At 40.7% G+C, this 57,671-nt stretch carries 47 protein-coding genes, 1 pseudogene and 1 riboswitch (2 of these 49 cut by a window edge); of the genes and pseudogenes, 33 read left to right on the forward strand and 15 right to left on the reverse strand.

Annotated elements, in window-relative coordinates; genetic code table 11:
* The 11 genes from PSF11_RS08870 to PSF11_RS08920 form a co-directional block, all read left to right on the forward strand.
* Positions 1-1,297 carry the 3' portion of a CoA-acylating methylmalonate-semialdehyde dehydrogenase gene (locus PSF11_RS08870; protein WP_004922117.1) on the forward strand. Its footprint begins 215 nt before the window's first position, so only the last 1,297 of its 1,512 coding nucleotides appear in the window; the start codon falls outside the window, past its left edge; the stop codon is at positions 1,295-1,297.
* Positions 1,298-1,309: 12 nt separating this feature from the next.
* Positions 1,310-3,247, forward strand: a complete 1,938-nt coding sequence (gene iolD, locus PSF11_RS08875) for a 3D-(3,5/4)-trihydroxycyclohexane-1,2-dione acylhydrolase (decyclizing) (RefSeq protein ID WP_014656440.1) — start codon at positions 1,310-1,312, stop codon at positions 3,245-3,247.
* A 1,042-nt stretch (positions 3,248-4,289) separates the two neighbouring features.
* Positions 4,290-5,276 carry an inositol 2-dehydrogenase gene (iolG, locus tag PSF11_RS08880; protein WP_004922108.1) on the forward strand — a complete coding sequence of 329 codons (987 nt, stop codon included), beginning with the start codon at positions 4,290-4,292 and terminating at the stop codon, positions 5,274-5,276.
* A gap of 120 nt (positions 5,277-5,396) precedes the next feature.
* Positions 5,397-7,085: a solute:sodium symporter family transporter gene (locus tag PSF11_RS08885; protein ID WP_004922104.1), complete on the forward strand. Its 1,689-nt coding sequence runs from the start codon at positions 5,397-5,399 to the stop codon at positions 7,083-7,085.
* A 16-nt stretch (positions 7,086-7,101) separates the two neighbouring features.
* Complete coding sequence (locus PSF11_RS08890) at positions 7,102-8,973, forward strand: DUF294 nucleotidyltransferase-like domain-containing protein (protein WP_014656439.1); 1,872 nt, start codon at positions 7,102-7,104, stop codon at positions 8,971-8,973.
* Positions 8,970-9,674, forward strand: coding sequence for a 3'-5' exonuclease (locus tag PSF11_RS08895; protein ID WP_004922098.1), 705 nt, complete (start codon positions 8,970-8,972; stop codon positions 9,672-9,674). Before PSF11_RS08890 ends, PSF11_RS08895 begins: the two co-directional genes overlap by 4 nt.
* Positions 9,675-9,950: 276 nt before the next feature.
* The gene (locus PSF11_RS08900) at positions 9,951-11,084 is read left to right on the forward strand and encodes a Gfo/Idh/MocA family protein (protein WP_014656438.1); all 1,134 of its coding nucleotides are present in this window, start codon (positions 9,951-9,953) and stop codon (positions 11,082-11,084) included.
* 20 nt (positions 11,085-11,104) lie between these two features.
* Complete coding sequence (locus tag PSF11_RS08905) at positions 11,105-13,009, forward strand: bifunctional 5-dehydro-2-deoxygluconokinase/5-dehydro-2-deoxyphosphogluconate aldolase (RefSeq protein ID WP_004922090.1); 1,905 nt, start codon at positions 11,105-11,107, stop codon at positions 13,007-13,009.
* A gap of 32 nt (positions 13,010-13,041) precedes the next feature.
* Positions 13,042-13,935 carry a myo-inosose-2 dehydratase gene (gene iolE / locus PSF11_RS08910; protein ID WP_004922086.1) on the forward strand — a complete coding sequence of 298 codons (894 nt, stop codon included), beginning with the start codon at positions 13,042-13,044 and terminating at the stop codon, positions 13,933-13,935.
* 143 nt (positions 13,936-14,078) lie between these two features.
* On the forward strand, positions 14,079-14,921 hold the full coding sequence (gene iolB, locus PSF11_RS08915) for a 5-deoxy-glucuronate isomerase (RefSeq protein WP_072502447.1): 843 nt from the start codon (positions 14,079-14,081) through the stop codon (positions 14,919-14,921).
* A 295-nt stretch (positions 14,922-15,216) separates the two neighbouring features.
* Positions 15,217-16,329 carry a class II histone deacetylase gene (locus tag PSF11_RS08920; RefSeq protein WP_014656437.1) on the forward strand — a complete coding sequence of 371 codons (1,113 nt, stop codon included), beginning with the start codon at positions 15,217-15,219 and terminating at the stop codon, positions 16,327-16,329.
* A 55-nt stretch (positions 16,330-16,384) separates the two neighbouring features.
* Here the strand turns inward: PSF11_RS08920 and PSF11_RS08925 are convergent, their stop codons facing one another.
* Positions 16,385-17,026, reverse strand: a complete 642-nt coding sequence (locus PSF11_RS08925; protein WP_014656436.1) for an NAD(P)-dependent oxidoreductase — start codon at positions 17,024-17,026, stop codon at positions 16,385-16,387.
* Between the two features lie 213 nt (positions 17,027-17,239).
* Entirely contained in the window at positions 17,240-18,208 is a 969-nt protein-coding gene (locus PSF11_RS08930) for an FUSC family protein (protein WP_004922072.1), read from the reverse strand.
* Positions 18,209-18,415: 207 nt separating this feature from the next.
* Between PSF11_RS08930 and PSF11_RS08935 the strand changes: the two genes are divergently transcribed.
* Complete coding sequence (locus tag PSF11_RS08935; protein WP_072502446.1) at positions 18,416-19,033, forward strand: malonate decarboxylase holo-ACP synthase; 618 nt, start codon at positions 18,416-18,418, stop codon at positions 19,031-19,033.
* Between the two features lie 127 nt (positions 19,034-19,160).
* Here the strand turns inward: PSF11_RS08935 and PSF11_RS08940 are convergent, their stop codons facing one another.
* Positions 19,161-19,799, reverse strand: coding sequence for a glutathione S-transferase family protein (locus PSF11_RS08940; protein WP_014656435.1), 639 nt, complete (start codon positions 19,797-19,799; stop codon positions 19,161-19,163).
* Between the two features lie 406 nt (positions 19,800-20,205).
* Between PSF11_RS08940 and PSF11_RS08945 the strand changes: the two genes are divergently transcribed.
* The 5 genes from PSF11_RS08945 (at position 20,206) to tehB (ending at position 24,804) form a co-directional block, all read left to right on the forward strand.
* Positions 20,206-20,763, forward strand: a complete 558-nt coding sequence (locus PSF11_RS08945; protein ID WP_004922061.1) for a cytochrome b — start codon at positions 20,206-20,208, stop codon at positions 20,761-20,763.
* A gap of 14 nt (positions 20,764-20,777) precedes the next feature.
* On the forward strand, positions 20,778-21,356 hold the full coding sequence (locus PSF11_RS08950; RefSeq protein ID WP_014656434.1) for a YceI family protein: 579 nt from the start codon (positions 20,778-20,780) through the stop codon (positions 21,354-21,356).
* 208 nt (positions 21,357-21,564) lie between these two features.
* On the forward strand, positions 21,565-22,374 hold the full coding sequence (locus PSF11_RS08955) for a hypothetical protein (protein WP_004922055.1): 810 nt from the start codon (positions 21,565-21,567) through the stop codon (positions 22,372-22,374).
* Between the two features lie 349 nt (positions 22,375-22,723).
* Complete coding sequence (locus PSF11_RS08960) at positions 22,724-23,803, forward strand: linear amide C-N hydrolase (RefSeq protein WP_004922053.1); 1,080 nt, start codon at positions 22,724-22,726, stop codon at positions 23,801-23,803.
* A gap of 113 nt (positions 23,804-23,916) precedes the next feature.
* A complete protein-coding gene (gene tehB, locus PSF11_RS08965; RefSeq protein ID WP_004922049.1) occupies positions 23,917-24,804 on the forward strand; it encodes an SAM-dependent methyltransferase TehB in 888 nt (295 codons plus the stop codon).
* A gap of 59 nt (positions 24,805-24,863) precedes the next feature.
* Here the strand turns inward: tehB and clcA are convergent, their stop codons facing one another.
* Positions 24,864-26,264 carry a H(+)/Cl(-) exchange transporter ClcA gene (clcA, locus tag PSF11_RS08970; RefSeq protein ID WP_036941215.1) on the reverse strand — a complete coding sequence of 467 codons (1,401 nt, stop codon included), beginning with the start codon at positions 26,262-26,264 and terminating at the stop codon, positions 24,864-24,866.
* Positions 26,265-26,668: 404 nt separating this feature from the next.
* A complete protein-coding gene (locus PSF11_RS08975) occupies positions 26,669-27,766 on the reverse strand; it encodes a porin (protein WP_060560860.1) in 1,098 nt (365 codons plus the stop codon).
* A 318-nt stretch (positions 27,767-28,084) separates the two neighbouring features.
* Here PSF11_RS08975 and hcp point away from each other — a divergent pair, with 318 nt between their 5' ends.
* Both hcp and hcr read left to right on the forward strand, forming a co-directional pair.
* Positions 28,085-29,737 carry a hydroxylamine reductase gene (hcp, locus tag PSF11_RS08980; protein ID WP_014656429.1) on the forward strand — a complete coding sequence of 551 codons (1,653 nt, stop codon included), beginning with the start codon at positions 28,085-28,087 and terminating at the stop codon, positions 29,735-29,737.
* Between the two features lie 46 nt (positions 29,738-29,783).
* A complete protein-coding gene (gene hcr / locus PSF11_RS08985) occupies positions 29,784-30,788 on the forward strand; it encodes an NADH oxidoreductase (protein ID WP_072502445.1) in 1,005 nt (334 codons plus the stop codon).
* A 148-nt stretch (positions 30,789-30,936) separates the two neighbouring features.
* On the opposite strand, the gene PSF11_RS08990 is transcribed toward hcr, so the two are convergent.
* Complete coding sequence (locus tag PSF11_RS08990; RefSeq protein ID WP_004922032.1) at positions 30,937-31,173, reverse strand: HEAT repeat domain-containing protein; 237 nt, start codon at positions 31,171-31,173, stop codon at positions 30,937-30,939.
* A 615-nt stretch (positions 31,174-31,788) separates the two neighbouring features.
* Positions 31,789-31,960: riboswitch (M-box (ykoK) riboswitch) on the forward strand.
* 74 nt (positions 31,961-32,034) lie between these two features.
* On the opposite strand from PSF11_RS08990, the gene PSF11_RS08995 reads away from it, so the two are divergent.
* Positions 32,035-33,105, forward strand: coding sequence for a magnesium transporter (locus PSF11_RS08995; RefSeq protein ID WP_004922030.1), 1,071 nt, complete (start codon positions 32,035-32,037; stop codon positions 33,103-33,105).
* Positions 33,106-33,134: 29 nt separating this feature from the next.
* Here PSF11_RS08995 and PSF11_RS09000 read toward each other — a convergent pair whose 3' ends face one another.
* Positions 33,135-33,668, reverse strand: coding sequence for a SprT family zinc-dependent metalloprotease (locus PSF11_RS09000; RefSeq protein WP_141173165.1), 534 nt, complete (start codon positions 33,666-33,668; stop codon positions 33,135-33,137).
* A 106-nt stretch (positions 33,669-33,774) separates the two neighbouring features.
* On the opposite strand from PSF11_RS09000, the gene PSF11_RS09005 reads away from it, so the two are divergent.
* The 6 genes from PSF11_RS09005 to PSF11_RS09030 all read left to right on the forward strand — a co-directional run bounded on the left by PSF11_RS09005 (position 33,775) and on the right by PSF11_RS09030 (position 38,802).
* Positions 33,775-34,101 carry an ArsR/SmtB family transcription factor gene (locus tag PSF11_RS09005; RefSeq protein ID WP_014656426.1) on the forward strand — a complete coding sequence of 109 codons (327 nt, stop codon included), beginning with the start codon at positions 33,775-33,777 and terminating at the stop codon, positions 34,099-34,101.
* 2 nt (positions 34,102-34,103) lie between these two features.
* Complete coding sequence (locus PSF11_RS09010) at positions 34,104-34,541, forward strand: YeeE/YedE family protein (RefSeq protein ID WP_169342121.1); 438 nt, start codon at positions 34,104-34,106, stop codon at positions 34,539-34,541.
* A gap of 4 nt (positions 34,542-34,545) precedes the next feature.
* Positions 34,546-34,953, forward strand: coding sequence for a DUF6691 family protein (locus PSF11_RS09015; protein ID WP_004922016.1), 408 nt, complete (start codon positions 34,546-34,548; stop codon positions 34,951-34,953).
* Between the two features lie 268 nt (positions 34,954-35,221).
* Positions 35,222-35,833, forward strand: a complete 612-nt coding sequence (locus tag PSF11_RS09020; protein WP_004922007.1) for a lytic polysaccharide monooxygenase — start codon at positions 35,222-35,224, stop codon at positions 35,831-35,833.
* 67 nt (positions 35,834-35,900) lie between these two features.
* Positions 35,901-37,580: a glycosyl hydrolase family 18 protein gene (locus PSF11_RS09025; RefSeq protein WP_061063804.1), complete on the forward strand. Its 1,680-nt coding sequence runs from the start codon at positions 35,901-35,903 to the stop codon at positions 37,578-37,580.
* 307 nt (positions 37,581-37,887) lie between these two features.
* Positions 37,888-38,802, forward strand: coding sequence for a LysR family transcriptional regulator (locus PSF11_RS09030; RefSeq protein ID WP_004922001.1), 915 nt, complete (start codon positions 37,888-37,890; stop codon positions 38,800-38,802).
* 449 nt (positions 38,803-39,251) lie between these two features.
* Here the strand turns inward: PSF11_RS09030 and metK are convergent, their stop codons facing one another.
* The gene (gene metK / locus PSF11_RS09035; protein ID WP_004921998.1) at positions 39,252-40,406 is read right to left on the reverse strand and encodes a methionine adenosyltransferase; all 1,155 of its coding nucleotides are present in this window, start codon (positions 40,404-40,406) and stop codon (positions 39,252-39,254) included.
* 644 nt (positions 40,407-41,050) lie between these two features.
* On the opposite strand from metK, the gene speA reads away from it, so the two are divergent.
* The 4 genes from speA to PSF11_RS09055 all read left to right on the forward strand — a co-directional run bounded on the left by speA (position 41,051) and on the right by PSF11_RS09055 (position 46,327).
* On the forward strand, positions 41,051-42,955 hold the full coding sequence (gene speA, locus PSF11_RS09040; protein WP_004921992.1) for a biosynthetic arginine decarboxylase: 1,905 nt from the start codon (positions 41,051-41,053) through the stop codon (positions 42,953-42,955).
* Positions 42,956-43,059: 104 nt separating this feature from the next.
* On the forward strand, positions 43,060-43,980 hold the full coding sequence (gene speB / locus PSF11_RS09045) for an agmatinase (RefSeq protein WP_004921989.1): 921 nt from the start codon (positions 43,060-43,062) through the stop codon (positions 43,978-43,980).
* Between the two features lie 326 nt (positions 43,981-44,306).
* On the forward strand, positions 44,307-45,086 hold the full coding sequence (locus PSF11_RS09050; RefSeq protein WP_004921987.1) for an acetoin reductase: 780 nt from the start codon (positions 44,307-44,309) through the stop codon (positions 45,084-45,086).
* A 335-nt stretch (positions 45,087-45,421) separates the two neighbouring features.
* The gene (locus PSF11_RS09055; protein WP_004921983.1) at positions 45,422-46,327 is read left to right on the forward strand and encodes a sphingomyelin phosphodiesterase; all 906 of its coding nucleotides are present in this window, start codon (positions 45,422-45,424) and stop codon (positions 46,325-46,327) included.
* A 37-nt stretch (positions 46,328-46,364) separates the two neighbouring features.
* Here the strand turns inward: PSF11_RS09055 and PSF11_RS09060 are convergent, their stop codons facing one another.
* Complete coding sequence (locus PSF11_RS09060) at positions 46,365-47,234, reverse strand: alpha/beta fold hydrolase (RefSeq protein WP_004921981.1); 870 nt, start codon at positions 47,232-47,234, stop codon at positions 46,365-46,367.
* 178 nt (positions 47,235-47,412) lie between these two features.
* Here PSF11_RS09060 and PSF11_RS09065 point away from each other — a divergent pair, with 178 nt between their 5' ends.
* Positions 47,413-47,652 carry a hypothetical protein gene (locus tag PSF11_RS09065; RefSeq protein WP_004921978.1) on the forward strand — a complete coding sequence of 80 codons (240 nt, stop codon included), beginning with the start codon at positions 47,413-47,415 and terminating at the stop codon, positions 47,650-47,652.
* A 173-nt stretch (positions 47,653-47,825) separates the two neighbouring features.
* Positions 47,826-48,158 (forward strand): hypothetical protein, encoded by a 333-nt coding sequence (locus PSF11_RS09070; protein WP_225829648.1) that lies wholly within the window; start codon positions 47,826-47,828, stop codon positions 48,156-48,158.
* Here PSF11_RS09070 and mutH read toward each other — a convergent pair.
* From mutH to leuA, 6 genes are all read right to left on the reverse strand, one after another.
* Positions 48,145-48,828, reverse strand: coding sequence for a DNA mismatch repair endonuclease MutH (gene mutH / locus PSF11_RS09075; RefSeq protein WP_004921972.1), 684 nt, complete (start codon positions 48,826-48,828; stop codon positions 48,145-48,147). The genes PSF11_RS09070 and mutH overlap by 14 nt on opposite strands.
* A gap of 550 nt (positions 48,829-49,378) precedes the next feature.
* The gene (gene sgrR / locus PSF11_RS09080; RefSeq protein WP_014656422.1) at positions 49,379-51,058 is read right to left on the reverse strand and encodes an HTH-type transcriptional regulator SgrR; all 1,680 of its coding nucleotides are present in this window, start codon (positions 51,056-51,058) and stop codon (positions 49,379-49,381) included.
* A gap of 315 nt (positions 51,059-51,373) precedes the next feature.
* Positions 51,374-51,976: a 3-isopropylmalate dehydratase small subunit gene (gene leuD, locus PSF11_RS09085; RefSeq protein WP_004921966.1), complete on the reverse strand. Its 603-nt coding sequence runs from the start codon at positions 51,974-51,976 to the stop codon at positions 51,374-51,376.
* 12 nt (positions 51,977-51,988) lie between these two features.
* The gene (leuC, locus tag PSF11_RS09090) at positions 51,989-53,392 is read right to left on the reverse strand and encodes a 3-isopropylmalate dehydratase large subunit (RefSeq protein ID WP_004921962.1); all 1,404 of its coding nucleotides are present in this window, start codon (positions 53,390-53,392) and stop codon (positions 51,989-51,991) included.
* A 1-nt stretch (position 53,393) separates the two neighbouring features.
* The gene (leuB, locus tag PSF11_RS09095) at positions 53,394-54,485 is read right to left on the reverse strand and encodes a 3-isopropylmalate dehydrogenase (RefSeq protein WP_004921959.1); all 1,092 of its coding nucleotides are present in this window, start codon (positions 54,483-54,485) and stop codon (positions 53,394-53,396) included.
* Between the two features lie 2 nt (positions 54,486-54,487).
* On the reverse strand, positions 54,488-56,068 hold the full coding sequence (leuA, locus tag PSF11_RS09100; protein WP_004921957.1) for a 2-isopropylmalate synthase: 1,581 nt from the start codon (positions 56,066-56,068) through the stop codon (positions 54,488-54,490).
* 891 nt (positions 56,069-56,959) lie between these two features.
* On the opposite strand from leuA, the pseudogene leuO reads away from it, so the two are divergent.
* Positions 56,960-57,671: pseudogene (leuO, locus tag PSF11_RS09105) on the forward strand (transcriptional regulator LeuO); it runs 242 nt beyond the window's last position.

Below are 57,671 nucleotides of genomic sequence, written 5' to 3' on the forward strand. Positions count from 1 at the left end.
TAAAGCGCTGCTTGAAGAGAATATGGATGATTTGGCGCGTTTAATCTCGAAAGAGCACGGTAAAGTATTTTCAGATGCTGTCGGTGAATTAACTCGCGGTCTGGAAGTCGTTGAATTTGCTTGTGGCATTCCACATTTACAGAAAGGTGAACATTCCGCCAATGTGGCAACCGGTGTTGATAGCCACTCCTTAATGCAGCCGTTGGGGGTATGTGCTGGCATTACGCCATTTAACTTCCCTGCGATGGTGCCTATGTGGATGTTCCCAGTCGCATTGGCAACGGGCAACACCTTTGTCCTAAAACCGTCGGAAAAAGATCCATCACTCGCTATTGAATTAGCAAAACTATTAAAAGAAGCGGGTTTACCCGATGGTGTTTTTAACGTTGTTCAAGGCGACAAAGAGTCCGTTGATGTATTGCTTCGTGCACCTGAAGTTCAGGCGGTCAGTTTCGTGGGTTCAACACCAATCGCAGAATACATTTACACAACAGCCTCAGAGCATGGCAAACGTTGCCAAGCACTAGGTGGTGCAAAAAACCACTGTATCCTAATGCCTGACGCAGATATGAACCTAGCGACAAATGCGATTATGGGGGCGGCGTTTGGTGCGGCTGGCGAGCGTTGTATGGCATTATCCGTCGTGCTTGCTGTTGGTGATGAGACCGCAGATACACTGATTGCAAACTTGAAACAGCAAATCGCTAAAATGACCGTAGGTCCGGGTATCGTTGATGGTAAAGAAAATGATATGGGGCCTGTGATTTCAGCACAGCATAAAGCAAAAATTTGTGACTATATCACCAGCGGTGAAAAACAAGGTGCTAGCCTGTTAGTTGATGGACGTGATTTCAAAGTGGCAGGTTTTGAAAATGGCTACTTTGTAGGGCCAACTCTGTTTGATAATGTCACTCCAGACATGGACATCTATAAAGATGAAATTTTTGGTCCAGTACTCGCCATTGTGCGTGTTCCAGATTTTGAAACAGGTCTGAAACTGATCAATCAACATGAGTATGGCAACGGTACGGCTATCTTTACTCGTGATGGTGAAACGGCTCGTGAATTCCAAGAGAATGTGATGGCGGGGATGGTGGGTATTAACATACCAATTCCAGTTCCGATGGCTTTCCACAGTTTTGGTGGCTGGAAACGTTCTATCTTTGGACCGCTGAATGTTCATGGAAATGATGGCGTACGTTTCTATACACGCATGAAAACGGTTACCAGCCGTTGGCCTGCAAGTGTCCGTCTGGAACATCATGAAAGCAGTTTCACAATGCCAACTATGGAATAAATGGAGCCCCATATGAATAAGCAGACAATGACCACAGCTCAGGCATTAGTTAAGTTTCTTAACCAACAATATGTTGAGGTTGATGGCGAGCAGTATCCGTTTATTCAGGGAGTATTTACCATCTTCGGCCATGGTAACGTAGTAGGTTTAGGGCAGGCGCTAGAAGAAGCGCCTGGACACCTGCAAGTTTATCAAGGATGCAATGAACAAGGGATGGCGCATATTGCTACAGGGTTTGCGAAACAGAAAAAACGCAAGCAAATTTGTGCAGTGACATCCTCTGTTGGGCCGGGGGCAGCAAATATGGTGACGGCGGCTGCGACAGCGACCGCGAATCGCATCCCTCTTTTATTGCTGCCAGGTGATACTTTCGCAACACGTCAGCCTGATCCAGTATTACAGCAAGTTGAGCAATATGGTGATGGCACGATCAGTACGAATGATTGTTTCCGGCCTGTTTCGCGTTATTGGGATCGGGTATCTCGTCCAGAGCAATTGATGTCAGCGATGATCAATGCCATGCGTGTCTTAACCGACCCGGCAGATACGGGAGCGGTAACAATCTGCTTGCCACAAGATGTTCAAGGTGAAGCTTGGGATTATCCGGACTATTTCTTTGCTAAACGTGTTCATCGCATTGAACGTCGTCCAGCGACAACCGTGAGTTTAGAAGAAGCGGTCAGTTTAATTCGTAGCAAGAAAAAGCCACTGTTAGTCTGCGGTGGTGGGGTACGTTATTCCGAAGCGCATGATGCTTTCCGTACTTTCGCGGAGCACTATGCAATCCCATTTGGCGAAACTCAAGCAGGTAAAAGTGCCATTGTGGCAAGCCACCCTTTAAATGTGGGGGGTATTGGTACAACAGGCGGCCTAGCCGCGAACCTACTAGCAAAAGAAGCCGATTTAGTGATTGGTGTGGGAACACGTTTCACTGACTTTACTACCGCATCAAAGTCGCTGTTTAGTCACCCTGATGTACAGTTTTTGAATATTAACGTTGCTGAGTTTGATGCCTATAAGCTCGATGCCTTAAAAATTATTGCAGATGCAAAAGAAGGGCTAACGGCACTGGATGCTTTATTACAAGGTACTGGCTATCAAGCACAGTGGGGTGAGCGTATTCAACAAGCTAAGCAACAGTGGCAATCTGAGTTAGATAGATTATTCTCGATTCAATATAGCCCATTGAATTTTGTGCCAGAAATAGCGGGTCACCTTGATGATAAATTAGAGGAGTATCGTGAAGCGCTTGGTACAGAGTTGGCACAGACTCGCGTCTTGGGGCTAATGCAGCGCCATATGGAAGATGATGCCATCGTTGTTGGTGCAGCAGGGTCATTGCCGGGAGACTTACAGCGTATTTGGTTACCTAAGCATCCTGATACTTATCATTTGGAATATGGTTATTCATGTATGGGGTATGAAATTGCTGCTGCCATTGGCGCAAAAATAGCAGCCCCGGAACAACCTGTTTATGCGATGGTCGGTGATGGCTCCTATTTGATGCTACACAGTGAGTTACAAACGGCTATCCAAGAAAACGTGAAGATCACCATTCTGTTATTCGATAACGCAGGTTTTGGTTGTATTAATAATCTGCAAATGAGTCAAGGCATGGGGAGTTTCGGAACGGAAAACCGTCATCGTAACCCACAAACAGGGCAAATGGATGGTCCATTAGTTAAAGTTGATTTTGCTAAAAATGCCGAAAGTTATGGGTGTAAGAGTTATCGCGTACATGATGAAGCTCAATTGATCGCCGCAATTGAGGATGCTAAATCGCATTCAGGTTGTGTATTAATTGATATCAAAGTACTCCCTAAAACGATGACTAACGGTTATGAAGCGTGGTGGCGTACCGGAACAGCGCAGGTCGCGAAGAAACCGGAAGTGGTTGCCGCAGCAGACAAAATCAAAGACATGGTTGCTAACCGAGTACGGCAGTACTAAATCATTACTCTGTAGGGAGGGTAATGGGCTAAATGCTTTAGCCATCTCTTTGCATCGCTCAAAATAAGTTGAAATATGCTTGTTTAATAAGGGGAAATAATCCGCCTTAGCCAATCGGCACATTGAAATATTGAGAGCGGTGATGAGCTCTAATCAGACAAGATCAGGTTATTTATCGGGAAGTTTGCATGGATGCAGTGGTTGTTATTTGACGATTAAAGTGGTTGACGTCATTAGGTTATTTCTTTTACCCAGCGAAAGCTGGGTTTTTTGTTTGTCCATTTTGGGCATTGAAGGTTAAAAGCGATTTAATAAAATGATGAGCGTCGGCAAAGACTAAGTGAGATTGATGAAAAAAGTACCATCAATCAGCGAAGAAGAGACACCTCAATGTTTCTCTAATAGGGCTGGGCATTGTCGAAGATTGTCGGGAAAGCAATATGATTTAGGTTGATGTATCACGGCAAGTGTTAACTCGTTTTACCGAGTGCGAGAAAAAACGCATTTTGGTGAAGGTATGAAGTACTCGTTGGTGAAATGGCAACAACAATTCAAAGTCGAAAAGTCGTTTTTTTGGCATAAAGTGGCGTAACTCCTTTCACTTCACATCTTAAAGCTGTTCCTTTGATCGTTGGTCGTTCAGTTCGCTGGGAGCTTATCTTGTGCCATATTTATGGTTTTAGCGGGGGAACTCACGTCGACTCTTTCATTTTATCAGGAAAAAGGCAGTCAAAATAAAAGGAGTCGCTGTGACGAAATGATAATTAATGAAATGAACATTCCAAAATATCCGTTAAGTTGAATATCTCCCGTTATTAACCTTACTCTAATTGTGACTATCGGCATGCTCTAAAGGCTAATTGATTGAGTTTACATTGTTATTTTGTGATCAGAATAACACTAAAAATCCACTTTATTATAGCAATTGTTATCTAGTCCTCAAAAACATAATTTTCAATTAATTATAAATTGAAATGAATGTTTTATTTGTTATATTTCATCATATCCTAATAGTGGATTTATCGCCTCAAGGAGCATTTCAATGTTCAATATAGCACTATTTGGCGCAGGACGTATCGGGCAGGTTCATGCTGTCAATATTGCCGGCCACAAAGAAACTACACTTTACTCTGTGATTGACCCTTACCAACCTAATGCGCAAGCATTGGCTGAGAAGTACCAAGCGAAAGTTCAATCTACAGAAGAAGCGATGCAGGACCCAAATGTTCATGGCGTTCTGATTGCTTCTGCAACGGATACTCACGCAGATTTAATTGAACTTGCTGCAAAAAATAAGAAAGTGATTTTTTGTGAAAAGCCGGTGCACTTAGATCTTGAGCGTGTTAAAGCGTGCTTAAAAAGCGTTAAAGAGCACAATGTACCTCTCTTTATTGGCTTCAACCGCCGCTATGACCCACAATTTCGCCACCTGAAAAATTTATTCGAACAAGGCGCAATTGGTAAAGCTGAATCTTTAATTATTACATCACGGGATCCATCACCTCCACCAGCGGAATACGTTAAGGTTTCCGGTGGTATGTTCAGAGATATGACAATTCATGACTTTGATATGGCTCGCTTTATGATTGGCGAAAACCCATGCTCAGTCTATGCACAAGGTAGCAATGTCGTTGATCCTGCAATAGGGCAAGCAGGGGATATTGATACCGCGTTTATTATTTTGAAATTTCCATCAGGAGCCATGGCAACCATCTCTAATAGCCGTCGTTCAGGTTATGGCTATGACCAACGTATCGAATTACATGGTGAAAAAGGGTTGTTAACAGCAGGGAATATCAAAGAAAACAGCGTTGAGTTTTTAAGTGATGTTGGTTGCTTATCCGCAAAACCTGAATTCTTCTTTTTGCAGCGTTACCACGAAGCGTATAAAGCAGAATGGGAGCATTTTGTCGATATCCTTGCAGGCCGTGCTGAATCAGAGACAACAGGTACAGATGGTGAATTGGCGCTTTACTTAGCAGACAAAGCCCTAGAATCACTAAAAACAGGCAAAGAAATTCAACTTTAGTTTTAAATACCTCTTGTTTACCGATTACTAAATAAAAAGCGGGAAATGCCATTCCCGCTTTATCAGTCACCTTACATAAATTTATGCGCTAATTATAAATAGAAAGGCTTGGGGGTACTAATGCTGGCTCTACTTTCATTTATCGGCTTTACCTTATTGGTTGCTGGGATTGCTTATTATAAAACCCGAAATGCACATTTGACCTCGTCTGCCGAGGGCTATTTTTTGGGTGGCCGTTCCATGACTGGCCTGTATATCGGTGGCTCTATGCTACTGATGAATTTATCTACTGAACACCTTGTGGGACTAAATGGTTTATCTTTCCGAACCGGTTTTATTGTAATGGCTTGGGAAGTTATGGCGGCATTAACCATTGTGTTATTCGCTATTTATTTTTTACCGAAATATCTTAAATTAGGTATTTCGACTATTCCGGAATATTTAGAGCGCCGTTTTGATAAAAACACCTTATTAATTACCTCTATTTTATTCCTCGCAATGTATGTGATTTCATTGCTACCTATTGTGTTATATACGGGAGCTATTGCTCTTGAAAGCTTATTCCAAGTTTCACATGTTTTTAATGTCGATAAAACAACCGCCCTGTGGATTATGGTATGGGGAGTTGGTGGTTTAGGCGCTATTTACGCCATTTTTGGTGGTATTAAGGCGATCGCGATTGCAGATACTGTGAACGGCGCAGGTTTGATTATTGGCGGTCTATTAGTGACAATATTTGCCCTGATTTATGTGGGAGATGGAAACGCTTGGGCTGGATTAACTGAAGTCTATCAATCACATCCAGAGAAATTTAACTCCATTGGTGATGAAGATTCACTCGTACCATTCTCGACTCTATTTACAGGGTTAATTGTTTCAAATATGTTTTTCTGGTGTACTAACCAGTCAATTGTCCAAAAATCATTGGGCGCTAAAAACTTAGCGGAAGGGCAAAAAGGGGTGATGCTCTGCGCGTTCTTTAAGTTGATCATCCCATCAATCATTATTTTACCGGGTATTATTGCATTCCATATTCTTAATGGCGAAATTGATAATCCAGATAACGCTTATCCCGTCTTAGTACACATGGTTCTACCTGAATTCTTAGTTGGATTCTTTGCCGCGGTGGTGGTTGGTGCAGTTTTCTCAACATTTAGTGGTGGTTTGAACTCTTCGGTCACTTTATTTACGGTTAATATTTATAAAGATCGTATCAATAAGAATGCGACAGAAGCTCAGACGGTTAAAGTCGGTAAATATTTGGGGATCGCTTTAGCGCTGGCAACCATGATTATAGCTCCTTTGGTTGCTAATGCTCCTGATGGCTTATTCTATTTAATTCAACAATTACAAGGTATCTTTAACGCACCTATTTTAAGTGTGGTGTTAGTTGGTTTGATGACTAAGCGTGTTCCTGCCATTGCTGCAAAATTAGGTTTATTGTTTGGTATGTCTGCTTACATCATTTGTAACTTTATTTTGGATCTAGATATCCACTTCTTCCATTTAGTGGGCATTTTGTTTGTCGCAAATATCCTCTTTATGCTGACTATTGGTTACTTCTTCCCGGGTAAACCTTATGAAGATGTTTATACTGAACAGGTTGATATCTCACCATGGCGTTTTGCGACTCCTGTTGCTTGCTTGATTGTACTAGGCGCTATCTCAATGTATGTCTATTTGGCTCAAGGTGCACCAAGCTATGTCATGATTGGTTACTATATTTTTGCCGCTATCCTTTTAACCTTTATTATTTATAAATTCTCAAAGGCGTGGTTAGTGGGTAAAACTCAGTCGGTTAATGCATAAAGGAGAGTGACGTATTATGGAGCCATCACTTATCCCGATGGTTAAGCAGTTTATCTCACAGCGTGACCCATTTGATCGCTTAGATGATATGCAGCTAGACCAATTAGTAAATAGCGTTGAAATTAGCTATTTGACTCAACGGGAAGTGTTGAAGCCGCACCAAATTGCTGGTCAAGGTTTATATCTGGTAAGAACGGGAGCGGTGGAACAACGTTATGAGGATGGCTCCTTAAGAGCAAGGCTGGGGTCTGGGGATGTTTTTGGGTTCAGTGTGTTAAACAAAACCCCAGAATCCCCCGGTGAATACCAAGTGATCGCTATAGAAAACACATTGCTTTATTGCATCCCTCGCGACTCGTTGTTGTTAGCGATGGAACAAAACCAAGCGGTTCGCCATCATTTTGCTTGTGAGGAAGGGCAGCGATTAGCATCACGGCCCAAAATCGATAACCTCACAGAAGATAGCCTGTTGTACTTAAATCCAGTCTCCTCCATTGAAAATGGCAATATCGTCGTGATTACACCCGGCACAAGTGTTCAAGATGCAGCTCAAGAGATGGTGCGAAAGCACCGTTCATCGGCATTAGTCATGGATGGGGAGACATTACTCGGGATCATTACTGATCGTGATCTGACGAAGCGGGTTGTGGCTTTAGGGCTGGATATTAAAACCCCCGTCAGCAAAGTGATGACTGAAAACCCAATCACCATTGCAGCCAATGCTCCTATCATTAATGCCATTGAATTGATGATGCAGCATAACATTCGTAGCTTACCAGTGATGACAAACCACCGTATCACTGGTGTTTTAACTGCAACGAGCTTAGTGCAGAAAAACAGCATGCAAGCGGTGTATTTGATTAGCCGCATCTATCGCCAAGAGAGCCTTGCTGAATTAAAAATGCTTGGGGTACAAAGGCAAGCTGTGTTTGAGTCTTTGATTGAATCCGGTGTTCAATCACACACTATTCAATTAATGATGACATTAATTGCTGATGCATTTAATAAGCAATTGTTAAGGCTGGCGGAACGAGAGCTAGGAGAGCCTCCCTGTGACTATTGCTGGTTTGCCGCAGGTTCACAGGCACGACAAGAGATGCATTATCTTTCAGACCAAGACAATGGGATCATTTTAGCGCGTGAAGTGACTAAGGAGGAGGAGGGCTGGTTTAGGCAACTGGCAGAGTATGTCTGCTATGGTTTAGACGAGTGCGGCTATTCTCTCTGTCCTGGGCATATTATGGCGACCAATCCCAAGTGGTGTAAGCCGTTAACACAGTGGCAGACCTATTATCAACAGTGGCTCAAAGAGCCTGAGCAACTGGCCTTATTAAACATTTCAGTTTTTTTAGATATTCGGTTTCTTTATGGTAGCCAAGTGCTGTTTAACTCATTGGTGCGTTCAGCAGAATCACATTTAAAAGGAAGTAAGCGGTTACTTTCAATGTTGGTCGCTAATTCAACGCGCATAAATCCACCTTTAGGTATGTTTAGGCAGTTTGTGTTGGTTAAAAATGGCGAAAACCACAGTGTCTTTAATATTAAAAAGCAAGCCGTTAATTTATTAGTGGAGCTTGCACGAGTTTACGCATTAGAAGCTGGTATTTTTACGCCATCAACCTTGACTCGGTTTGAAGTGGCGCGTGATTCAGGCATTATCAGTGCAGCGTCTTGCCAAGAGTTAACAGAAGCTTATTTGTTTATTAATCAGGTGCGATTTGGCTGCCAGCGCAGGGCATTGTTAGCCGGAGATGCGTTATCGAATTTAATTGTGCCTCAGCGGCTCACGCAATTTGAACGAAATCATTTGAAAGATGCGTTTCGTATTATAGCTCGCACGCAAGAAGCGGCGGAACAACGTTATCATGCTAAAGGTGTGATGAAATGATAGGTTCAATGCTGTGTTACCACCAGCCATTGGCGCGTTTAGCACGTCGCCGTGCGAAATTATTGCGTTCACCCCAACTACCGAAGCTATTGCAGGCAGCCTTACAATCACCGATACCGAGCGAGGATAGTTTATTAAAAACCCAACAAATTCTGTCGATTGATTTAGAAACTACAGGGTTAGATCCTGAAAAAGATAGAATTTTAAGTATTGGGATGGTGACCATTGCAGATAGCAAAATCCTACTCAAAAGCGCCCAACACTATTATGTGAATGATAACGAACCGGTGAAAGCAGAAACGGCGGTGATTAACCACATTACGCCGGAACAGCTCAGCGATGGGGTATCGTTGCCTCACGCCATTGCATCATTTTTACATGAAGCAAAAGGTAAGTGTATTTTGGCGCACGGCAGTGCGATAGAACATGCTTTTCTTTCTAAGGCATTGAATATCAAAGAACTCCCTTTGCTCTGGTTTGATACGCTTAACATTGAAAAAACGTTACTAAGCCATAAGAATATTAATCGTAATGACTTTAGTCTGTCAGCCTTAAGAAGCCGTTATCAGCTACCCGATTATGATGCCCACAATGCGCTCTCTGATGCTATTGCTACAGCAGAACTCTTTTTAGCGCAATCTAAAGTGATTTACCCTTCCCAACATCCTGTTATTAAACAGCTCTATAAGCGCTCACAATAGTATTTATAATGATTTTTTGAAATTTTCATTTCATTTTTAACCCTTTTTTATTTCATTCGTGAGATTAGATATAAAGAATATTATTTTTATTTCTTTATATATTAACTAATTACACAAAAAATTAAGGCTAGATCACATAATGAAATTAATATTTCTCGTTTTGTTGAAAATGAAATAAATATTCCGTATAAAGTCAGTATCAAATAAAAACATCAGGCACAGACATCGGGCTAGCTTGCGCTACACATGATGAGTTGCACGAAGGGAGAATACAGAATGAAAGAAATCCGCATTGGTCTGATTGGTACTGGCTATATTGGTCGTGCTCACGCAATAGCTTATGCGCAAGCGCCGACTGTTTTCCCATTAAAAGGCAAATTGGTTCGCGAAATGATCGCGGAAGTCACGCCTGAATTAGCCGAAGCACGTGCTAAAGAGTTGGGCTTTAATCGCTCAACGGATGATTGGCGAAAATTAGTTGCGGACCCAAACATTGATGTGGTCGATATTTGTTCACCAAACTTTTTGCACAAAGAGATGGCGATGGAAGCAATTAAGCATGGCAAACATGTTTATTGCGAAAAACCATTAGCCCTCAACTCTGACGATGCGAAAGAGATGGTGGCTGCCGCTGAGAAAGCTGGTGTGAAAACCTTAGTGGGTTTTAATTACATGAAAAACCCAACGGCCCAATTGGCAAAAGAGATCATCGCTAATGGTGAGATTGGAGAAGTTATTCATTTCTACGGCACTCATAATGAAGATTATATGGCAGATCCTAATGCACCAATCCATTGGCACTGCTTTAAAGAAAAAGCCGGTTTAGGTGCTCTAGGTGATTTGTCAGCCCATATTGTCAACATGGCGCAATTCTTAGTCGGTGATATTGAAACGGTATGCGGTGATATGGAAATTGTCATTAAGCAGCGTCCAGAAAAGGCCGGCTCGTCAGTGATGGTCGATGTGGAAAACGAAGATCAGGCTCATGCCATGGTTCGTTTTGCGAGTGGAGCGATGGGCGTTATCGAAACTTCACGGATCGCGGCAGGGCGTAAAATGGGGTTAACCTATGTGGTTACGGGTACTAAAGGGACTTTATCCTTCACCCAAGAGAGAATGGCTGAGCTAAAACTATACCGCCATGATGAGCCTTCCAATCGCCAAGGTTTTAAAACAATTTTAGTTGGCCCAGAGCATCCTGACTATGCACCTTTCTGTAATGGCGCAGGGCATGGTATTGGGTTTAATGACCAAAAAACAGTTGAAGTCCGCGATTTAATTGATGGTGTCGCGACCGGTGAAAATATGTGGCCTGATTTTGAAGAGGGCTGGAAAGTGTCGCGTATTCTCGATGCTATCGCACGTTCTTATGAAGAACAGCGTTGGGTTAAAGTCACTGAAATCAATTAATTCTGTTCAAGGGGTAATTAATGGATAAGCAGAAGAAGTTAGATGTTATCTGCATGGGCCGTATCGCCGTTGACCTTTACGGACAGCAGATAGGTGCACGCTTAGAAGATATGAGTAGCTTTGCTAAGTATCTCGGAGGATCTTCAGGGAACGTTGCGTACGGAACAGCAATACAAGGCTTGAAGTCATCAATGTTGGCGCGTGTTGGTGATGAGCACATGGGACGTTTTATCCGTGAAGAATTACAGCGGGTAGGTTGTGATACTAGCCATCTAATTACGGATAAAGAGCGATTAACTGGGTTAGTGATCTTGGGGATCAAAGATGAAGATACTTTCCCTCTGATCTTCTACCGTGAAAACTGTGCTGATATGGCTATCACGCCAGATGACTTTAGTGAAGAGTACATTGCATCGGCACGTTGTCTGGCGATTACAGGCACCCATTTATCACACCCTAAAACCCGAGCAGCAGTGTTAAAAGCCCTAGAATACGCGAAACGCAACGGGGTGAAAACGGCGATTGATATCGATTACCGTCCAGTACTTTGGGGACTCACTTCATTAGGGGATGGTGAAACCCGCTTTATTGAATCGGACAAAGTGACAGAACAGCTGCAAGAGGTTTTATCGTTATTTGATCTGATTGTCGGAACAGAAGAAGAGTTCCATATTGCAGGTGGCTCTACCGACACCATTCAAGCACTAAAAAATATTCGTCAATTGACCGGCGCTGAACTGGTGTGTAAACGAGGTGCACTTGGATGCTCGGTATTTACTGATGCAATCCCAGACACCTTGGATGAAGGTATTACTGTCAAAGGGGTACGGGTTGAAGTCCTGAATGTATTGGGAGCAGGTGACGCCTTTATGTCGGGCTTACTTCGCGGTTATCTCAATGGAGAAGGTTGGGAAAAAGCCTGTACTTATGCCAATGCGTGTGGCGCGCTGGTGGTTTCTCGTCATGGCTGTGCACCAGCGATGCCAAGTCAGCTTGAGTTAGATAACTATCTTGAGCGTGCGGCGGTTGTACCGCGCCCTGACTTAGATCCGATGTTAAATCACTTACATCGTGTTACGACTCGTGCAACACAGTGGGAAGAGCTGTGTGTCATGGCTTTTGATCATCGAATTCAGTTCGTTGATATGGCTCGCGCGGCGGGAGCTGATGTTTCATGTATTCCTTATCTGAAAAAATTGATTTTCCGTGCCAGCCGTGAAGTCGCGGAGGAAGCAAACTTACAAGGTAAAGCGGGGCTACTGTGTGACAGTACATTTGGTCAAGACGTGCTAAATGATGTGACGGGACGTGGTTGGTGGATTGGGCGTCCAATTGAACTACCGGCTTCAAGACCACTGTGTTTAGAGCACGGTAATATTGGCTCACAGCTAGTCAGTTGGCCAAAAGAGCATATTGTGAAGTGCTTAGTTTTCTTCCACCCAGAAGATAACCATCCACTACGCCTTGAGCAGGAAAAAACGGTACAAGAGGTCTATAGCGCTTGTTGCCAATCCGGCCATGAACTACTGCTTGAAGTTATTCTACCGGCTGATATGGAACGTAATGACGAACTATACCTCAGAGCCATCAAACGCTTCTATAACCTTGGTATCAAGCCAGATTGGTGGAAACTGCCGCCATTGAAAGCCGAGAATTGGGATGAAGTGGATAGATTGATCCAAGAGCGAGACCCTTACTGCCGTGGTGTCGTGTTACTGGGTCTTGATGCGCCACAATCAGAGCTAGAAGCGGGTTTCAATGCTGCTGCTGGGAAATCGATTGTAAAAGGGTTTGCAGTAGGTCGCACCTTATTTGGTAAACCTTCTCTCGCATGGATGAAAGGTGAACTGGATGATGACGCGTTAGTGCAGACCATTAAATCTAATTATCACAACCTGATCGCCTTATGGCGTCAGCGTAAATAATTTTACTCTTACCTATACACAGGAGCTTCATCATGGCAATCCAACTCGGAATTAACCCTTTGACATGGACCAATGATGATTTACCAACATTGGGCGCAGAAACGCCTTTAGAAACATGTTTAACTGAAGGTCGTCAGGCGGGGTTTGCCGGTTTTGAATTAGGCAATAAATTTCCACGTAAAGCCGAAATTTTAGGGCCAATTTTAGAAAAGCATGATCTTAAATTAGTTTCAGGTTGGTATTCAGGCGAACTACTGACTCGCAGCGTAGAAGAAGAAATTGAAGCAGTGCAAGGCCACTTAGCGTTATTACGCGATTTGGGTGCAAAAGTGATGGTGTTCGCGGAAGTCACTCACTGTATTCATGGCGACCAAGACAAACCTGTCCATATGCGTCCTTTGTTCCCTGCGGATAAATGGGAAGAATACGGTAAAAAATTAACCGAATTCGCTAAATATACCTTATCTCAAGGCGTACAAATCGCGTATCACCATCATATGGGAACCGTGATCGAATCAGCGGAAGATGTTGATAACCTGATGAAACACACCGGTGATGAAGTTGGTTTACTGCTTGATACAGGCCACTTAACGTTTGCCGGAGCAGATCCTGTCGAGGTTGCGAAACGTTGGGCTAAACGCATCAACCACGTTCACTGTAAAGATATTCGCCCTGATGTGCTAAAAGACGTGAAAAACCGTAAAACCAGCTTCTTAAATGCTGTTTTAGCGGGTGTCTTTACGGTTCCTGGTGATGGTTGTGTTGATTATCCAGCGGTATTTAAAGTATTGAAAAATAGCCAGTATGAAAATGGCTGGTTAGTGGTTGAAGCGGAGCAAGATCCTGCCATCGCTCATCCGCTGACTTATGCGACAATGGGCTATAAGAATCTGCATAAATTCGCGAAAGATGCAGGTCTTATCTAAATGACCATGGATAGCAAATCTCAATTATTTGAGTTGCTAATAATTGAAGAGTGAAGTTAGCCCGATGAGTCGAGTGATATCGATGATTCGGGTAACTGAGCTTCCACAGCTTAAAGTATTTTTTAGAGGCCGAGGTAAGCGATATGTCTAAATTATTATCAAAGTATCATTCTCCAGATGCGCATAAGCGTACTCAGCATATTACGCCTGAAATCGCCAACTGGGGATATGTGCACTTTGATGTGTATGAACTCAAACAAGGTGAATCTATTTCCTTGCCGGCATCTGAGAATGAAGTTTGTCTAGTGTTGGTTGCAGGTAAAGCAACGGTGAAAACGCCGGGGCAAACATTCGAAAATATCGGCGACCGTATGGATCCTTTTGAGCGCAAAAAACCGTATGCAGTTTATGTGACAGCACAAGAAGCGGTTGAGGTGAAAGCAGAAACGGCGCTAGAGCTAGCAGTATGCCAAGCAAAAGGTAAAGGCACGTATCCGACACGCTTGATAGGGCCAGAAGACATTGATGCTGAGCAGCGTGGTCATGGTAATAACAAGCGTTATGTTCATAACATTCTACCTGATAATAAATCAGCAGATAGCTTACTGGTGGTTGAAGTCTTTACTGATGAAGGGTGCACAAGCTCTTACCCAAGTCACAAGCATGATACCGATAATGAACCCGCAGAAACTTATTTGGAAGAAACCTATTACCACCGTCTGAATCCATCTCAGGGTTTTTGTATGCAGCGTGTTTACACGGATGACCGTGAATTAGACGAGTGCATGGCGGTATATAATAAGGACGTCGTCATGGTGCCTAAAGGCTACCATCCAATGGCAACAATGGCGGGTTACGATAACTATTACTTAAATGTAATGGCTGGCCCGACACGTAAGTGGCTCTTTACGTGGGAAAAAGACCATAGTTGGATCAATAGTGAAACGTATGCCGCTAAACATCGTGATGAAAAGTATGAAAAGTAGTTATTAATACTCACAGACGGTTGTTTCTTGAATTAGTGAGAAACAGCCGAGGTTGTAGAGTACGTACCAAAACCAAACCAAAATCTGTTATCTATTGTTTGCCGGTAATTTATTACCGGCTTTTTTGTTTATTACGATATTAATAAGTTTGTGATGCCATTATTGCCAGTAATAAACAGTATAAATGTGAAAAATTGAATTGTAATATCAGTCACATTATTAATATATTAACCTGTTTGTGTGTTTCCATTGTGTTAATTTTGTGTAAACAAAAAACATGATGAGTGAGGTGTCAATGAAGCGTAAAACAGGTTTTTTCTTCGATGAACATTGTTTTTGGCATAGTACTGGCTTACATGCCACAACGTTACCCGTTGGCGGCTGGGTACAGCCTCCCGCTGGAGCTTCACATGCGGAATCACCGGAAACGAAAAGGCGGCTGAAAAGCCTAATGGATGTTTCTGGTTTAAGCCGCTCTCTGATTTTATCTTCCGCTGAGCCTGCAACTGAAGAGACATTACTTAAAATACATCCTCAAGAATATTTAACCCGTTTTAAACAAGTGAGTGATAATGGGGGAGGGCTGTTGGGAAAAGAAGCACCATTAGGCCCTGGAAGCTATGAGATTGCTAAATTATCTGTAGGATTGGCTTGTGCTGCTGTAGAGGCAGTACTTAAAGGCGAATTGGACAATGCTTATAGTCTTTCACGCCCGCCGGGTCACCACTGTTTACCGGATGAATCGATGGGATTTTGTTTCCTTGCGAATATCCCATTAGCGATCGAACGCGCTAAGACACTATTTAATATTGAGCGTATCGCTGTCATTGATTGGGATGTTCACCATGGCAATGGAACTCAACATATTTTTTGGGATCGCTCAGATGTTTTAACCATTTCAATACACCAAGATGGTTGTTTTCCTCCTGGGTACAGTGGGGAAGATGATATTGGTGGTGGAGATGGTACAGGGTATAACATAAATATTCCGCTACTCGCGGGAGCAGGGCACAACAGTTACATCTATGCGATGGAGCAGATAGTGATCCCTGCATTGGCACGTTTTAAGCCTGAATTGATTATTGTGGCGAGTGGTTATGATGCGAATGCCATGGATCCATTAGCCAGAATGCAACTGCATAGTGAGAGTTTTCGTGACATGACTCGTCTTGTGATGAATGCCGCGGATAGCTTGTGTGACGGTAAGTTAGTTATCGTTCATGAAGGTGGATATTCAGAGGCGTATGTGCCTTTCTGTGGACTTGCTGTTATAGAAGAGATGAGCGGTGTACGTACCGAAGTGGCTGACCCCTTATTGGATTTTATTAGGTTACAGCAACCAAGAGCGGAGTTTGAACATTTTCAGCAACAGTTACTGGATAAGCTGAAAAAGAAATTTGGCTTATAACCAAATAAGTTTAGGTTTGCTCCTCGTGATGTGAGTCAGGAGCAAACCCTGCTTTTTAATAAGCAGCTGTAAATTGTTTGCGAATAAATTGCGGCTTTTCTGCTTCATCAAGAATGGCAACCGCAAGATCTTCAACTGAAATTTTGGCAGGAACGTTACCGTTCATCAATAATTGGTTGCCTGCAAGCCGAAATGTTTGTGTGCGCTCACCTGATTCTAACACCGCGGCAGGAGAGACAAATGTCCAATCTAGCTCGGGGGTGTTTTGCAGTTGTTGTTTGAACTCTCTGACCGCTTGCGCTCCCGGTTTGATTTCAGCAGGGAAGTCAGGGGAATCGATTAATTCTACTCCAGGAGCGATTTCAAGACTTCCAGCACCCCCTACGACAATAAAGCGTTTAACGCCAGACTGTTTGACGGCCTGTAAAATAGCCTGATTGCCTGTCACTGTATCTTGATATAGGTTTGGGTTTTGCCAGCCGCCATTAAAAGCACTGATTACAATATCCTGCCCTTTAAGGCGTGCTGTTAGCCAAGCAATATCAGTAACATCCCCTGAAGCGGTGACTAAATGAGCATGTTGCTGTAGTTGGTTACTATGGCGAGAAATGGCTGTCACTTGATGTTGGCGAAATAAGGCTTCATTCACGAGAACCTTGCCGACGAAACCCGTCGCTCCAATAATCGATATTTTCATCATTTTCCCCGCAAGTTATTAATAACATTAAGCTATAGTTAAATTTTATAGCTGCAATTGGATCAGATTTCCTACATCGCTCTATTTGAGTATATCTCAATGTGGAGAAGTATAGTGGTATTCCCTTAACCATTTACTGAACATTACGCGCAGTTTTCGGGGGAAATAATGGAAACGCCCTGAACACTCAGGGCATCTTAGCTAGACAGGTTGTTATTTGGCATCCCTAAACAGTTTTAAGATGATACTTGTGATAATGGCAATAACGCCACCTAATGCCGTTTCCAATACCCTATCAAATAGCAGTACATAGGCAGGGTGTCGCCAATAGATGACCTGTTCAAGCACGGAAAGGATCAAACTTGTCACGATAAAGGTCATAAAAGTATAACCATGATGGAAACTCATCGGCATTAAAAAGGCAAAAACCACAATAGCGGTAAGACCAATATAAGGCATCAAAGGGGTATTGAATAAAAAATAAAGTAAAATAACCGAGAGCAAACTACCCGCAACACGTTGTAGCGTTATATGAATAATACTTTGTGATTTTGGATGTAGAACAAACACAAATGTCAGTAGCGTCCAATAAAAATGGCCGAGCTCCAACATCCGAGGGATCGCTAACGAAAGTGATAAACCAATAGCATAAGTCATCGACCGAGGAATAATGTATTTGCGTAGCGTAAATAAATTTTGTTCGACGAGGCTACCAGTAAGGATAATATGGCGATGCATCTTCTTACTTAGCAGGTAACAGGTCATTAGGGTGACGCTGCTCCCAATTAAAAAACCCAGTGCAAGGCTCTTTGATATATCCGGTAGAACCGTTCCAATGGTTGACATGATAATCATAAATTTCATCGTCAAATCCATAACGGGATCGGTTCCATAGAGTTGATAATAAATAAAAGAGAAAATAGCTAGGTAAACATAAAAGCTGGTGCCTAACCGTAAGGTATCCCCAATAAAAATGGCGAGCATGATCATGGCTAACCAAAAAGCCGTATAGAAATAGTTTTTATACTCTTTAGCGGCGTTAAAAAGGTTAAAGGCATATAGTGTTGAGAAAGCGGCCCACATAGAAGCTTGCACATCCATAATGGCGAAAGCAACTGCTGCACTTAATAGCATACAGCCACTAAACATAAGACCGTCATTAATCGCTGGTATTTTCCTCATAAAAAGATGCTCACAAATTGCGGTGTAAGTTATTATTTATTAAAGTAAATTTATACTATCATAAATATCGGCCAAAGGTCTGTACTCAATCAATTAGAATGAAAATAGACACAAAATGCCAAATTCCATCTAACGGTATTTTTTGCCATCTAAAAATTGCATAATAATCTAAGAGCATGTCATTAGAATTAAAATAAGGAATCTGTAATGCAAGTGAATCCCCATGATTTTGTCTGGATCAGCAGCCTTGATGATTTACCCGTGGAATCACTGCCGGAATGGGTTATTTCTCAATGGAATAAGCAATTGCCATTGGTCGTGCGCCGAGAAGCAACGGATGAAAATAAACTTTCAGTGGGTATTCGAGGGATCAAACCGGGACAGCGTGTTATTACTCAAATAGATAAGTCAGCAATTACTCATATTATGAATGTAGAGTCTCTCGTTTCTAACTCACGAGAATTACAGCGCTCTATGTTTATCGCATTACCGCCAGTACAAGTATTATTATTACTTTCACAGCATAATTGGCCATGGAAATGGGCGGTGACAGGGAGCTGTGCCTATACATTAGTGACCGATATTCAAAGTATGCTCGCAGATTGTGATTTGGATGTTTTGATCCGTTGCCCTACACGCTACAAAAAAGAAGACTTTGCGGAGTTTGCCATTAAAGCGAATACGCCTTTATGCCGCATTGATATACATGTTGAGACACCAAAAGGTGGTTTCTCTTTGGCAGAATGGTTTAAAAACGAAAAAGTCACGCTTCATACGCCGAATGGCGATGTCATGACAGCAGATCCATGGGATGAAAACCTGTAATTGATGGTATTACAACCGATATTTGCGGGCGATTTAGCCATATTGAACAAAAATTAGTTTTGATGCTCGTACAGATGATTTTTTTATAAACAATCGGTTAAGTTGGGCTGCAAACAGCCCAATCGTATTAGATATGTTCAACGCTTGGCTCTTCAAGCCCTGCTCGATACCATTCCTGCATTGCCGGTAACGCTAGCATGCGGTCAACCCATTGTTGAGCGGCATTACTCATAGGCAGTTGATAACTACGGATCCTAAAGGCGACAGGGGCGTAAAAAGCATCCACCGCCGTAAATTGATTCCCTGCTAGCCATGGTCCACCAAAGGTCGTAAAGCCTTCTTGCCATAACTGTTGAAGCCGATTAAGGTCGGCTTGTAATTCTCGAGAAAGTTTTTCTAATGGAGCTTGGTGAGTCAGATTCATCGGACATGTTTGGCGAAGCGCCGTGAATCCAGAGTGCATTTCTGCACTAGCGCAGCGAGCCCATGCACGTGCTTGTTTATCAGCAGGCCATACTTGAGGGAACGCTTCATAGAGATACTCACAAATCGCCAGCGAATCCCAGATTGTTTGCTTCCCATCGACTAAGCAAGGAACAAGACCAGTGGGTGAGAAATTTTTAAACTTATCGTGGCTACTTTTCCCTCTACCAGTTTCAAAATAACAGAGGTTTTCATCGAAAGGGATACCGAGCGTTTTGAGCAAAACCCAAGGGCGTAGTGACCACGAAGAGTAATTTTTATTAGCAATCCAAAGTTTGTACATAGTATGACCACCCTATATCGGTAGAATAATGAGAGGGAAGATAGTGGCTAACAAGCCCATTTAATTTAAGTGTTTTATGGACAATGACAACGATTTATTAGACAGAATACAAAATTAGGTTATATTTTTTTTATATAAGTTATAACGAAAATTATAGTTGCAATAAGAGTAATAAAAATAAATGGTTTCTTTTATTTACATAAACTGAAGATAATTTTATTTACATTAAATGATTGGCACTAGACAAATTGAAATTTATTGAAAAAACGATAATGTTGATAGTATTTGAATATGTTCAACAAAATATTTGTTTAAGTTAGGGATAGGAATAATTTAAAAATCCCCTTATGATTACGGCAGGTTATTAAAACAAATGATTACCTTTTAATTTATAAGGCTATTTATCATGCAATGGAAAAATAGTGCCACTCGTTATGGGCATATATCACTGCTCATACATTGGTTAGTTGCGATTGTTGTATATGGAATGTTCGCACTGGGTTTATGGATGGTGACCCTTGGTTACTATGATAGTTGGTATCATCAAGCACCCGAAATTCATAAAAGTATAGGTATTTTATTATTTATTGTTATGGCATTTCGTGTGATTTGGCGGTTTATTTCTCCATCACCTAAACCGCTTGAGAGTTATAGTCGTTTAACCAAAATAAGTTCAGCGATCGCACAAATATTAATTTATGTGATTTTATTTAGTATTTTGATCAGTGGTTATTTAATCTCAACTGCTGATGGTCAACCCATTAGTGTTTTTGGTTGGTTTGAAGTACCCGCTTTATTTACTGGTGCAGCAACACAAGCAGATACAGCAGGGGATATTCATCTTTATCTTGCTTGGGCAGTTGTTTTGCTATCACTTTTACATGCCTTTGCAGCATTTAAACATCACTTCTTTGATGGTGATATTACTTTAAAAAGAATGTTGGGTTTTAATCCCGATAAATAAACGTGGAGAAAGATATGTTTAAGAAAACGGTTCTTGGTCTGGCAACTGGAGCATTATTTTTAACAGCAGGTTCTGCATTAGCTGAAACCTATAAATTTGATAAGCAAGGTCAACACGCATTTATCGAATTCCGTATCCAACATTTGGGTTATAGCTGGGTTTATGGCAGCTTTAAAGACTTTGATGGTAGCTTTACCTACGATGCAAAAGATCCTGCAAAAGACAAAGTCGAGGTGACAATTAAAACGGGTAGCATCGATACTAACCATGCTGAACGTGATAAGCACCTACGTAGTGGCGATTTCTTGAATGCGGCGAAGTACCCAGAAGCGAAATTTGTCTCTACTGACGTGAAAAAAGAGGGTGAAAATTACAAAATTACAGGTGATTTCACACTCAATGGTGTCACTAAACCTATCACTTTAGATGCTAAATTGATGGGTGAAGGTAAAGACCCTTGGGGTGGATACCGTGCTGGTTTTGAAGCACAAGGGAATATTAAACTGAAAGATTTTAACATCAAATCAGACTTAGGTCCTAAATCTCAAGAAGTTGAGTTGTTAATTTCAGTTGAAGGCGTGCAAGAGAAGTAATGATTCTTTAGCCTAAAATGCCCTCAATGCGACCCGCGCATTGGGGGCAATATATTTGGATTTTTAATTTCCCTTTTTCCTATAGCTTAATGACTTTGTAACAGGGTAGAATACATTAAAAATCAAATGGCTTGATCGTAAGTGCTTATTTAGGATAAGTCAGTTGAGGCGATTTATTAGTCAGGCATTGTTATAAAGGTATAGGCTCTTGGAGACAAATAATTCACGTAAAACAGCACTGATTGTTGTTGTTATTTTTATCGCGTTTGCACTCGGTTTTTATTGGTTGGGCAAAGATAACAATACATTATCAACACAAGCAGAGGCTGAAGTTCAATCAAGCTCTTTAGAGGCACCATTAAGCGTTGCTCAGATAGAGGCATTATCTGATATCGAAAAAGATATGCCGGTTATTAAAACGATAAAAAAAATCAATCCTGATGTTTATCAAGCCATAGAAAATATTGTTCGTGATTACGATCCTTCTAATGAACTACTGAGCCGACATATGTTTGATCAGATAGTGGGTAGTGTCATGAAGCTCGTGACTGAACGTATCCCTTATGCTTCGGATGAATCCATCATTAATTTTACCAGCAAAGTGAACGATTATTTAAATGTGCTGTTGGAAGCAGACCCGTCAGGAAAAACCTGTTTCTATTCACTGTTCCCATATTTGCGTGATTCAGCGGCGATTATGCCACCACAAAAAAGTCATTCGGTCCTCCTTAAACAATTAGAGGCAACCAATGAATTACTGATTTCCAGTGAAGCTGGCGTTAAACAGCCGACATTGTCGAATGAAGAAAAAAACACAATTCTGACGAATATTCAGGCTAAATTAACTGCAAAATATGGTAAGAAAACCTCATTACTAGGGGATTTAGAAAAAGCTAAGCAGCAACCGGCGGTCACTTGCCGTATTACAATGAGTTTTTACGATCACATTTTGGCGATGCCAGATAGCCAGAAAAAAGCGGCCTTTTTACGCTCTCTATTCGCTGGCACGAATCAATAATCAGTGACGCAATATCCCATCTTAAAATGATGGGATATTGCTTCATCATGTTATTTCCCTGCCAAATATGACGGTTTAATAGACAAAGTCGAATATATCCTCACATTAATGAATGTATTTTTTGAAGCTAAATAGCCTTTAATTGTTATTGAATGTTTCAAAAGGTTGATTCGTCCTGCGCATAGCTCATAATTCTTCTATACTTTTATCATCAAATTATATTTTCAATTTTATGATGAATATGAACATGTTAATTGAGCCAAGTTGATACATTTTATTTATTCAGTCCATCACTGTTTGACGATGTGTAAAGTCTATTGGCGGTAACTCTTTGTTTCTAGGAGGTCAGATGTCGTTTGTTAAGAAAAGCATGGTTGCACTACTCACCGCGGCCGCAGTTTATGTTCCCTCAGTTGTCACTCAAGCATGTACGCGCGTCGTGTATTTAGGTGAAGATCAGCAAACCATGACCGCGAGGACGATGGACTGGAAATATGATATTGGGACTAATTTATGGATATTTCCGCGAGGAATGAAGAGAGAGGGTATCGCTGGGCCTAACTCCCTAAAATGGACGTCAAAATACGGTAGTGTGATTGCATCAGGCTATGATATTTCAACGACCGATGGGGTGAATGAAAAAGGTTTAGTGGCTAATTTATTATGGCTTGCAGAATCACAATACCCGCCAGCGAATGATAAGCAGCCAGCGCTCTCTATCTCATTATGGGCTCAATATATGCTTGATAACTTTGCGACGGTGGCTGAAGCAGTAGAAGCATTAGAGAAAACACCGTTATTGGTTATGACCGATAACGTACCCGGGCAAGACCGTTTAGCCACTTTGCATTTATCATTGTCAGATGCGAGTGGTGATAGTGCGATTGTTGAATACATTAATGGTAAGCAAGTTATTCACCACAGTCGCCAATATCAAGTCATGACAAATTCACCTATTTATGAAAAGCAATTAGCTATGCAAGAATATTGGCAAGGAATAGGTGGTACGGTTATGTTGCCGGGCACAAACCGCTCAGCGGATCGGTTTGCACGTGCACAATTTTATATTAATGCTATCCCACAACAGACAACACCAAATAAAGCTGTTGCCAGTGTGTTCGGCGTTATTCGTAATGTGTCTGTTCCTTATGGATTAACCACAGAAAACTCACCTGAAATTTCCTCGACTCGCTGGCGGACTCTAGTTGATCATAAACGTCAACTCTATTTCTTCGAATCCGCTCTAACCCCAAATATCTTTTGGACTAACCTTAAGAAGATTGATTTCTCTGCTGAAACGGGCAAGGTGAAAAAACTGACCCTCGGTGCTGAGCAGAGTCATATTTTTTCTGGCGATGCGACCAATGAGTATGTAGAGAGTGAGCCTTTTGAGTTTTTAGGTTTATCAGCAAAACAACTGGGTTATTAATCTTCCGCTATCAACCTTCTGGTTTTCCAGAAGGTTGATTCTGATCAAGCTACCAAACATCATCTTATGAAACCTTTGCAGGTCGATTAATAAAGTTATAAGATGTATTTAATATGCAACTTAAAGGTGATGATATGAGCGAGTTAGTTTGTTATAAGACTATGCCTGTGTGGGATAAAGCCTCTCTTCCTCTGATGTTTCAAGAGCGCCATAACACGAAAGAAGATACCTATGCACAACTTCGAGTACTAAAAGGAACACTCGATTTTGTTATTTTTTCAGAAGACGGTAGCGAGCAAAAATTTACATTTGATATTAATAACCAACCACCGATTATTGAGCCTCAAGTTTGGCATCGAATTTCGGATTGCAGCGATGATATGCAGTGCCAACTCTCCTTTTTATGTCATCCCGATATCAAATTCTATAAAGAATATGGCTTAACTATCCCACATTCGGAAGTGAGATTTTTGTGTGAAAATAACCTGTCTCAGCCATGTAAAACGTTAGATTTAGGATCAGGACGTGGACGCAATAGCTTCTATCTTGCATTGCAAGGTTATGACGTGACAGCGGTAGATATTAACCCACAACATATTCAGGCCATTGAATTTGTCAAAAAACAAGCTGGTATAGAAAATATTAAAACTGCGATTTATGATATTAATAGCCATCAAATCAAAGACGATTATGATTTAATCATCTCTACCGTTGTATTAATGTTTTTGCAGCGTGAACGTATTGCGGATGTTATTGCTAACATGCAAGCACACACATTACCGGGTGGTATTAATGTGATCGTATGTGCTGCTGAAACGCCAGATGCTCCTTTAGATTTGATCCCATTCAAATGCTTCCTCAAAGCAGGGGAGTTGCATGAATATTACAAAGACTGGGAGATTTTAAAATATAATGAAAATCCTGGTCATCTGCATAGAACGGATGCGCAAGGTAACCGTATAAAACTTAATTTCGCGACATTAATTGCCAAAAAGCGGTAGTGTTTGATTAGGTTAAGACAATTGCGGGATGCGTAAAACATCCCGCTGGTTGATTAAGCTTAGCTCGCCGCTTTGGTTTGCTCTGCTGATTTTTCTTGTGCACTTCTTTGCAATGTTCTTTCTAATAAAACCGAGTAAAGTGGTCTACCACCTAAAAATTGTGCCACCATGGTCGCGCCTAGACAGGTAATAATCATAGGTAAAATAAGTTGGTAGTTACTGGTCATTTCGAGTACTAACACTAACCCCGTTAGCGGCGCTCTGACTGTCGCGGCAAATAAAGCGCCCATACCCGCAATAGCAAAAGTGCCCACTTCAATGTGGTAATCCGGAAAAAGCTCTAACACGCAGTAACCGTAAATGCCCCCGAAAAGCGTACCTAAAGCGAGTAGTGGAGAGAAAATACCACCGGGGGCACCAGAGCTAAAGCTGATAGTGGATGTGAGGAAGCGTAGGGCAAAAAACAGTATTAAAACCGATACAGTAAAACTTCCTGCTACCATTTGGTGGATCACAGAAAAACCGCCTCCAACAACTTCAGGAGTATAAACACCAATAGCACCACAGCATCCACCGATTAGGCCTCCCATTAATACAAAACGAGAAACTTTATTTTGATAAAATGCGAGGAATTTCGTTTGTAGATAAAGCAAAAAGCGGTTAAAGCAAATACCAATCACCCCAAATAGCATTCCTAAAATTAAATAAAGCCATAATGTATTTAAGGGAGCAGATGAAAATTGTCCAATATTTAAGATGGCGGCTTGACCACTGATTAATTGGTAGACAATGGTAGAGGTAATTGAACCAATAAACACCGCTTTTATGGATATTAAGCTATATTTAAATTGTGGACGCATCTCTTCAATAATAAATAAGATACCTGCCAGTGGGGCATTGAACGCCGTTGATAGCCCCGCTGCTGCACCCGCAGCTAATAATGTATGACGAGATTCATTATCTTTAATACGAAAAATATCATAAAACATTTGGCTGATATTGGCGCCGAGCTGTACTGTTGGGCCTTCGCGGCCTAGCACCATTCCAGAGCCTAATGCACCTAATCCACCAAAAAATTTAACGGGGATAACGCGCCACCATCGTACAGGGCGTAGGTCTTGTAATGCGCCTTCAATTTCAGGTATCCCTGATCCCCCTGATTCTGGTGAGATTTTCTTGACGAGATAATAGCCTATCATCGCTAATATTGCAGATACTGCAAACATAGCAGGAATAAGTAGCCATTTGTCGGTAATAAGTTCATTAACAGAACTGCTTCGATAGTTGCTCACCCATGTTGTGCCTAGTTCAAATAAGGTTCCCACCAAGCCAACAAATGCACCAATGACCGCGGATAAAAGCAATATGCCAAATGGGGTCTTATTAGATTCTTTTAATCGTCTGAGTATTCCGAAACGATATTTCATTGCGGATTGACTCATTGAACTTTGTTCAGACATCTTTTTATGACTCTCTATTAGTGATGTATAGCAACTTATTGTAATTTTAGTATGACAAGCAGTATGTCAAACCATACCACAATTTTATTGTCAGGTATTTTATTTAATAAACAAAGCAAATAAAACGTAAGACTTTACTTTTTTTAATTATTGGAATATGACGTTATTTAATTAAAGTGAAATTAATAAGTCATAAATGTGTAATCATTTATAATATCTGTATAAAGTAAGCTAGTTTAAGTAAATAATAAGGGATATGCGCTAAAGTTTATTAGGTTTGTTAATAAAATAATCGGTAAGTTAATATTTAAGTCGGGGAATGACAGGACGTTTGGGGATAATTGCGTATGATGGAATTCACCCCACTATGAAAACCATAATGGGGGTGAATTACTTAAATAGATTTAAAATTGGTAAATTAAACCTAAGCCAAGCACATTGTCTGTATTGATACCATAGTCATCGGTGAATTGGTTATCTTTTAATAAATTGATTTTGTAATCAATGACAGCGGCCATATTCTTGTTGAAATCGTAGGATGCACCAACCGCAATATACTTCACTAAGTCTTTATTGCCATAATTACCTAGGTTTTTACCTTTAGATTGGTTATAGCCAATGGAGGGTGTCAGGCCAAAATCGAACGAATACAATGCAACTAGTTCAAGATTTTCTGTTTTGTTGGCAATCGCCTCAGCGTCATCATCGCCAAATCGGGTTGTGTTGAGTGTTTGCCCATACATCGCGGCTAAATATAACTCATCAAGTTCTAATTTACTGCCAACGTTCCAAGCTTCGGCGCGTTTTCCTGTTGCTCCGGTTTTAATATTATTCTGGCTTGGCGTACGCGATGAATTTGAATAACCGCCACCAATTGAGAGACCCCAACCTAATTCATAAGCGGTAGAAAAACCGTAGCCATCACCATTGTTATCTAATGCGCTTGAGCCGGTTGATTTATTTTGATCGCCATTTTTACCTTGGTACTGTAGAGCGAAGCTTAAACCATCAATATAACCAAAACCATTGTTATTACGATAAGTTAGTAAATTGCGGTTACGGCCCATCATGAAAGTATCTTCTTGATCCATGGTATCAGCACCCCAAAGTGGCAATACGTCTGTCCAAGCATTGGTATCATAAATCACACCATAATTACGACCGTAATCAAGTGAGCCGTAGTCTGCAAATTTTAATCCAGCGTACGCTAAACGATTTTGGTTATCATTACTGGTTTCCGCTTTATTGGTCGACGTTTCCCACTCAAAACGACCAAAACCAATTAACTGGTCTGTAATTTGCGTGTCACCTTTAAACCCTAAACGGACTCGTGAATCATCCCCATCTTCCCCGCTTTTTGCATCGGCAAAATAGTGGCGAACATCAATTTGACCGTAAACATCCAGTTTATTGCCATCTTTGTTATAAACCTCAGCAGCATTGGTAACACCCGCCGCGAATAATGAGCAGATAGTCACTGCAAGAATAGTCTTTTTCTTCATAAAAAATCCTTTAAGCCATTTACTAACTAAGTGAAATCTTTTTGTGCCTAACAAATTAAGCGCGGGTATTATCAAGTTAACAAATCAAATTTAGCAAGTACTAATTCGAGCAAAAATGAAACTATTTATCTTAAGGATACTGTCATAAGGCTAATTTTCCTTATTTTATTAGTGAGATAGATGCAAATAGTTCTCATTTACTAAAAACATTAATATAGATCAATAAAGCATCAGATAAGCTTTAAATCCGCTTTCTTATTATCGAAAAAGGTTTAATCTTAATGTTGTATTCAAAATGCAACTTATGAGGCAATGAACATGTACTGTGTGCAATGTGAACAAACAATTAGAACTCCAGCTGGCAATGGCTGTGCATACGCGCAGGGTATGTGCGGTAAAACGGCGGAAACGTCTGACCTGCAAGATTTATTAGTGGCTGTACTACAAAGTCTGTCGGCGAGTGCAGTTACGGCCCGTGAATTGGGAATTATTGACCACGATGTCGATAGCTTTGCTCCTCGAGCTTTTTTCTCAACACTGACAAACGTTAACTTTGATTCAGAGCGTATTATTGGCTATGCACGTGAAGCGATTTATCTGCGTGATAAATTAATCAAGCAATGCCAAGCTAAAAATAGTGCCATTGTGTTTAATCACCCCCTGATTAATATCCAATTAAATGGCAACGATATTGCGACCTTGCAAAAACAAGCCGAAGCGTTCGCACTTGATATTGATAAAGCACAAGTGGGTGATGATATTCATGGCTTACGTATGCTTTGCTTATATGGGCTAAAAGGTGCTGCCGCTTATATGGAGCATGCTCATGTATTGGGCCAATATGATAATGAGATTTATCGTCAATATCATCAAATCATGGCGTGGCTCGGTACGTTACCAGCGGATATGAATGAACTGCTTGATAACGCGATGGCGATTGGCCAAATGAATTTCAAAGTCATGGAAATTCTAGATGCAGGTGAAACAGGGGAGTTTGGTCACCCTGTGCCAACAGAGGTCAATGTTCGCCCTGTTGCTGGTAAATGTATTCTTATTTCAGGCCATGACCTGAAAGATTTGAAAATGTTGTTAGAACAAACGGAAGGAACGGGGATTAATATTTATACTCACGGTGAGATGTTACCTGCTCACGGTTACCCTGAACTTAAAAAATATTCACACCTTGTTGGTAACTATGGTAGTGGTTGGCAAAATCAGCAAACGGAATTCGCGAAATTCCCGGGTCCTGTGCTGATGACTTCAAACTGTATTATCGACCCTGATGTCGGTCAGTATAAAGATCGCATTTGGACTCGCAGTATCGTGGGTTGGCCTGGAGCGAAACATTTAACGGGAGATGATTTTTCTGAAATGATCAATCAAGCTCTATCAATGAATGGCTTCCCATATACAGAAATTGAACACAAAATTACGGTTGGTTTTGGTCGTCAAACATTATTGAGTGCCGCTGATACCGTAATTGATTTAGTTTCACAGAAAAAATTACGTCACGTATTTTTAGTAGGGGGTTGTGATGGTAGCCGTGGTGAGCGTAGTTATTATACGGATTTCGCTCGCAGTGTACCGGAAGACTGCTTAATTCTCACGTTGGCATGCGGTAAATATCGTTTCAATAAATTAGACTTTGGTACATTGGAAGGCTTGCCTCGTCTACTAGATGTGGGTCAGTGTAATGATGCTTATTCAGCAATCATGCTTGCAGTGAACTTAGCCGAAAAATTAGGTTGTGGCGTTAATGATTTACCATTGAGCTTGATTCTGTCTTGGTTTGAACAAAAAGCGATTGTTATTTTACTGACGCTGTTGTCGCTGGGCGTTAAAAATATTTATACCGGCCCAACAGCACCTGGTTTCTTAACTGAAAACTTATTAAATGTGCTGAACGAAAAATTTGGTATGCGTAGCATTACAACAGTTGAACAAGATCTAGCTGAAATTCTGCCTGCTTAATATTAAGAGTGAAGGGGGGATATTTCCCCCCAATTGGAGTGATAGGATGACAATGCCGAGTAGTTTATGTCCAAATAGAATGCAAATACATTCTATTCATCAAGAAACCTCCGATGTATGGACGATTAATTTAATCAATCACGACTTTTATACATATTCACCCGGTCAATATGCACTTGTTAGTATTAAAAACAGCGATGAAATCATGAGAGCTTATACGATTTCATCGACACCTGGGCAAAGCCGTTTTATCACGATTACGGTAAGACGCTTAGAACAAGGCACAGGATCATGCTGGTTAACGGGGGCAGTAAAACCCGGTGATTATCTCTGGCTTTCTGACGCTCAGGGGGAGTTTACCTGTGCAGAGCTCAATAGTAACCAATATCTGATGTTAGCCGCTGGCTGTGGTGTGACGCCAATTATGTCGATGGTGCGTTGGTTGATGGCTAATCGGCCTCAGGCGGATGTCAAAGTTTTGTTTAACGTGCGTGATAACCAACAAGTCATTTTTGCGGATGAATGGGATCAGTTGATTGAGCGATATTCATCTCGATTACAACTGTGCATTATGGCGGAAACGCCAGATAATGGTGGCGTCGCAGAAGGGCGATTAACCCTTGAGAAACTTTCTGCCTTGGTGCCGGATATTAGCGCTAGAGTGGTCATGACTTGTGGGCCTACACCTTATATGAAGAATGCTCAGCAATTCGCTAAAAGCCTAGGTGTACCTGCTGATCATTTCTTTATGGAACGTTTTTCGCTAGAGCCGGAGCCGGTTGAAAGTGAAGACGTAGTGACATTAAAAATACGCCACCGTTTGGTCGATTTTAAAGTCCCTGTCGGAACGTCGTTGCTGTCGGCTTTAGAACAAAATAAACAGCCAGTCATTGCGGCTTGCCGTGCTGGTGTTTGTGGTAGCTGTAAAACAAAAGTACTCTCAGGCAATTATACGACGAGCAGTACCATGACATTGACAGAAGAAGAGATTGCGGCCGGTTATGTCTTGGCTTGTAGCTGCCAATTACAAGGTGATACAGAAATAGCGTAAGTGATCTCATCAATGAACTGTCTCATTATAGTGGCTAAGTAATGAGACAGTGACCTATGTATTATTTATTAAACAAAAATACGTAATTGGTTGTAAGTTATTATATAATAAAAGGTAACTGAATATCGTTATAACACATTAAACGAGTTTATTTAAGTGTATATCCTTCAGGTATAAAATAAACGGATAATTTACTTAATGTGTTGATAGCTGATACTGCAATCTCTTTATTTGGATCTTGGCAAAGATTGATAATACGAACAATAGCTTCTTGGTGTTCAATAGTTGCTTTATAATCTCCTAACGCTGATATAGCGGCGATTTTTATCTCATCATTCACTCGAAATGTTAGATTTGTCAGCATACCGACAATGGTTCTGTCCATAATTAAAACTTCACTCTTTAATTAACCTTGCGGTATTTTAAAATAAAAATAAATATATTAACCACTAAATTAATATGTGATTATGTATTTTTATTTTGAAATACTAATAAGCTGAGGTTTTTTTCGAATTAAATAATGCATTAAGTGCATTCTCTTATTAAGACGTTTTTTATGATGGTTGATTTAAATTAAGTAAGATGTGACAGAAATAAAATAATTTACCTGTTTGGCGGGTTTGTTTTATATAGTATAGATTATTCAAAAAATTATAATAATGCAAATTAATATATTCAATATTATTCTTTTACCTTAGGATGAAAGATAAAATAAATTAGATAAAATCAAGTAATTTTCCTTTTTTGTCATTGCGTTATAAATTTATTAATCGGGTAACTACGTTTTTTATTCACGTGTAAAAAATAAGTCAAAAGCAGCGTATTTTGAACAGTGAATAAAATATTAATACATGCTTGGTTACATTTAGTAACGCGACGAATTGTTGTCATACATCAACTTAAACAAAACCTAAACAAGATAATCAACATGTGTTATTAACGCTATTTTCGGGGTGGTAATTAATAATCTTATGGTTATAATTCGCGTCGCATCAAAAGTGCAGTATCTCGTTAGGCGAGGCTCCTATACAAACACAGGTTACTGATCTGACGACGTCGAGAGACGCCCAAGATCAGGACAGGATATATCGAACGAAGGTATATCCCCATGTAACTTCCAATGTAAGTTGGATACGTTGTATAGTGCTAAAACCGAGACGTAGAGATAGCCACCGCATTCTCTCATCTGGTTTCGCCCCTATGTGAGTACTGTTTGAGTAAACAACAGTAACTAGGGACTAAAAAAATGACTTTCACTACCCAGAACAAAGCGGGATCTGTAGCAATTGCTCAGTCCGCAATGAAAGGCGCACGCCTGAATAACAACAACACTCAGCAACCAAAAATTGATGACGCAACTGTCAGCGCATATATGAGCCAATCTTATTTGCCTGTTTCTATTGCGGATTCTGTTGCTTGCGTGAAAAAGAATTTGATCGAACACTTAGACGGTGAGCAGATCCCAACGTATTTATTTGTTGTTGATCAGGAAAATTATTTAAATGGTATTCTTTCAGTCAAATCGCTATTAGCGGCGGATGAAGGGTTGCTTGTATCCGATATTATGAGACACAACTACTTTTCAGTGGCGCCTGATCAATCACGTCATGATGTTTATGATCTGATCAACCATAGTGGTTTGGATATGATACCCGTTGTTCAATTTGGCAAATTGATGGGGGTATTACGTCCTCAAGATATTGCTGAATTAATTGAAGATGAGAATACGTTAGACGCACAACTTCAAGGGGCGACTACACCACTTGAAGAGCCTTATTTAGCAACCAGTCCTATTACGTTATGGCGTAAACGTGTCGTATGGCTATTAATGCTATTTGTTGCGGAAGCTTATACCGGTACAGTATTAAAAGCCTTTGAAGAGCAATTAGAAGCTGCGATTTCTCTGGCCTTCTTTATTCCATTATTAATTGGAACGGGCGGGAACAGTGGAACGCAAATCACTTCAACCCTTGTCAGGGCGATGGCGCTAGGGGAAGTGAGCCTACGTAATTTGGGCGCGGTATTGAAAAAAGAAGTATCAACCTCTTTCTTAGTGGCCGTGACTATTGGTGCAGCTGCTTTGATTAGGGCATGGATACTGGGTGTGGGCGCTGAAGTGACGATTGTAGTAAGTCTAACTATTGTTGCTATCACCATGTGGAGTGCAATTGTTTCTTCGATTATCCCAATGGTATTGAAGAAATTAAAAGTTGACCCCGCAGTAGTATCTGCGCCGTTTATTGCAACCTTCATTGATGGAACGGGTCTAATTATTTACTTCGAAATTGCCAAATTGGTAATGACGGAGTTCGCCTAAAGACACACCATCGACTTGATGCGGCAGTGTTATTCAACATCTGCCGCATTCACCCACTCATTCTGTTTTAAAACCTCCCCACATTTTCGGCACAAATACTGATTCTCCCCTCTGACAATTTTATTATGCCTTCTAATGGTTAATTCGTGCGTTGTGGAACACGCACAATGGTAGGTAAAAGTGCGACTTTTGACGGACGTGACTTCAAAGCGATGTGTACGTTTTGCGGGAACGTCTAAAACGTGTTCCATCATCCACTTCCACTCTTTGCCATGGGGAGCAATACCTTTACGGCCAAAGACTTGATACACTAATAGATGAGCCAACTCATGAGGGATCACCTCATTAATGAAGCTATCACCATTTTCAATCAGTAAGACAGCATTTAAACGAATTTCCCACTCTTTTAAGTAGGCACTCCCTGCTGTTGTTCCTCGCTGCTTATAGTTAAGTGTTGGTTCTGGAAAGATTTGTTCCAGCTTTTGTTGGGCTAAATTCAGTTTTGCCCTCAGCATGCGCATGGCTTTTTGTTGAAGATAAATGGGGATTCGAACGGTTTTCATATAACTAAGCATAATATAAGCCGATATGAGGAAACAAGCATTATTGGCTATCATTATATAAAAATATATATTATATTTTATGATAATGTGTTTATTGGGAGGATTTATGAGCGAGGACTCTACAAACCAATTGCTTTTGGCGATGAAGCAGGCTGCAACACAAACGTCATCATTGCTGAAAACATTAGGTAATCCGGATCGATTACTTCTGTTATGCCAGTTAACGCAAGGTGAGGTGTGTGTGAGCGATCTTGAAACGTCGCTGGGCATACAGCAACCAACCCTTTCTCAACAACTAACGGTATTGCGTCATGAAGGGCTCGTGACGACACGTCGTGAAGGTAAACGAATTTATTATGCGATTGCCGATGAAAAGCTCTTCACGTTACTGAATACACTTTACCAACTTTATTGTCCGGTTCAGGAGAAATAATGATGTCTATTGATTGGGCTAATTTTACCCCTTGGTCAGCTGCGATGGGGGGCTTATTAATTGGCGCGGCAGTTTCCCTATTACTTCTTTTTAATGGCAGAATTGCTGGTATCAGCGGTATTTTAAGTGGCGTTTTAAAACCGATTGCAGGGGATACCGCTTGGAAGGTGGCATTTGTGCTCGGGATTATGGCGGCTCCTGCTTTATTTACGCTCTTTTTCTTTTCACCGGAAGTGTCGATCACGACGAGCACCCCTATCCTTATCCTCGCCGGTTTATTCGTCGGCTTTGGTACGCGATTAGGGAGTGGCTGTACAAGTGGTCACGGAATTTGTGGTATGGCGAGGTTTTCTCGGCGTTCGATAGTTGCGGTTATCACTTTTATGTTAGTGGCATTTGCGACGGTAGCGGTTATAAATTTATTGGGATTAAGAGGATAAAGTTATGCCAGTTATTATCGCATTAATCTCAGGTTTATTATTTGGCTTGGGGCTATTATTAGCGGGGATGGGAAATCCGGCTAAAATTCTTAGCTTCTTAAATATTACGGGTAATTGGGATCCTTCTTTATTAGTCACTATGGCAGTGGCGATGGTGATCAGTGCAATTGCATTTGCCTTCGCCAAAAAACGTCAAGCTAGTGTATTAAAATGCCCTATGCAGATCCCGACCAATCAAAAAATTGATAAGCCTCTAGTGATAGGGAGTGTGTTATTTGGACTTGGTTGGGGATTAGCCGGTATTTGTCCTGGGCCTGCATTGCTATTAACGGGGATGGGGTTAACACAAGGGATCATTTTTACATTAGCCATGATTGCGGGCATGTCTGTTTTTCAATTATTCAAAAAATAATAGCGTCAGCCCCAAATTTAAAGGGGCTGAATTTTTTATTAAAGATTAGTGATATCTATTAAATAACATTTCTGCTTTTCTATTTTCATATAAAAATATATCTATTCATATTTAAAAAAATACTTATCATGATAAATATTTAATTTAGCTCGTTGATTTATTCATAAAAAACGCTTTTAAACTGATAATAATATAAATGAACCGTGTGATGGCTATTAATCGCACTGTTTAAAAAACATTTATTATAAAGTGAATAAAGAGGTGCATTATGAAAAATCAATTTAAGCATCTTATATCCTTAAGCTGTTTAGGATCGCTATTACTAGGCGTTTCTCAGTTTGCCCTAGCACATGGTTATACAACAGAGCCACCAAGTCGTGCTTATTTATGTTCGGTGCGTAATACCACTGAATTAAAAAATACGGGCTGTGGCAATCAAGTACCTTATGACCCACATAGTTTTGAAGCACCAAAAGGATTCCCTGAGGCTGGTCCGGCTGATGGAGTCATTGCCAGTGCTGCGATAGCAGCTCACTCTGAAATGGATGAACAGTCGCCGACCCGGTGGGTAAAAAGTGAGCTTAAAACGGGGAAAAATACCTTTGCTTGGTATTTAACCGTTGTGCATTCTACCGATAGCTGGCGGTATTTTATCACTAAGCCTGATTGGGACCCATCACAGCCACTCACACGCGATTCTTTCGATTTAACGCCTTTCTGTGTCAAATATGAAAATGGCGTTAGACCACCAGTCGTCACAGAAATCGAGTGTGATGTGCCGAAAGATCGCTCTGGCTATCATGTCATCCTTGCGGTGTGGGATGTTTATGATACGTCAAATGCATTCTACCAAGTTAGTGATGTCAATATCAGCGATTAATATCGAACGATTAATTGTTGAACTCAATAAAATATCCCGTATTCCTTAACACATTAAGGGGTAAAACATGTTTAGACTAAATAAGTTAATGCTAGCAGCACTTATCGGTCATTGTGCTACTCAGTTTGCATATGCAGCGTTGCCCGGAAAGCCCACAATTCAATGGATGGATAACACCTATAGCATTGTTGAAATTAACCCTAATGAGGATAAATATGAATTATTAGTGACGAGAAAAGAGGCGGCAACTTTTAATGTCTCCTGGGATTTATGGTATGGAGATTATGGAACTACGGCAAAAGTGTATTTGAATGACCAAGAGGTATGGAGTGGTCCTTCAACCAGCTCTTCAGGTCAAGCAAGCCTTTCAATATCTAAAGGCGGGAAGTATAAATTGAAGGTTGCACTATGCAATGGCGACGAATGTAATTTTAGTGATGTGGTTGAAATTACAGTCCAAGATACAGATGGAAGTCATTTTGCTCCGTTGCAAACGCAACTTTTAGAAAATAACCAAGCTTACAAGCAAGACTCAGGAAAAGTCGTTGCTGCATATTTTGTTGAATGGGGAATATATGGACGGAAATTTTCTGCCGATAAAATACCGGCACAAAATCTTACTCATATTTTGTATGCTTTTATTCCTATATGCGGCGGAAATGGAATTAATGATAGCTTAAAGCAAATTGAAGGTAGCTTTGAGTCATTGCAGAAGTCATGTACAGGTAGGGATGACTATAAAGTGACTATTCATGATCCTTGGGCTGCAATTAATGTCTCTCAAACAGGAACTTCATTGTCATATAAAGGTAACTTTGGGCAGTTAATGGCAATAAAGCAAGCCTATCCCCATTTGAAAATATTACCTTCTGTTGGTGGATGGACATTATCAGATCCATTTTATGCAATGAAGGATAAAACCAAACGAGACAAATTTGTAACGTCTGTCAAAGAGTTTTTGTTGACATGGAAATTCTTCGATGGTGTTGATATCGATTGGGAATATCCTGGTGCAAATGGAGCCAGCACCACATTAGCGTCAGATAAAGATGGTGAAACTTATTTATTGTTGATGCAAGAGCTTCGCGCGATGTTGGATGAATTAGAGAAAGAAACCGGGCGCGAATATCAATTAACATCAGCTATTAGTGCCGCGAAAGCCAAAATAGATAAAGTCGATTTTGGGCAGGTACAAAAATCGGTTGATCACTTTTTTATGATGAGCTACGACTTTTATGGTGCATTTGATTTAAATACACTTGGCTACCAAACCGCACTTAATGCCTCCAGTTGGCGTCCAGATACGGAATATACAACGGTTAATGGGGTAAATGCTTTATTGAATCAAGGTGTTGATCCCGCGAAAATCGTGGTAGGTGCAGCGATGTATGGGCGTGGATGGACGGGGGTGAATGGCTATACCAACGGTAATCCATTTACAGGGAAAGCGACAGGCCCAGTTGCAGGGACATGGGAAAATGGAGTTGTTGATTATCGCCAAATCAAAAATCAGTATATGAGCGGACAATGGGTATATAGCTATGATGAAGTTGCAGAAGCGCCCTATGTATTTAAAGCATCAACAGGGGATCTGATTACCTTTGACGATCAACGTTCAGTGCAAGCAAAAGGGAAGTATGTGTTAGAGAACAAACTTGGAGGATTATTTGCATGGGAAATTGATGCGGATAATGGTGATATTTTAAATAGCATGAATTCGAGTTTAGGTAATAGTCTTGCTAAATAAATTGATATTAATATTTATTATAGAGGGAGTCTATTTCCCTCTATAATTATCCAGCGTTAAGTGAGCGCTGTTTTTCATAAAGATATACTTCTATAAGATCTATTATTTTATATTACCAATGACTTTTATTTTAATTCTATTTATTAATTATATATCTACTAAGAAAATTAATGACTATTAAGTTAGTAGATTAGGATGTTTCTTGATTGTTTATGAACAACATTATGATAGTTCTATATATGAAGTCGACTAAATATTAATGCGCTGAAATCATTGTATTAGCTATTTAAATTAATTAGGAGCTTATATGACTAGATTATCCGTGGATGCAATTAATATAATAAGCACTATCAAAAAAACAGGTTCTTTTTCAACAGCGGCAGATGTATTGCATAAAACACCGTCTGCGATTTCCTATCAAGTATTAAATATAGAAAGTCGATTGAAAGTTAAGCTTTTTCACCGTAATGGACCTGTAATTCGTTTAACTAAGGAGGGGGAATTTTTATTACAGGAGGGGGCATGGATCTTAAATGCAGTGCAAGATCTCGAAAATAGAGTGAGAAATATTCCAACATTTGATAACCAAATTCGTATTGTGGTTGAAAAATTTCTACCGCTAGATATCTTTGTTCAAGATATTCGTGATTATATTAAGGCAAATGGTGATGTTCATATTTCAATCCTAAGAGAAGCAATGACAGGGGCTTGGGATGCATTAAAAGAAAATAGAGCAGATTTTATTATTGCTCTTGGGGGGATCCCTGAAAACATAAAGGTAAGAACCCAGCTACTAGGAAAACTTAGTTTTGCCCTTTGTGTTTCCCCATCACATCCATTCGCTTCACAAAAAACGATAATAACGAGAAATCAGTTAATAAACGATATCCACGTTGAAATTGCAGATAGTAGCCATGAGCTATCAATTAATAGAGAAAAAGAAGTCATATTAGGAAGGCAAATATTGGTTTGCGATTTAGAAAGTAAATTAGTCTTAATTAAGCGAGGAATAGGGTATGGGTTTATTTGTCCTTCACATATTAAAAAAGAGTTAAAGAACCAAGAATTAGTCATTGTTCCGGTAGAGATCCCTAAAGATGATCAATTTATTTGGCTAGCTTGGCATCCATCAAGTCAAGGTGGTAATTTCTCTTGGTGGAAAGAGCGATTAATAAAGAAGATTGATACATCAAGTTTTATTGAAAATTTATCTACGGTATAATAGAAAGCATACATAATATCTTGCATATTGTAGGCTTGGATGACGCTGAGCTACCCTAGTTATAAAAATACCTAATATATCTAGGGTTGGCTTCTTCTACGATTTCATTACGTTTATTATTCCATAGTAAATAAACGTTTTCTCTATAGACACTACCGCCTTTAACTGGTTTTTATAACCACTTATCTCTTTCCACTATGAAATGAAATAAATATGAGATATGCGTTTCTAAGTACGAATCATTGCTAATATAAAAATTATTACATGGCAATACTTATTCTATAGGTATGATAAGGCACAAACGTGATGATTATATTCTTTAGCCCAATTAGTTTAGGAGAATTGTACTTTTGCTCAAGGAGTTCTAAAAATGAATTTAAGCGAGGAAATAAGATAGAGGATGAATAAAGAAATAAACCCCACAGTGTGGGGCTTATTGGTTTGGCTAATTATTTTAGGCCAGCAGCTTCACGTAAAATAGCGGCTTTGTCTGTTTTTTCCCAAGGGAATTGAGAACGACCGAAATGCCCGTAAGAAGCCGTTTGTTGGTAAATTGGATGTAGTAAATCCAGCATTTGAATCAAGCCGTATGGGCGTAAATCAAAGAATTCACGCACTAACAGAACCAGTTGCGCTTCTGGAACTTTACCTGTACCAAATGTTTCAACCATGATTGAAGTTGGCTCTGCAACACCAATTGCATAGGAGACTTGGATTTCACAGCGATCAGCTAAGCCGGCTGCAACAATGTTTTTGGCAACATAGCGAGCAGCATAAGCCGCTGAACGGTCTACTTTAGAAGGATCTTTACCGGAGAATGCACCGCCACCGTGACGAGCCATGCCGCCATAGGTATCAACGATGATTTTACGACCAGTTAAACCACAGTCGCCCATTGGTCCACCGATAACAAAGCGACCTGTTGGGTTGATAAAATATTTTGTTGTTGGCACTAACCACTCTGCTGGAAGAACAGGTTTAATAATTTCTTCCATTACAGCTTCATGTAAATCTTGTTGTTTAATATCTTCTGCGTGCTGTGTGGATAAAACAACCGCATCAATGCCAACAATTTCGTTGTTGTCATATTGGAAAGTGACTTGGCTTTTGGCATCTGGACGTAACCATGGCAGAGTGCCATTTTTACGAACTTCTGCTTGGCGCTGTACTAGACGGTGAGCATAAGTAATTGGTGCAGGCATCAGAACGTCAGTTTCGTTTGTCGCATAACCGAACATAATACCTTGGTCGCCAGCCCCTTGTTCTAATGGGTCTGCGCGGTCAACACCTTGGTTGATATCAGGTGATTGTTTACCAATCGCACTTAAAACCGCACACGAGTTTGCATCAAAACCCATGTCAGAGCTGGTATAACCAATTTCGCGAACGGTTTTACGTGTGATCTCTTCAATATCAACCCAAGCACTGGTGGTGATTTCTCCCCCGACCATCACCATACCTGTCTTGACATAGGTCTCGCAAGCAACGCGAGCTTTTGGATCTTGCTCAAGAATCGCATCAAGAACCGCATCAGAGATTTGATCGGCAATTTTATCAGGATGCCCTTCCGATACAGACTCAGAAGTAAAGAGATGTGTAGCCATGAGATTAATACCTTAAGAATTCGCTGATTGTAATTGGATGTTTTAACATCTAGACGTCTATTTTAATGTTTTAACAAAAAAAGTGCTACCTGTTTTTACGTTTGACAGAAAAACAATAAGTAAAAAGACGAGCCTTACAAATTTTATTTCTATTAAGCCAATAACGTTTTGCAATTTCTGCCTAATCAATGTATAAACAGCGACCGTGACGGTTAGTTAAAAATGTTCCGTTATATACCAGTAGGCGTACAATGTGCCTGCTATCTATCAGGAGTGTTTATCTTTCTCGCTATTGATAAAGATTAAACAGTTATATTGGGGGTTAATGGGTAATGATCCATAATCTACTGAATAACAGTAATCAGCAGCTAAATGCGGATCGCCGCGTGTTTTTGGCGTTTACTTTCCTGTCTTTATTTACTTCTTCTCGAAGTTACTATCATCTTCCTAGTACACCCTTGGCTATCAGTCAGTAACTGTCAGCCAAATGGTTGTATTTGTCACCGTTTAGATGTTCTAAGCACTTTAATTAATCCGAGTAATAGCTGTTTCCCCGACATAACTGCCTTGCAGAGCCACGTCTTAGGACGGGTCGCTGTCTGGCCGGAGAAAGCGTCACTCACCCCTCCATAAAGGAGTTTGTTATGAATGATAATATCGCTCGCAAAATGCGCCAGACGTACAACATCGCGTATTGGGGCGGTGGTTACTATCAGGTGAATGAGCGCGGAAATGTCTGTGTTTGCCCAAATCCTGATAACCCAGACACGTCTATTGATCTAGCCGAACTTGTTAATCAAGTTAAAGAGGAGCAGGAGCACTTGCGTTTACCCGCATTATTCTGTTTCCCACAAATCTTACAGCACCGTTTGCGCTCAATTAATGCGGCATTTAGGCGTGCTCGTGAATCGTACGGCTATACAGGCGACTATTTTCTGGTCTATCCGATTAAGGTCAACCAGCAGCGTCGAGTCATCGAATCATTAGTCAATTCAGGTGAACCGCTTGGACTAGAGGCAGGGTCGAAGGCTGAATTGATGGCTGTGCTAGCAAATGCCGGCCGTACTCGTACCGTTATTGTTTGTAATGGTTATAAAGATCGTGAATATATTCGATTAGCGCTTATCGGGGAAAAATTAGGTCACAAGGTTTACCTTGTTATCGAAAAAATGTCTGAAATTGAGGTTGTTCTTAAAGAAGCGGAAAGCTTGAATGTGACACCTCGTTTAGGCGTTCGTGCTCGTTTGGCGTCGCAGGGGTCAGGCAAATGGCAGGCAAGTGGTGGCGAGAAATCAAAATTTGGTTTAGCGGCAACACAGGTTTTACAACTTGTTGAAATTTTACGTCAGGCAGGTCGCCTAGAAAGTTTACAGTTGCTGCATTTCCATCTTGGTTCACAAATGGCGAATATTCGTGATATCGCGACAGGTGTCCGTGAATCTGCACGTTTTTATGTTGAGTTGCACCGTTTAGGCGTAAAAATTCAATGTTTTGATGTGGGTGGCGGCTTAGGTGTGGATTACGAAGGAACGCGCTCCCAATCAGATTGTTCAGTAAACTATGGTTTAAATGAATATGCGAATAATGTGATTTGGGCGATTGGTGATGCGTGTGAGGAGTTTGATTTACCACATCCGACGGTGATCACCGAATCAGGGCGTGCATTGACCGCACATCATACGGTCTTAGTTTCTAATGTGATCGGGGTGGAGCGAAATGAATTTACCAAAACATCTCCTCCCGATGAGGATGCACCGCGTTCATTGATTTCATTATGGGAAACCTGGGAATCAATGCAGCACCAAGGTAATAGCCGTTCGTTACGTGAATGGCTCCATGATAGTCAGTTTGATTTACAAGAAGCGCATACGCAGTATGCTCATGGTGTACTCGACCTGACTCAGCGAGCGTGGGCCGAGGAGCTTTATTTGAATATTTGTCGTCGTATTCAACAAGACTTAGATCCCAGTAACCGTGCTCATCGTCCAATTATTGATGAGCTGCAAGAGCGGATGGCCGATAAGTTCTATGTGAATTTCTCGTTATTCCAATCGTTGCCAGATGCTTGGGGGATTGATCAGGTGTTCCCCGTTTTACCGATAGAAGGCCTTGATAAGCCTCTTGACCGTCGCGCGGTATTATTGGATATCACTTGTGATTCGGATGGTATTATTGACCATTATGTCGATGGTGACGGTGTTGAAACAACTATGCCAATGCCTGCATACGACCCTGAAAACCCACCCATGATCGGCTTCTTTATGATAGGGGCCTATCAGGAAATTCTAGGTAACATGCATAACCTATTTGGCGATACAGCAGCAATCGATGTTTGGGTTGATAGCCAAGGCAACGTGCGTTATCTGCAAAGTGAAGAAGGCGATTCGGTCGCTGATATGCTGCAATATGTGAAGCTAGTACCAGAAGTATTGCTTGAAAGCTTTACAGAGCAAGTTAAAGGCACTGGGTTGAGCGAGCAGTTGCAAAAAGATTTCGTTGATGAGTTTGAGAATGGGCTTTATGGCTATACTTATTTAGAAGACGAATAATTGGCGATAAATAAACGGTAGCTAATCACAGGTGGTGTAGAGCCACCTATGAGTCTAAATAATAAAAGTATTTGCAGATTACAAATACTGATAGAGGAAGAGTGATGATTAATAGCACATTAGGTAATCAGGTCGATAATTCACTGGTTTCTAACGCATTTGGCTTTTTACGTTTCCCATTAAACTTTCAACCTTATAACTCAGATGCTGAGTGGGTGATAACGGGGGTGCCGTTTGATATGGCAACTTCTGGTCGTGCGGGCAGCCGTCATGGACCTGCTGCTATTCGTCAGGTATCTACCAACTTAGCGTGGGAAAGCCATCGTTGGCCATGGAATTTTAAACTAACAGAGCGCTTAAATGTTGTGGATTGTGGCGATGTGGTGTTTGCTTTTGGTGATGCACAAGACATGTGCGATAAGCTACAAGCACATACAGAAAAATTGCTGGAGGCGGGCAAGCGCTGCTTAACATTTGGCGGTGACCATTTTGTGACTTTGCCTCTGTTGCGCGCCCATGCAAAGCATTTTGGTAAAATGGCGTTAGTCCATTTTGATGCACACACAGACACTTATGGTAATGGTAGCCAGTATGACCATGGCACTATGTTCTACCATGCACCAAAAGAAGGGTTAATTGATCCGACTCGTTCTGTACAAATTGGTATTCGTACAGAGCATGAAAGTGATAACGGGTTTACAGTCATTGATGCCGCACAAGTTAATGATCGCGGTGTTGATGAGATGATCGAACAAATTAAATCTATTGTGGGTGATATGCCTGTTTATCTCACTTTCGATATTGACTGTTTAGATCCTGCTTTTGCGCCGGGAACCGGAACACCTGTCATTGGTGGATTAACCTCAGATCGTGCATTAAAACTGTTGCGTGGTTTACAACCGTTAAATATCGTTGGTATGGATTTAGTTGAAGTCGCACCAGCTTATGATCAATCTGATATCACTGCATTGGCCGCAGCAACCATTGCTTTAGATATGTTGTACTTACAAGCATCTAAAAAATAACCTATAGTTTGTCTGATTTTTAGGCTGCCTTCTAGGCAGCCTAATTTATTCTCAATAAAATAGATTGTTATTTAAACAAATATGAGGAAATAGCACTTTTTGCTATACCTCTTTGTGAGTAGTTCCACTTCGATTTGTTACCTATTTCCCTTTTAAAAGTTATTTCTTTCATAAATGCGAGTGATTATCACTCAATTACAGTCATATTTATCTCTATAGAACATAGTTGTAGTCTAATATCATGATTTTGTAACTTATTGTTAATCTTGCTAACGTATTAATCAGTTAGAGTCATTCATTTAACTATCCTTATTGGGAGAAAGCTTATGGCACTGAATAATAAAGTCATTTTAGTTACTGGCGCAGCACAAGGTATTGGTCGTGGTATCGCATTACGTTTAGCGAAAGAAGGTGCCAATATTGCACTTGTCGACCTGAAAAAAGAAAAATTAGCGGATGTGGCTAAAGAAATTGAAGCATTAGGCCGTAAAGCGACAACATTTGCTGCTGATGTCAGTAAGCGTGAGGAAGTTTTTGCCGCAGTTGCACATGCAGAAGCTGAACTCGGTGGTTTTGATGTAATGATCAATAACGCAGGAATTGCACAAGTTAAGCCTATTGCTGATGTACGCCAAGAAGATATGGATCTGATTTTCAAGATTAACGTCGATGGTGTGATGTGGGGAATTCAAGCGGCGAGTGAAAAATTCCAGCAGCGTAAACAAAAAGGGAAAATTATTAACGCTTCTTCCATTGCAGGGCATGATGGCTTTGCAATGCTAGGTGTTTATTCCGCTACAAAATTCGCTGTACGTGCATTGACCCAAGCCGCTGCTAAAGAGTATGCAAGTTCTGGCATTACCGTTAACGCATATTGCCCTGGTATTGTAGGTACGGACATGTGGGTTGAAATTGATGAGCGTTTTGCTGAAATTACAGGTGCACCAAAAGGTGAAACCTATAAAAAATATGTTGAAGGCATTGCATTAGGACGTGCTCAAACTCCAGATGATGTTGCTGGTTTAGTCGCATTTTTAGCAAGTGATGATTCAGACTATATTACAGGGCAGTCGATCTTGACTGACGGTGGTATTGTTTACCGTTAATCAAACCACTTATTAAGCAGAGCATTTTCTGTAAATTAACATTGTGCCTTGGCTAGTTAAAATAGGCCCAAGGCACAATTTAAATATTAATTCGCTATTATATTAGAAACTATATTTCTCCTACCTTTATTAACAGTAGATAAAACTATTTTATTTATTGTTATCATCCATCAAAAATCTTTAGGTAATGCATTAATTAATAATATGTTCAGGCATGTTAGTCTCGTTTAGCATACTCCTTGTCGTCATTGTGAACTCAATGTTTTCAATAAAACAGTATTGATAGGATAAAGAAATTTATACATTTATTAATGGAAAACGAATAAGGAAAAACTATGCCACATAAAATTAAAGTGATGACATTCAATACCTATTTATTGCATATTCCTTTTTTTAGTATTGGCGCATCCACTCAAGATGCTCGCATTAATGCGATGATAAAAGATAATATATTCTATGATGTTGATATCGTTATTTTACAAGAGGTATTTAATACTCATTCAGCACAAAAGCTTTTTTCGGGTATGAGGAGTTTAGGCTTTTTTTACCACACACCGGTTGCCGCACAATATAATGAATCTGTTCTCTCTTATTGTGATTCAAACCATTGTTGGAATGCTAAAAAAGGTGAATGGGATATGGTTCAGCAGGTCAATTCAGGGATCGCGATAGTTTCCCGTTATCCTATAGTTTATCGTGAATATCAACTGTTTGATGATGCAGGATGCGGTGCTGACCGTTTCAGCGCTAAAGGTGGAGTGAGAGCCGTTATTGAAATAGAAGGTAAAATGCTTCAAGTCATAGGAACTCATCTGCAATCGGATGACAACTTCTGCCTAATGACCTCACCTTCATCCCATCGCAAAGCCCAACTTACTCAGTTAATTAATTGGGCTGAAACTTCAATCACTGAAGATCGTCAAATAACAATCTTAGGGGGAGATTTAAATATTAATTATGGTTCGGAAGAGTACGAGCAAGCATTAGATATTATTGGTTGGGGAGAGCCTCACCATTTTAATCCACGACCGTCATGGGATTTTTCAACCAATAACGTGATTAGAGAAGCTTATCCCGATACTAGGCAAAGTTGGCATTTGGATTATATTTTTGCCAAAAATATGCGATCAATTAAACAGCAAACACGGGTGATCAAAAGCAAAATTGGTTATAACTATAATAATAAAGTCTTTTTTGATTATTCCGATCATTATCCTGTAGTGGCTGAAATTGAGTTGTGATAATTAGATATTTCAGCCACATATTTTTAAGGCGCCTTTATTGTGGAGCTAAATGGGTTAAGATGCGCTCCGCTTGTGTCCAGAGTAGTGAACCACCATCATCTTCTAACACGAAATGTTGGCAATTAGGGAAACGCGTTGCGAGGGTTTTACCAAAGTCTGGTGAATGAACAGTGCTTTCATCTTTCTCACCATACCACAGTGAAACAGGGCAATGGATCTCTTCAGGCTGGAAAGGCCAAGGCTGTAATGAGATCAATAAGTCTTGCACATAGCCTAAATTGCCTTGAAGAAAGGCTCGGTTCATACAGTCAGTATAGGCTTGCAAAAATGAGGGCTGATTGTAAACATTTTGATCAACCGTCGCGCTGCTATTGAGTATAAAAGCCAGTAACCAAGGTGCACTCACGTTTTTCTGTAACCAATCAGACAGCGCATCAGGTGTATTTCTGGCTTGCTCTTGCATATTGATAATATCGGCTTTTAATAAAGCGCTTGTCGCGGGATAGTCAAATTGATCTTGCCCAGCAACAATAGATAAAGTGTTAGGGGTGCCATAGAAAGCTAATGCCATGGCAAATACAGCACCTTGAGAAAAGCCAATAACAGAATATTGCTCAATTTGCTGAGCTTGCAATAACGCGTCAATATCTGCCGCAAAACGTGAAAGCGATTTTTGTGGATCTTGTGACGATTCGCCTAGCCCAGCACGTTCAGGTACGATGAGTCGGATATTAAGTGGATCAAGTTGCTCAAGGCCAAAGCCTAACGTTCCACTCATACCCGCGCCAGTACAAAAAATAACAGGGAATCCCGTTCTTGGGCCTGATTCATACCAACTTAAGTTGCGGCCATCAGACAATTGAAGTGAACCTTGGCGCGTGTTTGTGAATGTGTTTGTCTGCATTGCTGAGTCCTAACTTATTTTGGGGCACGGGATGGTCACAATCAATGTGAAAGTGGCAAGGGTATATTTGATTGAATCTTAATAATGCTAGCCATAAAACGAATAATAAAATAATCGTCAGGTATAATGCAAAGCCAATTACGAAAAAGATTATTTGTTCTCTCAATAAGGAGCTGATATGGGGTTTTCAGATGCGGATAAGCAGTGCCTACTGGCGGTAAAAGGTGTTGGCCCAACAGTTATAAGTCGGTTAGAACAAATGGGATTTTCGACATTAACTCAACTGAGTGAAGCATCATATGAAGACATTTTAATTGCTGGGGCTGCTTTAACAGGCTCGAGTTGTTGGAAAAATAGTCCACAAGCGAAGAAAGCCGTAGAAGGGGCAATTGCCGCGGCGAAACAAGCCATCAAATAACCCTGATTCGGTAAAAGGGTTTCATTATCTAATTTGATAAAAACAACCTCTCTTTTTGCATGAAGTACTAAAAGGTTTGCTTTAAGGTTAGCTTAAAGCTAAATCATAATATTATTAACATCATGTATAAGAAAACTATTAGGGCAGTCATTATTATATTCGCTGTTATGGCGATGACTGCGAGCCCAAAAGGTATCAATATTTTTTCGAATCAATGTGAAGCCTATAAAGGGATACCAAAAAGAATTGCCGCAATGACATTTGGTGAGCAACTGATTAATCAGCAACGTGTTTTTTATACAATAACGTTAGTTGATGGCAAAAAAACGACGCAACAAATCGCCGTATTTAATACCATTGAGCATGAGCTAAACAAAAAAATGTTGGAGTTAATCCAAGCGGCTTTTGTCGTTGGTGCACCGGTTACGATACAACAGTGTGAGCAGGCGAGTATTGCAGGGTTAATGGTCGACTTTAACGGAGGAAAAACCATTAATCGATTTTAAAATGTCGAGCAAGCAATGGGGCGGTAAAGTCTTTTTTCAGATAAAAACCCCTCGGCAGCGTCATGATTGTTTGCCCAAATTCGCCAATACCCTCTGTTAGTGCTTTGCTATTTGCCGCTTTAGGGCGTATTTGTAGGACTTGTCCATGTCGAGCGGTGATACTTTCCACTTTGCCTAACACAATCAGATCCATCAACTCTTCCCAGTCTTGGCGCAGCAATTGCTCTTCCAAAGGAGAAGGGCTCCATAATAATGGGCTTGCGATACGACGTTGAGCGAGTGGTATTTGTCGTTCGCCTTCAATTGGAAACCATAAAACACGAGAGAGTTTTCGGTACACATGGCTATTTTTCCATGTTAACCCACTATTGCCTGTGAGCGGTGCGACCGCCACAAATGTGGTTTCAAGGGGCATTCCATTTCGGTCAATAGGGATGGTTTTTAGTTCGACACCAATATTGGCGAAATCTTGTTCGGGTTTACTGCCAGCGGTAGCTCCTAAAAAATATTCTAACAGCATACCCACCCAGCCTTTGTCACGTTTAAGATCGGGCGGCATAGGTAAGCCAGCGTATGCCGCTAATTCACCAAGAGTATAGCCAGCGAGAGCTTGTGCCCTAGCCATTAAAACGGACTCATTTTCAGGAGGGGATGGTGGTATAAATGGCATAATACGATTAAATAGTAACCAGAAAAAATTCACAGGGTAGCAATAGTATATCACTTTTTATAAGAGATATTTAATTTGCTGATATATAAGGAAATAATTCAGTCTATTAAAAAATAATCCTCAAAGAAAAATAGGTTATTCATGTTCATCCCATAATAATCACAGGATCATTCACTAGGTTATCCACAGAATTATTGGATAACTGTGAAAAACTTTAATTACTGTGTGTATTTACAGGCTTGACTTACGTGGTTTTTTGAACCTAATCACATAAATTGGGTAAGTTAAGCACATTACTTGTGGATAAATCATACATTGATTGATCTTTGCGCATTTGAACTCCTAAAGCATAAAGTCGAAAAGATAAACTGTGTATAAAGAGAGGGTGATTGATTCATCCTATTGTTTTTAATGAAGTTAATTGGTTTTCTTGTTTTCTGTTAAAAAACAGGGGAAGGGATATACCCTGATTACTAGCGGGTTGTTCACATGGATATCCACAGAAAAAGTGAATAACATCCTTATTATTCACTCTCAGTGTTTATAACTTTTATGATTTCTGTGTATTATCCTCAGTAGGTTGAAACCATGCAGATTTAAAATCAAACCAACCAAAGGTATTCATGCGTGCTCCGCGCATGGTTTTTTGGCCTTGCAACTCTAGCCAATGGTGAAAAATAGGGTGAAAAATTTGTGTGTCAATGAGGCTTTCACACCAAGATTCGACATGCAGCTCCTGCCGACGCCATTTTGATAACGCCTCAGAGAGCGTAGAGCCTAAACATTTGCGCAATAGTGGCATTTCATACAAGGTGGCAAAAATAGAAAATTCGAGCGGTTTAAAGAAGTTAGCGGTAGCAAGCCAAATATCGCTCTCGACAGTGCCATTAAACCACTCAGGATAATCAACAATGTTGATTTTTAGATCAACGCCTTGAGTTTTCAACACACGTTTCATGATTTGGCTAATAGAATAAAATTCATGGTGTTGATGATAGAAAGTGACGGTGAGTTCCGTTAAATCAGCAGGCTTAGGTAACTGTGTGAGCATTCGGCTATGATGCCAATGTAGCAATAATCCGTAAGCAGGCGCCCAATGCCGCTGATAGAAGGATTCACAGTGAGCTAATAAATTGATTGGTGTTAAAAAACTACACAGCCATTTACGTATATCGCTACGTCTGGAAAGCTCAGAGCGTTGATCCATTAATAAAAAGTAGCATCCTTCTTCCATTCTGCTTTCTAATGAATCATTAGGTTTATTATCGCTGTCCATTTTCAACGTGGTACAGACCATCTGCTCAGATAGTTCAGGCACCACCCAAATGGTCACTTCATCAAGGAGTGCTCGATAACCAAAATAGCGATCAAATGCAGTAATCGTGAGTTTTTGAGGCAGGTTTTTCTCAACGAAAAAAGGGCCGGTACCAATTGGCATTTTGTCAAAATTATCAATGGACTCCCACTCTTTAGGAATAATTGCTGCATGGGGGCTACCAAGTAGCAAAGGGAGTTGTTTATCCACTTCACTTAATTGAATATCGATGACATTAGGGAGAGGAGAGGTAACCGATTGGATGTGTGAAAACAGAGGCCAACAATGCCGTAAACGCATAAGCGAACTGATGATGTCATCGACTAACATTTCTCTACCATGATGAAAGTAGATGCTAGGCCTTAAATAAAAGCGCCATTCAGTATCACTTATCGCCTGCCAATGATGTGCGATACCATTTTCAACTTCCCCTTTTTCCTCATTTATATGGGTTAAGCCATTAAATATTTGGCTCATTAAATGAATTTCTGAACGCCGCATAGGTGTTCCCGGTAATAAATTGGGGAAGTCTCGATAGTAGATAATACGTAATAAATTTTTACCTTGCCGATAGCTTCTTTCTAATTCGGAGAGCACCATTTGGCGAATAGTTTCTTTATCGCCGACTAAGGCAACCAATTTTTCTATGCTCTCTTCTTTTAATAGGCGCTCTGCTTGGGCTTGCTGTAGCTCTAATCCATTAACATGAAACAGAAGGGTAGAACGCTTTCCTCTACCCGCTTCGGCTTGCCAACTAAGCCATCCATGAGACTGCATACTATTGAGCAAGGTACGTACATGGCGTCGAGAACAAAACAGGGTATCTGCAATATGCTGCAATGTGGTTTCACTGTCTTGCCCCTGAAAATGTTGCCACAGACGAACAAATTGTGTTTGTAAACGAGAACTGGTCATAAAAGAGGAACTCCGCTGGCGATTGTATCAATTTTTATTTCCTAATATCCGTTGATAATAGATACCAGTATGTAGCTCGTTTGGTCTGTTAGTTGACAGACTGACTCCCCGAATTATTGAGTAATGGTAATTTACCAGCCGATAGCATCATTATCGGCTTTTTTATTACCTTTATTTTGATGGCAATTTTTTAATGATTATACCTAATAATAGGGATAATTTTAAAAGAGATTAACCCTCTATGGTAAATTTATTCACTATTTTACAATAAAAAACGCCTGCGATTGGCAGGCGTTTGGGGCAGCGTTTTTGCTCTTAACGCATAAATGAAGGGATATTTTGCTCATATTGACGGATTTGATCAGCATGTTGCAGCGTTAAGCCAATGCTATCAAGGCCGTTCATCATGCAGTGGCGGCGGAAGCCATCAATATCAAATCGATAAGTCTTTTCACCCGCCTTGACCGTTTGCTTTTCTAAATCAACAGTGAATTGGCAGCCTTCATTGCTCTTCACATAGTTAAACATTTCGTCGATTTCTGCTTCGCTCAATTTAATCGGTAACAACTGGTTATTGAAAGAGTTACCATAAAAAATATCAGCAAAACTCGGCGCGATGACGACTTGAATGCCAAAGTCTGTTAAAGCCCATGGAGCATGCTCTCTCGATGAGCCACAACCAAAGTTTTCACGCGCAAGTAAAATCGTCGCCCCCTTAAAAATGGGTTTGTTTAACACAAAATCAGGGTTGGGCTGTTGGCCTGCATCATCAAGAAAGCGCCAGTCATGAAACAGATGTTGCCCGAACCCTGTGCGAGTCACTTTTTGTAAAAACTGTTTTGGAATAATGGCATCAGTATCGACATTCGCTGCATCTAAAGGGGCAACAATGCCAGTATGGGTGATAAATTTTTCCATGAATGATCTCCTTTAGATTTGGATATCGCGAACATCCGCGAAATGCCCGTTGATTGCTGCCGCTGCCGCCATTGCTGGGCTAACTAAGTGGGTGCGTCCAGCACGGCCTTGGCGACCTTCAAAGTTACGGTTACTGGTCGATGCGCAACGTTCGCCGGGGTTTAAGCGGTCATTGTTCATTGCAAGGCACATGGAGCATCCAGGTAAACGCCATTCAAAACCTGCATCAATAAAGATCTTATCTAATCCTTCTTGCTCAGCTTGGGCTTTAACAGGTCCAGAGCCTGGAACAACAATCGCCTGTACCCCTGAAGCCACTTTTTTACCTTTTGCGATAGCGGCGGCTGCACGCAAATCCTCAATGCGTGAGTTAGTACAAGAACCAATAAACACTTTATCAATCTTAACGTCAGACAATTTAATGCCCGATTCTAACCCCATATAAGCTAATGCTTTTTCTGCCGATGCGCGTTCTACTGGGTCACTAAAAGAGTCCGGAGATGGGATCGGTTCGTTGATGGCAATCACTTGACCGGGGTTCGTTCCCCAAGTGACCTGTGGTGCGATTTCGCTGGCTTGCAAGGTGACAATTTTATCGAATTGTGCACCTTCATCGGTTTTTAATGTTTTCCAGTAAGCAACGGCGTCATCCCACTCTTGGCCTTTAGGGGCAAATTGGCGACCTTTCATATAATTAAAGGTGGTTTCATCTGGTGCAATGATCCCGGCTTTCGCCCCTAATTCGATGGCCATATTACACACTGTCATACGGCCTTCCATGCTGAGGTTTTCAATGGCTTCACCACAAAACTCAACAATATAACCTGTGCCACCCGCGCTACCAGTTTTACCAATAATCGCCAAGACGATATCTTTTGCGGTGATCCCCACAGGTGCTTTACCAACAACTTCAATTTTCATCGTTTTGGCTCGAGCCTGTTTCAGGGTCTGTGTCGCCATGACGTGCTCAACTTCAGAGGTTCCGATACCAAACGCCAATGCACCGAATGCACCGTGTGTTGCTGTATGTGAATCCCCACACACAATGGTCATTCCCGGCAAGGTAATGCCTTGCTCAGGCCCCATAACATGCACAATCCCCTGATAAGGGTGGTTGAGATCATATAAAGTAACGCCAAATTCTTGGCAGTTTTTCATCAACTCTTGCATTTGAATGCGTGCCATATCACCGCAGGCGTTGATATCTTTCGTTTGAGTGGAAACGTTATGATCCATCGTTGCAAATGTTTTGCTTGGTTGGTGCAACGGACGGTTTTTCGTTCTCAGTCCATCAAATGCTTGAGGTGAGGTGACTTCATGAACCAGATGGCGATCGATATAGATAAGCGGGATCTCATTATCCACTTCGCGCACAACGTGAGCATCATATAATTTCTGATATAAAGTTTTGGCCATGTTACACCCCTTCGGCGATATAACGGGCGATAATATCACCCATTTCACTGGTACTGACTGATTTGCCCCCTCCCGCTAAGTCAGCGGTACGGTGACCATTTTCTAACGCTTTATTTACAGCCCTTTCAATGGCATCAGCGGCATCACTTTGATTCAAACTGAATCGTAATAACATAGCGGCTGATAAAATTTGGGCGATTGGGTTAGCGATATTTTTACCTGCAATATCTGGGGCAGAGCCACCAGCAGGTTCATATAAGCCAAAGCCTTCTTCATTAAGACTGGCTGACGGTAGCATTCCCATTGAACCTGTGATCATTGCGCACTCATCTGAAATGATGTCACCAAACAGGTTTGAACACAGCACGACATCAAATTGAGAAGGTGCTTTGATCATCTGCATCGTCGCATTATCAATATACATATGACTAACAGACACATCAGGGTATTCTTTCGCGATTTGATTCACGACTTCACGCCATAATACAGAGCTTTGTAATACGTTGGCTTTGTCAATTGACGTCACTTTATGGTTACGTTTACGCGCAGATTCAAACGCAATGCGAGCAATCCGCTCTATTTCATAGCGATGGTAAACCTCAGTATCAAAAGCATATTCATCTTGACCTTCGCCTTTACGACCTTTTGGTTGACCAAAATAGATACCGCCAGTCAACTCACGCACACAGAGAATATCAAAGCCTTGTGCTGCAATATCAGCTCTCAATGGGCAAAATGCTTCTAATGCCTGGTACAAACGAGCCGGACGTAGATTACTAAATAATTTAAAGTGTTTGCGTAATGGCAGTAATGCGCCTCGCTCAGGTTGACTATCGGGTGGCAAATTTTCCCATTTAGGGCCACCAACAGAGCCAAACAGAACGGCATCTGCACTTTCACAACCCGCGACTGTTGCTTCTGGCAGCGGTTTGCCATGGCGGTCAATTGCAATACCACCAACGTCATACTCTTTTGTTGTGATAGATAATGCAAAGCGCTGGCGGATCGCATCTAACACTTTATGGGCTTGGGCCATAACTTCAGGGCCAATGCCATCTCCAGGCAATACGGCAATATGATAGCTTTTAGACATTGTTATACAGCTTCCTTTGTATTGGATTGTGATTCTTTTTGATTTATTTTTTGTTTTTCTTTTTCAACTTGTTCAGAGCGCCAAATACTATTCAATACGTGCACCATTGCTTTGGCTGACGATTCGACGATATCCGTTGCCAAGCCCATTCCGTGGAAACGGCGGTTAAAACATTCCACGACAATATCCACTTGACCTAACGCATTTTCCCCTTGGCCTTTCGCTGACAATTTATAAGAAACCAATTTAATAGGGTAATTGGTGATATTGCTAATCGCTTGGTAAATAGCATCGACAGGGCCATTTCCTGTTGCCGCTTCTGATTTAACCTCTTCACCGCAACGCATTTTGACGGTAGCCGTGGCGACAACGCTAGAGCCTGACTGAGTACTGAAATAATCCATCGAAAAATGGTCGGTATCATCTTGTTGACTAGCGAAGAAGGCCAGAGCTTCCAAGTCGTAATCAAACACTTGGCCTTTTTTATCCGCTAAACTTAAGAAGGCGGTATACAACTCATCCAAGTTGAAATCTTTCCCTTCTTGATACCCCATTTCTTCCATACGATGTTTAACCGCAGCACGGCCAGAGCGGGAAGTTAAATTCAATTGAATCGCTTTTAAGCCGATGGATTCCGGTGTCATGATTTCATAGGTTTCACGGTTTTTCAGCACACCGTCTTGGTGAATACCGGATGAGTGAGCAAAGGCATTGCTACCAACAACCGCTTTATTGGCTGGAATAGGGGTGTTGCATAATTGACTAACTAATTGGCTGGTACGATAAATCTCTTTGTGATTGATGTTGGTATGGACGTTTAACATTTGCTCGCGCAATTTAATCGCCATGATCACTTCTTCTAAGGCGGTATTACCAGCGCGTTCACCTAACCCATTAATCGTTCCCTCAACTTGGCGAGCCCCCGCTTGGACGGCAGTGATAGAGTTGGCAACAGACATACCTAAGTCATCATGGCAGTGAACTGAAATGATGGCTTTATCAATATTTGGTACTTTTTCATATAAAGAGGTGATGATCCCACCGAATTGGTAAGGGGTTGTGTAACCGACAGTATCTGGAATATTGATGGTTGTCGCGCCAGCTTTAATGGCTGCTTCAACAATGCGGCATAAGTTATCAATATCAGTACGGCCCGCATCTTCACAAGAAAACTCAACATCATCAGTATAACGTCTTGCGCGTTTGATAGAGTCGATAGCCATGTCCATCACTCCATCAAATGTTTTATTCAATTTCTTTTCGACGTGTAAATTTGATGTCGCTAAAAAAATGTGGATGCGGAATGCTTCGGCAACTTTCAATGATTCAGCGGCCACATCAATATCATTTTGTACGCATCGCGCTAATGCACAAATACGGCTGTTTTTGATTTCACGAGCGATAGTTTGTACTGACTCAAAGTCTCCCGGTGAAGAGACGGGGAAACCAGCTTCAATGATATCGACCCCAAGGCGCTCTAAAGCAAAAGCGATTTGCAATTTTTCTTTAACGGATAAACTTGCCTGTAATGCCTGCTCGCCATCACGTAACGTGGTGTCGAATATAATGACTTGATCGCTCATGTTGTGTTCCTCTTATACAGAATTTGTCGTTATATTTTTGCGGTGCCGGCAGGCATAAAAAAACCCGCGGCTAGCGCGGGTTTTTATGTTTCTGGACTGTGAGTTTCCTATCTTCCGTCCATAAGCATACCGCGCACATTGGATGCGAGTAGTAGTAGGCTTAGTAGGCGGATAGAAGTTGTCATTTTCACAGTCTCTAAATTTGGTTTTAATCAATCTGTATTTATTGATACGTGATCTTTTCTTGGCTGTCAACTTTAGTTTTTTTCGTCAATTTTGGAGAATGATGAATCATCACTAATACTTGGTGATTGTGACTAATTTCTATATTTTTAGTGATGTTTTTCCCTATATTTTACCGATAAGTTAGGGGTAAAATTCTTTTTATGAAAGAGCCGGGCTGAAACATAGCATAAACTGATGGTTTGGTTGCTTTTTGAACTGCTCTGTGAGGGGAAAACGAAAACGATAACATGAGATATAAAAATAAATTTTAATTATAGTTTTTATTAAATAAATTATTTAGTAAATGAATTATTTAAAATTAATCTGATAATGGGATAGTATCGTGGTTGTTGATGATATTTATTATGATTTATTTTTAGAATTGTTTTATTATTTTGATGCTAACAATAATAGTTTTAAATGATTTGATAAAACTTATTATGTCGATGAATACCTTCGTTTCATTATCGTATCTATATTGTGTTGCTAAAATGATAGGTAATATAATAGAAGCGTCGTTTTAATAAATGCAGGGAACGCGAAATAGCTTATCATTGATAAGTTTTTTGAAGAATAATATTTAATGAATTTATAAAAACCTTATTTATTTAAGGGGAGATGATTTTCATTAATTAAAAATGATAAATATCTTTATTGGAGTACATAATGACTGATTTTGATACGGCTTCACCAGCTAAAAAAGAGAATAATGACATCAATTTGCGAAATGTTGATCTCAACTTACTCACCGTTTTTGATGTGGTTATGCAGATGCAAAACGTAACAAGGGCAGCACAGGTATTAGGCATGTCTCAACCTGCCGTGAGTAATGCTGTATCCCGTTTAAAATCAATGTTCAATGATGAGCTTTTTGTCCGCTATGGACGCGGTATACAACCGACATCCCGCGCTAAACAGTTGTTTGGGCCGGTTAGGCAAGCTCTACAACTCGTTCATAATGAGTTACCGGGGGCTGGTTTTGACCCTAAATTAAGTGAGTGAGTATTTAATCTTTCTATTTGTTCTCCATTAGATATTCGTTTAGCTGCCGTTATCGTTGAAAAATTCAAACAAGTATCACCAAATATTAATGTACGTATTCATTGTTTCTTAGATAATAACATTGAGCATAAATTAAAGTACCAAGAGACAGATTTTTCGGTAAGCTATAATCAATTCGAAAAAAGCGAATATCAACATCAGGTTTTATTTAATGATGAGTTAGTTGTCGTGGTCGCCAATGATCATCCACGAATTCACGGTAATGTTACGCAAGAATTATTAATTAATGAAAAGCATGCCGTGATGTCAATGGATAATATGGGGTCCTTTAGTAAGCCTTATTATCATAATACAGAGTTATCACATACAATTAGCT

The sequence above is a fragment of the Providencia sp. PROV119 genome (assembly GCF_028482435.1).
Classification (GTDB): domain Bacteria; phylum Pseudomonadota; class Gammaproteobacteria; order Enterobacterales; family Enterobacteriaceae; genus Providencia; species Providencia stuartii.

What these genes read in the sequence shown, in the direction of transcription:
- tehB (WP_004922049.1), top strand. Translation starts at nt 23,917, where the DNA reads ATGCAACTTAAAGGTGATGATATGAGCGAGTTAGTTTGTTATAAGACT.
- leuD (WP_004921966.1), bottom strand. Translation starts at nt 51,976, where the DNA reads ATGGAAAAATTTATCACCCATACTGGCATTGTTGCCCCTTTAGATGCA.
- metK (WP_004921998.1), bottom strand. Translation starts at nt 40,406, where the DNA reads ATGGCTACACATCTCTTTACTTCTGAGTCTGTATCGGAAGGGCATCCT.
- PSF11_RS08885 (WP_004922104.1), top strand. Translation starts at nt 5,397, where the DNA reads ATGCTGGCTCTACTTTCATTTATCGGCTTTACCTTATTGGTTGCTGGG.
- PSF11_RS08945 (WP_004922061.1), top strand. Translation starts at nt 20,206, where the DNA reads ATGCAATGGAAAAATAGTGCCACTCGTTATGGGCATATATCACTGCTC.
- iolD (WP_014656440.1), top strand. Translation starts at nt 1,310, where the DNA reads ATGAATAAGCAGACAATGACCACAGCTCAGGCATTAGTTAAGTTTCTT.
- PSF11_RS09020 (WP_004922007.1), top strand. Translation starts at nt 35,222, where the DNA reads ATGAAAAATCAATTTAAGCATCTTATATCCTTAAGCTGTTTAGGATCG.
- PSF11_RS09000 (WP_141173165.1), bottom strand. Translation starts at nt 33,668, where the DNA reads ATGAAAACCGTTCGAATCCCCATTTATCTTCAACAAAAAGCCATGCGC.
- PSF11_RS08995 (WP_004922030.1), top strand. Translation starts at nt 32,035, where the DNA reads ATGACTTTCACTACCCAGAACAAAGCGGGATCTGTAGCAATTGCTCAG.
- iolE (WP_004922086.1), top strand. Translation starts at nt 13,042, where the DNA reads ATGGCAATCCAACTCGGAATTAACCCTTTGACATGGACCAATGATGAT.
- PSF11_RS08935 (WP_072502446.1), top strand. Translation starts at nt 18,416, where the DNA reads ATGCAAGTGAATCCCCATGATTTTGTCTGGATCAGCAGCCTTGATGAT.
- hcr (WP_072502445.1), top strand. Translation starts at nt 29,784, where the DNA reads ATGACAATGCCGAGTAGTTTATGTCCAAATAGAATGCAAATACATTCT.
- speB (WP_004921989.1), top strand. Translation starts at nt 43,060, where the DNA reads ATGATTAATAGCACATTAGGTAATCAGGTCGATAATTCACTGGTTTCT.
- PSF11_RS09005 (WP_014656426.1), top strand. Translation starts at nt 33,775, where the DNA reads ATGAGCGAGGACTCTACAAACCAATTGCTTTTGGCGATGAAGCAGGCT.
- iolG (WP_004922108.1), top strand. Translation starts at nt 4,290, where the DNA reads ATGTTCAATATAGCACTATTTGGCGCAGGACGTATCGGGCAGGTTCAT.
- PSF11_RS08900 (WP_014656438.1), top strand. Translation starts at nt 9,951, where the DNA reads ATGAAAGAAATCCGCATTGGTCTGATTGGTACTGGCTATATTGGTCGT.
- PSF11_RS09065 (WP_004921978.1), top strand. Translation starts at nt 47,413, where the DNA reads ATGGGGTTTTCAGATGCGGATAAGCAGTGCCTACTGGCGGTAAAAGGT.
- PSF11_RS08960 (WP_004922053.1), top strand. Translation starts at nt 22,724, where the DNA reads ATGTCGTTTGTTAAGAAAAGCATGGTTGCACTACTCACCGCGGCCGCA.
- mutH (WP_004921972.1), bottom strand. Translation starts at nt 48,828, where the DNA reads ATGCCATTTATACCACCATCCCCTCCTGAAAATGAGTCCGTTTTAATG.
- PSF11_RS08990 (WP_004922032.1), bottom strand. Translation starts at nt 31,173, where the DNA reads ATGGACAGAACCATTGTCGGTATGCTGACAAATCTAACATTTCGAGTG.
- PSF11_RS09025 (WP_061063804.1), top strand. Translation starts at nt 35,901, where the DNA reads ATGTTTAGACTAAATAAGTTAATGCTAGCAGCACTTATCGGTCATTGT.
- PSF11_RS08925 (WP_014656436.1), bottom strand. Translation starts at nt 17,026, where the DNA reads ATGAAAATATCGATTATTGGAGCGACGGGTTTCGTCGGCAAGGTTCTC.
- iolB (WP_072502447.1), top strand. Translation starts at nt 14,079, where the DNA reads ATGTCTAAATTATTATCAAAGTATCATTCTCCAGATGCGCATAAGCGT.
- PSF11_RS09050 (WP_004921987.1), top strand. Translation starts at nt 44,307, where the DNA reads ATGGCACTGAATAATAAAGTCATTTTAGTTACTGGCGCAGCACAAGGT.
- PSF11_RS09055 (WP_004921983.1), top strand. Translation starts at nt 45,422, where the DNA reads ATGCCACATAAAATTAAAGTGATGACATTCAATACCTATTTATTGCAT.
- PSF11_RS08940 (WP_014656435.1), bottom strand. Translation starts at nt 19,799, where the DNA reads ATGTACAAACTTTGGATTGCTAATAAAAATTACTCTTCGTGGTCACTA.
- clcA (WP_036941215.1), bottom strand. Translation starts at nt 26,264, where the DNA reads ATGTCTGAACAAAGTTCAATGAGTCAATCCGCAATGAAATATCGTTTC.
- hcp (WP_014656429.1), top strand. Translation starts at nt 28,085, where the DNA reads ATGTACTGTGTGCAATGTGAACAAACAATTAGAACTCCAGCTGGCAAT.
- PSF11_RS08890 (WP_014656439.1), top strand. Translation starts at nt 7,102, where the DNA reads ATGGAGCCATCACTTATCCCGATGGTTAAGCAGTTTATCTCACAGCGT.
- PSF11_RS08975 (WP_060560860.1), bottom strand. Translation starts at nt 27,766, where the DNA reads ATGAAGAAAAAGACTATTCTTGCAGTGACTATCTGCTCATTATTCGCG.
- PSF11_RS09070 (WP_225829648.1), top strand. Translation starts at nt 47,826, where the DNA reads ATGACTGCGAGCCCAAAAGGTATCAATATTTTTTCGAATCAATGTGAA.
- PSF11_RS08905 (WP_004922090.1), top strand. Translation starts at nt 11,105, where the DNA reads ATGGATAAGCAGAAGAAGTTAGATGTTATCTGCATGGGCCGTATCGCC.
- leuC (WP_004921962.1), bottom strand. Translation starts at nt 53,392, where the DNA reads ATGGCCAAAACTTTATATCAGAAATTATATGATGCTCACGTTGTGCGC.
- leuB (WP_004921959.1), bottom strand. Translation starts at nt 54,485, where the DNA reads ATGTCTAAAAGCTATCATATTGCCGTATTGCCTGGAGATGGCATTGGC.
- PSF11_RS08930 (WP_004922072.1), bottom strand. Translation starts at nt 18,208, where the DNA reads ATGAGGAAAATACCAGCGATTAATGACGGTCTTATGTTTAGTGGCTGT.
- PSF11_RS09015 (WP_004922016.1), top strand. Translation starts at nt 34,546, where the DNA reads ATGCCAGTTATTATCGCATTAATCTCAGGTTTATTATTTGGCTTGGGG.
- PSF11_RS09010 (WP_169342121.1), top strand. Translation starts at nt 34,104, where the DNA reads ATGTCTATTGATTGGGCTAATTTTACCCCTTGGTCAGCTGCGATGGGG.
- PSF11_RS09030 (WP_004922001.1), top strand. Translation starts at nt 37,888, where the DNA reads ATGACTAGATTATCCGTGGATGCAATTAATATAATAAGCACTATCAAA.
- speA (WP_004921992.1), top strand. Translation starts at nt 41,051, where the DNA reads ATGAATGATAATATCGCTCGCAAAATGCGCCAGACGTACAACATCGCG.
- PSF11_RS09060 (WP_004921981.1), bottom strand. Translation starts at nt 47,234, where the DNA reads ATGCAGACAAACACATTCACAAACACGCGCCAAGGTTCACTTCAATTG.
- PSF11_RS08950 (WP_014656434.1), top strand. Translation starts at nt 20,778, where the DNA reads ATGTTTAAGAAAACGGTTCTTGGTCTGGCAACTGGAGCATTATTTTTA.
- PSF11_RS08895 (WP_004922098.1), top strand. Translation starts at nt 8,970, where the DNA reads ATGATAGGTTCAATGCTGTGTTACCACCAGCCATTGGCGCGTTTAGCA.
- leuA (WP_004921957.1), bottom strand. Translation starts at nt 56,068, where the DNA reads ATGAGCGATCAAGTCATTATATTCGACACCACGTTACGTGATGGCGAG.
- sgrR (WP_014656422.1), bottom strand. Translation starts at nt 51,058, where the DNA reads ATGACCAGTTCTCGTTTACAAACACAATTTGTTCGTCTGTGGCAACAT.
- PSF11_RS08920 (WP_014656437.1), top strand. Translation starts at nt 15,217, where the DNA reads ATGAAGCGTAAAACAGGTTTTTTCTTCGATGAACATTGTTTTTGGCAT.